Origin of the sequence: Klebsiella sp. HC6 (genome assembly GCF_022605325.1) — a bacterium.
Taxonomy (GTDB): Bacteria; Pseudomonadota; Gammaproteobacteria; order Enterobacterales; family Enterobacteriaceae; genus Klebsiella; species Klebsiella terrigena.
Window position 1 is genome coordinate 1532088 of record NZ_CP093276.1, and the last position, 56594, is coordinate 1588681.

The window sequence follows — 56594 nt, forward strand, 5'->3', positions numbered from 1 at the left end:
GCCCGGCGCCGGTTTTCATCACCTGCTCATCGATATTGAAGCATCCGTGATGGTGGGCGTAGTCGCTCCCTTTCTCTTTATTGCCGGAGCCGAGCAGGGCAAAACAGCCGGGAATGTCCTGCATATAAAAGCTGAAATCCTCTCCGCCGGTCGTTGGCTTTTCGCTGAATAGCACGTCGTCGCCGAAGGCCTCGCGGATCACCGATTGCGCCAGCCGTGCGCTGCGTTCTTCGTTAATTACCGGCAGCGTGCCGTAGCAGTAGTCGACGTCAACGGTGGCACCATACATCGCCGCGGTATGCTGCGCATAGCGCGCTATTGCGGCCTCCAGGCGCTGGCGGGTTTCGATGCTGAAACAGCGCACGGTGCCGTCAAGAACGGCATTTTCGGCAATCACGTTGAACCGGGTGCCGACATCCATTCGGCCGATAGAGACCACCGCGGATTCCAGCGGCGAAGTTTCACGCGCCACGATAGCCTGCAAATTCATCACGAAGGCGGAGGCGACGACCGCCGCATCGATGCAGGCCTCCGGCATTGAACCGTGACCGCCGCGACCGCGAAAAGTGACTTTGAGTAAATCCGCGGAGGCAAACGACGACCCCACGTTGCAGGAGATTTTACCGGCAGGCGAGCCGGACCAGATGTGCATGCCAAAAATGTTGTCGACGCTATCGAGCGCGCCCTGGTCGATCATGGCTTTCGCTCCCTCGGCAATCTCCTCGGCGGGCTGAAAAATTAAACGCACGTTACCGGCCATCTGCTCGCGAACCTCGTACAGCGCGCGGGCGGCGGTGAGCAGCATTGCGGTATGGGAATCATGCCCGCAGGCGTGCATTTTCCCGGCGATTTGCGATTTATAGCTGAGCCGATCGTTGAGCTCCTGCACCGGCAGCGCATCCATATCGGCGCGCAGAGCGACCGTCTTGCCCGGCCTGCCGCCGGTGATGTCTGCAATGACGCCTGTCGGAACGGTACGACGGCAGGCGATGCCGATGCTCTCCAGTTCCACCACGACGCGCTCCGTCGTTCGCCGTTCCTCCCACGGCAGCTCCGGGTGGGCGTGTAGATCGCGGCGAAAGGCGATTGTCGCCTGCTCTTCTCTGGCAATAATGGCGGTAATAGCGGGGTTAATCATAAACGGACTCCATAAGTAGGTAGAAAATGAAAGTGTTCAGCCGACAACCGGCGTCAGATAGCCCACCAGTATTCCGGCGAGGATGACGGAAACAATCGTCACGGAGATAAACCCGCCGACCAGCATTGGCCCCAGCATGTGCTGAGTCAGCATCTGGCGTTCTTTTTCATCCTGGGTGAGGGAATTAATGGCTTCGTTGGTAATGATGTAATCCGCCGGAAAGCCGTACAGCGCGGTCAGGGAGATGGCGAACGACATGGCGCCGCTGACGCCGAGCGCTTTCCCTACGGCCCAGGAAACGATAAACATGCCGATAACCGCCGTGGCGATGAGCACCGCCATCGGATAAAGCAGGCGCAGCAGCATATCCGGAGTGGCTTTGTTCAGGGTATCAAAGATAAACAGCATCAATGCCATTACGGCAAAGCCGAATCCGTTCGCTTTTTGCAGCGTATGTTTTTCAAGAAAGCCCAATGAAGTAAAGACCACGCCAAAAAACAGGCACAGTACGAACGGGCTGATGCTGACGATGGGTTTTGCCAGCTCGGAGACAAACCAGGCCAGGCAGCCCACCACCGCCAGGCGCAGGAATTTAAAATAGGTACTGTTGTAGCTGGTGGGGATGCGGCTAAACAGACGCGGCATCATTTCTTCACCACAGGCGAGGAGGGTCCGTTCATCTTCAGCGCTATCAGGATGATATTCGCCGCTGCGGTAGCGCATAAGCAACGCTTTTCCTTCGCGTTGCAGCATGATGGCGGTGAGGGGATAGCCGGCGAATCCCTGCATCACGTAAATCAGAATCGCCAGCACCGACAGATCCACCAGCCCGGCGTTGCTTGCGCCTTGCGACATAATCAATGATGAAACGATCCCGCCGACCAGCGGCGGGATGGTAACCAGCGCGGTGTTGTGGTCAAACAGCAGCAGGCTCACCACGAAGACGGCCACCGTTATACCGGCGATCCCCGCAAGCGCAACGACCACCGTTTTCCACTGGCGCATGAGCTCCTTCAGCGACAGCAGGGTCCCCATATTGGTAATCAGCAGATACATCAGCATGATGGCGATGGGCGCGGTGATCCCCGCCCGGCTGATAATATCCGCCGGGAAAAATGTCCAGTACCCGCCCAGAAACAGCGCTGCACAAACAAAGACGGAAGGGACCCAGGCTTTTGTCCGGGTCGAAATAACATCGCCTGTATAAAGAATGAAAAGAATAATTAAAAGAGCGCTCATTTGTGACATAAATAATTCCCATATTATTTATTTTATATGTCAATACGGAACGGATGACTGTTGTGCCGTTATTGATTCCGCAGAACGGACGGTCAGTGCTACCACCAGAAGTGTTTTAGCCGACGTGGGCATTAACATATACCGTAAATTATGCGCCTGGCCGGGCAGCGGCAGTGAAGCCCTTTCGCCATCTGAAGATGAGAATGGACGGCCGCCGCTAAGGTAAGGACGGCACGAAATATTACGGTATAGCGTTCAAGTATGAGAAAACAGGCGTGTTGTCAATTTATAGGTGGGAGTTAATGTTAATTTCAGAATTAAGCCGGGAGGAAGTATGCGCTTTCACATTATAATTAAGGTTGTGTATTATCAGTCTCTCTTATTTTTAATTGCGCTCTGCGGCATGTTTTATATTCATTGCGCGAAGTTTGTTGTAATCTTTCTCGCTGCCCGGACGCAAATACGCCGTCGTTATTATTCTCATCTGCCGGTTAAAACCTATCGCTGAAATTATATCATCGGCAAAATCAGGCCGTCGACGCGCTGCGGATATTATAAGCAACTGGTAAATCCGCGGTTGACGCATAATAATATGTTCACTACAGATATCAGGCCGTTGGGCCGAGGGGTTAAAGGATGAAACCATTTCGTTTAGCGACGCTATCTCTGGCGCTGCTTACCGCGCTTTCACTTGCCGGCTGCGACGACGGCGGCAAAACTCAGACCGCTGCGCCAGCCGCATCTTCTTCTGCGGATAAGCAGAGCGCGGCGAAGCCGGACGCCGCCCAGCTCGCTAAGCTGGCGGAGAAAAGTAAAGGCAAGGCGCTGACGCTGCTCGACGCCTCGGAGGTCCAGCTGGACGGGGCGGCGACGCTGGTCCTGACCTTCTCCATTCCGCTGCAGCCGGATCAGGATTTCTCCCGCAGCGTACACCTCGTCGATAAAAAAAGCGGGAAGGTTGACGGCGCCTGGGAGCTGGCGCCGAATCTGAAAGAGCTGCGCCTGCGCCATCTTGAGCCGAAACGCGACCTGATTGTCTCCGTTGACCCTACGCTGACCGCGCTGAATACCGCGACCTTCGGCACCTCTTTTGAAAAAAACATCGCCACCCGCGACGTCGCCCCCAGCATCGGCTTTGCCAGCCGGGGCTCGCTGCTGCCGGGCAAAGTGGTGGCCGGGCTGCCGGTGATGGCCCTGAACGTCGATAACGTCGACGTTAACTTCTTTCGCATCAAGCCCGAATCGCTGTCCGCCTTCGTCAGCCAGTGGGAGTACCGGAATTCGCTAAGCAACTGGGAGTCCGACGAGCTGCTGAAAATGGCCGACCTGGTCTACAGCGGGCGTTTTGACCTCAACCCGGCGCGCAATACGCGGGAAAAACTGCTGCTGCCGCTGGCGGATATCAAACCGCTGCAGCAGCCGGGCGTCTACGTGGCGGTGATGAACCAGGCGGGCCACTATAGCTACAGCAACGCCGCGACGCTGTTTACGCTCAGCAATATCGGCGTCTCGGCGCATCGGTACCACAACCGGCTGGACGTCTTCACCCAAAGCCTCGAAAACGGCGCCGCGCAGTCCGGTATCGAGGTTCAGCTGCTCAATGCCCAAGGACAGACGCTGGCGCAGGCCAAAAGCGACGGCCAGGGCCACGTGACGCTGCAAACCGATAAAGAGGCCGCGCTGCTGCTGGCGCGCAAAGAGGGGCAAACCACCCTGCTGGATCTCAAGCTGCCCGCGCTGGATCTGGCGGAGTTCGCCATTGCCGGAGCCCCCGGCTTTAGCAAGCAGTTCTTTATGTTTGGCCCTCGGGATCTCTACCGCCCTGGGGAGACGGTGATCCTCAACGCGCTGCTGCGCGACGGCGACGGCAGGCCGCTGGCCGAGCAGCCGGTGAAGCTCGAGGTGGTTCAGCCGGACGGCCAGGTGATTAGCTCCCGGATGAGCCAGCCGGTGAACGGCCTGTATCAGTTTACCTGGCCGCTTGACGCCGGCGCGCCGACCGGCATGTGGCATATCCGCGCCAGCACCGGCGACAATCAGCCGCGCGAGTGGGACTTCCACGTTGAAGACTTCATGCCCGAGCGGATGGCGCTGAACCTGAGCGCGCAGAAAGCCGCCGTGGCGCCGGATGCCGACGTGACCTTTGCCGTCGCCGGGGCCTATTTATACGGCGCGCCCGCCAGCGGCAACCAGCTGCAGGGGAAACTGTTCCTGCGCCCGCTGCGCGATGCGGTCGCCGCCCTGCCGGGCTTCCAGTTTGGCGATATTGCCGAGGAGAACCTCTCCCGCAGCCTTGATGAAGTGCAGATGACGCTGGACGAAAAAGGCCACGGGGAAGTGACCACCGCCAGCCAGTGGCAGGATAGCCATTCGCCGCTGCAGGTGATTTTGCAGGCCAGCCTGCTGGAGTCCGGCGGTCGTCCGGTGACCCGCACCGTGCAGCAGGCTATCTGGCCTGCCGATGCCCTGCCGGGCATCCGTCCTGAATTCACCCTCAAAGACGTATATGACTACCGCACCGACAGCACGGTGAAGCAGCCGGTGGTGGATGAAAACAGCACCGCCGGGTTTGAGATTGTCTATGCCGATGCCGCCGGAGACAAAAAAGCGGTCTCCGGACTGCAGGTGCGCCTCATTCGCGAACGCCGCGACTACTACTGGAACTGGTCGGATAGCGAAGGCTGGCAGTCGCAGTTCGACCAGAAAGATCTGCAGGAGGGCGAAGAGTCGCTGGATCTGCAGGCCGGGCAAACGGCGAAGGTCAGCTTCCCGGTGGAGTGGGGCTCTTACCGGCTGGAGGTGGAGGACCCGGAGGGCGCGGTCAGCAGCGTGCGCTTCTGGGCCGGCTACAGCTGGCAGGATAACAGCGACGGCGCGGGGGCCGCGCGTCCTGACCGGGTCACCATGAAGCTGGATAAACCGGCCTACAGGCCCGGCGACACCATTAAGCTGCATATCGCCGCGCCGGCGGCAGGCAAAGGCTATGCGATGGTTGAGTCCAGCGAAGGCCCGCTGTGGTGGCAGGAAATTGACGTTCCGGCCGCGGGGATGGATCTGTCGATCCCGGTCGATAAAGCCTGGAACCGCCATGACCTCTACCTCAGTACGCTGGTGATTCGCCCCGGCGACAAATCGCGCTCCGCGACGCCGAAACGGGCGGTGGGGCTGCTGCATCTGCCGCTCGGCGATGAAAACCGCCGACTGACCCTGGCGCTGGATGCGCCGGAAAAAATGCGTCCCAACCGGCCGCTGACGGTAAAAGTGAAAGCCAGCGTCAAAGAGGGCGAGACGCCGAAGCAGGTGAATGTCCTGCTCTCGGCCGTTGATAGCGGCGTGCTGAACATTACCGACTACGCGACGCCGGACCCGTGGAACGCCTTTTTTGGCCAGAAGCGCTACGGGGCGGATATTTACGATATCTACGGCCAGGTGATTGAGGGCCAGGGACGGCTGGCGAGCCTGCGCTTCGGCGGCGACGGCGACGAGCTCAAGCGCGGCGGTAAGCCGCCGGTCAATCACGTGACGATCGTTGCCCAGCAGGCCCAGCCGGTGGCGCTCGATGACAAGGGCGAAGGCACCGTGACGCTGCCGATCGGTGATTTTAACGGCGAGCTGCGGGTGATGGCCCAGGCGTGGACCGCCGATGATTTTGGCAGCAGTGAAGACAAAGTGGTGGTCGCCGCGCCGGTGATTGCCGAGCTGAATACGCCGCGCTTCCTCGCCAGCGGCGATACCACGCGCCTGGCGCTGGATCTCAGCAACCTGACCGACAGGCCGCAAACCCTGAACGTCGCGCTGAGCGCCGGCGGCCTGCTGCAGCTTGCGCAGCCGGAAATCGCGCCGGTTCAGCTGGCGCCGGGCGCGCGCCGCACCCTGTTTGTGCCGGTGAGCGCTAAAGAGGGGTTTGGCGACGGCCAGCTCAGCGCGACCATCAGCGGCCTGAACCTGCCGGGGGAGACCTTCGCCCCGATGCAGAAGCAGTGGAAAATTGGCGTCCGTCCGGCCTTCCCGGCGCGGACGGTTAACGCTGGCGCGGTGCTGCAGCCTGGCGAAAGCTGGCAGGCGCCGGCGGAGCAAACGCTCGGCTTCTCGCCGGCGACCCTGCAGGGGCAGCTGGTGTTCAGCGGCAAGCCGCCGCTCAATCTGGCCCGCTATATTCGCGAGCTGAAAGCCTATCCTTACGGCTGCCTGGAACAGACCGCCAGCGGATTGTTCCCGTCGCTCTACACCAGCGCGGCGCAGCTGAAAACGCTGGGTATTACCGGCGACAGCGATGAAAAACGCCGCGCGGCGGTGGATATCGGCATTGCGCGCCTGCTGCAAATGCAGCGCGACGACGGCGGCTTTGCGCTATGGGATAAAAACGGTCCGGAGGAGTACTGGCTCACCGCCTACGCCATGGACTTCCTGGTGCGCGCGGGCGAGCAGGGCTACAGCGTGCCGGCCAACGCTATTAATAACGGCAACCAGCGCCTGCTGCGCTATCTGCAGGAGCCGGGGCTGATGACCGTTCGCTACAGCGACGACGCGCCGGCCAGCCGCTTTGCCGCCCAGGCCTACGCTGCTCTGGTGCTGTCTCGTCAGCAAAAGGCGCCCCTTGGCGCGCTGCGTGAAATCTGGACCCGCCATGACCAGGCGCGTTCCGGCCTGCCGCTGCTGCAGCTTGGCATTGCGCTGAAGGCGATGGGCGACGCGCCGCGCGGCGAGCAGGCGCTGAAGCTGGCGATGACCACGCCGCGTCAGGACCGGGATCGCTGGCTGGGCGATTACGGCAGCGCGCTGCGCGATGATGCCCTGAAGCTGGCCCTGCTGGAGGAGAATAAGCTGCTGCCGGAGGCGCAAAACGCGCTGCTGAGCAGCCTGGCCGACGAGGCCTACGGCCAGCGCTGGCTCTCTACTCAGGAGACCAACGCCCTGTTCCTTGCCGGCCGCACGCTGCAGGATCTTCCCGGCAGCTGGCAGGCGCAAACCTCGCTGCAGGCGCAGCCGCTGGCGGCGGATAAAGCGCAGACCCGCAACCTGACCGGCGACCAGCTGGCGGCGCTGCAGGTCAGCAATACCGGCAGCCAGCCGCTCTGGCTGCGTCTTGACAGCAGCGGCTATCCGCTTAGCGCCCCGCAGCCTGCGGGCAACGTGCTGGGTATTGAACGGCAGATCTTCGACACCCGCGGGCAGCAAAAATCGCTGAGCTCGCTGCGCAGCGGCGAGCTGGTGCTGGTGAAGCTGGAAATTACCGCGACGCGTAACGTGCCGGATGCGCTGGTCGTCGATCTGCTGCCTGCCGGGCTTGAGCTGGAAAACCAGAACCTGGCAAACAGCAGCGCCAGCCTGCAGGAGAACGGCGAGGCGGTGCAGAACCTGCTCAATCAGATGCAGCAGGCGGATATTCAGCATATCGAATTCCGCGACGATCGCTTTGTCGCCGCGGTAGCGGTAAACGAAGGGCAGCCGGTGACGCTGGTTTACCTGGCGCGGGCGGTAACGCCCGGGACCTATCAGGTGCCGCAGCCGCAGGTGGAGTCGATGTACGTTCCGCAGTGGCGGGCAACCGGCACGGCCAGCGGTCCGCTGAACGTTACCCCGTAAATGCGGCGGTTGGTGAAGATAAGGCGCCGCTGGCGATGGCTGGCGGCGACGCCGTTTCTGCTGTGGCTGGCGCTGCTGGCGGCGGATCGCCTGTGGCCCCTGCCGCTGCACGAGGTGGCTCCGGCCCGGGTGGTGGTGGCGCAGGACGGTACGCCGCTGTGGCGCTTTGCCGATAAGCAGGGCGTCTGGCGCTATCCGGTGACCCTCGATGACGTGTCGCCGCGCTATCTGCAGGCCCTGATCCAGTATGAGGACCGCTGGTTCTGGGATCACCCCGGCGTAAATCCGCTGGCCATTGCCCGCGCGGCCTGGCAGGACTTCACCTCCGGGCGCGTCATCTCAGGCGGCAGCACGCTGACCATGCAGGTTGCGCGGCTGCTCGACCCTCATCCCCGAACCTTCGGCGGCAAGCTGCGCCAGCTGTGGCGCGCGCTGCAGCTGGAGTGGCATCTGTCGAAAAGCGAGATCCTGACCCTGTACCTCAACCGCGCCCCGTTCGGCGGCACGCTGCAGGGGATCGGCGCCGCCAGCTGGGCTTACCTCGGGAAACCGCCGGCCCGGCTCAGCTACGGTGAAGCGGCCCTGCTGGCGGTGCTGCCGCAGGCGCCGAGCCGCCTGCGTCCGGATCGCTGGCCGCAGCGGGCTCAGGCGGCGCGCGATAAAGTGCTGGCGCGTATGCAAACCCAGGGCGTGTGGTCGGAGAAGACGGTGCACGAGGCCGTGGAAGAGCCGGTATGGCTGTTCCCCCGGCAGATGCCGCAGCTGGCGCCGCTTTTTTCCCGGCGGATGCTGGCCAGCAGCGGCGAAGACAAGGTGGTGACGACCCTCGATGCCGGTCTGCAGCGCCAGCTGGAGGATTTAGCCCTTAACTGGAAATCGCGCCTGCCGCCGCGCAGCTCGCTGGCGATCGTCGTCGTCGATCATACCGATATGCGCGTTCGGGGCTGGGTCGGATCGGCGGATATTAGCGACGACAGCCGCTTCGGGCACATCGATATGGTGTCGGCGATCCGCTCTCCGGGCTCCGTGTTGAAACCGTTTGTCTACGGCATGGCGCTCGACGAGGGGCTGATTCATCCGGCCTCTCTACTGCAGGACGTCCCGCGGCGGTTCAGCGATTATCGGCCCGGTAACTTTGACAGCGGCTTTCATGGCCCGGTCAGCGCCAGCGACGCGCTGGTGCGCTCTCTGAACCTGCCGGCCGTGCAGGTGCTGGAAGCCTACGGGCCAAAACGGTTTGCCGCCACGCTGCGCAACGCCGGCCTGCCGCTGATGCTGCCGGCGGGCGCCGAGCCCAATCTGTCGCTGATCCTTGGCGGCGCCGGAGCCCGGCTGGCGGATATCGTGGCGGCGTATAGCGCGTTTGCCCGTCACGGCAGGGCGGGTCGGCTGCGGATGACGCCGGAGGCGCCGCTGGTGGAGCGGCCGCTGCTGTCGCCAGGGGCGGCGTGGATAGTGCGGCGCATCCTGGCCGGTGAATCCCAGCCGGTACCCGACGATTCGCTGGTTCAGGTGGTGCCGCTGGCGTGGAAAACCGGCACCAGCTACGGCTATCGCGACGCCTGGGCGATTGGCGTTAACGCCCGCTATCTTATCGGGATCTGGACCGGACGGCCTGACGGAACGCCGGTAGTTGGGCAGTTTGGCTTCGCCAGCGCGGTACCGCTGCTCAATCAGGTCAACAATATGCTGCTGGCGCGGCCGACGACCGGCCGCGACGGGCTGCCCGCCGATCCGCGCCCGTCGTCGGTGAGGGCCGCCACTATCTGCTGGCCCGGCGGGCAGAGCCTGCCGGCGGGAGACGCCAACTGTCGACGTCGGCTGGCCACCTGGCTGCTCGACGATAGCCAGCCGCCAACGCTGCTGCTGCCGGGCCAGGAGGGCGTGCGCGGTATCCGTTTCCCGGTATGGGTAGATAAGCAAGGGCTGCGGGTGGCGGCGGATTGTCCGGGGGCGATGGAGAAAAACGTCGACGTCTGGCCGCTGCCGCTGGAGCCGTGGCTGCCGGCAAACGAACGCCGGCGGGCGAGACTGGGCCCGGCATCGGCACAGTGTCCTCCGCCGCAGGCCGCCGATGCCGCGCCGCTGGTGCTTTCCGGCATTCGCGATGGCGCGGTCATTAAACGTTTACCCGGCGCGGCGCGGGTGGTGGTGCCGCTGCAGACCACCGGCGGATCGGGGCGACGCTGGTGGTTCCTCAACGGCGAGCCGCTGGACGCGACGGGGGTCGGTGCGAGCCTGACGCTGGAGCGGTTGGATAGCTATCAGCTGGTGGTGATGGATGAGGCGGGGCAGGTTGCGGCGGCGAACTTCACTCTGCAATAAGTCGGAGAGATAAGGCCCTGCGGTTTGTGTTGCTAAAACTCGTCTTATTTTAACAAAATGTTACCTTCATCCATAGGCAGCGCCTGAGTTGCTCTTTATAATGCGCGCCAGGCCATACGATCGTATGCCCAACAACATAAAATTTTATTAGAGGTAATCATGGCTATTGAACGTACTTTTTCCATCATTAAACCAAACGCGGTGGCAAAAAACGTTATTGGCGGCATCTTTGCTCGCTTCGAAGCTGCAGGGTTCAAAATCGTTGGCACCAAAATGCTGCACCTGACCGTTGAGCAGGCTCGCGGTTTCTACGCCGAGCACGAAGGTCGCCCGTTCTTTGACGGTCTGGTTGAGTTCATGACTTCCGGCCCGATCGTGGTATCCGTTCTGGAAAGCGAAAATGCCGTGCAGCGTCACCGTGACCTGCTGGGCGCAACTAACCCGGACAACGCGCTGGCCGGCACCCTGCGTGCAGACTACGCTGACAGCTTCACCGAGAACGGCACCCACGGTTCTGACTCCGTTGAGTCTGCTGCCCGCGAAATCGCGTTCTTCTTCGCCGAAGGCGAGGTTTGCCCGCGTACCCGTTAATCCTCGTCGTCTTTTCGACCGTCGCGGCGTTGGCTGCGCGCGTTCACCCCGGTCACATAGCTATCTATGCTCCCGGGGATTTACTTGCTTGCCGCCTTGCGACACTCGAAAAGCCATAGAGGATTGAGTGCGCAGCAACAGATTTTTTCATCATTGCCGCGTGCAAACGTGGTATTGATACACCAGACTTTGTACAATGCAGCGCCCCTGGACGAGCACTCGTTCATTGGGGCGCTTCTTTTTTTCAACCCACCTGGGGCCATAACGTGTAACAACGAGGCCGGAATAGATTATGTCTGAACATATTGTCACGCCTGATAACGCCGCTCTGACGGTGCCGAACAAAGATGCCAAAATTAACCTGCTGGATCTGAATCGTCAGCAGCTGCGCGAGTTTTTCAAAAACATGGGCGAGAAGCCCTTCCGCGCCGATCAGGTGATGAAATGGATGTATCACTACTGCAGCGATGACTTTGATGATATGACCGATATCAACAAGGTCCTGCGCAATAAGCTGAAGGAAGTCGCGGAAATTCGCGCGCCGGAAGTCGTCGAGGAGCAGCGCTCCAGCGATGGCACGATCAAATGGGCGATTGCCGTCGGCGATCAGCGCGTTGAAACGGTATATATCCCGGAGGACGATCGCGCGACTCTGTGCGTCTCCTCTCAGGTTGGCTGTGCGTTAGAGTGTAAATTCTGTTCGACGGCGCAGCAGGGCTTTAACCGCAACCTGCGGGTATCAGAAATTATCGGCCAGGTTTGGCGCGCGGCGAAAATCGTCGGCGCGGCAAAAATTACCGGCCAGCGTCCGATCACCAACGTGGTCATGATGGGGATGGGCGAGCCGCTGCTGAACCTGACCAACGTCGTGCCGGCGATGGAAATTATGCTCGACGACTTTGGTTTTGGTCTCTCCAAGCGTCGCGTAACGCTCTCCACTTCCGGCGTTGTCCCGGCGCTGGATAAGCTCGGCGATATGATAGACGTCGCGCTTGCCATCTCTCTGCACGCGCCGAACGATACGATCCGCGATGAGATCGTGCCGATCAACAAAAAGTACAACATCGAGACCTTCCTGAACTCGGTGCGCGGCTATATTTCCAAGTCCAACGCCAACCAGGGCCGGGTGACGATCGAATACGTGATGCTCGATCACGTCAACGACGGCACCGAGCATGCGCACGAGCTGGCGGAGCTGCTGAAGGATACGCCGTGCAAGATCAACCTGATCCCCTGGAACCCGTTCCCGGGCGCGCCGTATGGCCGTAGCTCCAACAGCCGCATCGACCGTTTCTCCAAGGTGCTGATGGATTATGGCTTCACCACCATCGTGCGTAAAACGCGCGGCGACGATATCGACGCCGCCTGCGGACAGCTTGCCGGTGACGTTATCGACCGTACCAAACGTACGCTGCGCAAGCGTATGCAGGGCGAAACGATTGACGTGAAAGCGATCTGACAAATGCGCAGCGCGCAATATTTCACGCGCGCTGCATCATTATGTTTCCCCGGCAGGCGAACCAGGCTGATTCGGCCAATAATTACGGTGCGTTTTTGTCGACTTTGAGGCAGTATGTAGCGGCACAACAACCGCTTAGCATTCAATATTGATAAGTATCTGTGATAGTTCGCCATACGGACTTATACTGTTTGTTTGACGCTTTGCAGATGTTTCGCGGCGCGGGGTTTACCGGCGCTGAACTTTAAATTTCACGTACCAGTAGTTGTCGAATGAATACTGAAGCCACTCAAGATCATCAAGAAGCAAACACTACGGGCACGCGTCTGCGCAATGCCCGCGAACAACTCGGACTCAGCCAGCAAGCGGTGGCTGAGCGCTTATGCCTGAAGGTTTCCACGGTTCGTGATATCGAAGACGACAAGGCGCCAGCCGACCTCGCTTCAACCTTCCTGCGCGGCTACATCCGCTCCTATGCGCGTCTGGTGCATATTCCGGAAGAAGAGCTGCTGCCGATGATGGCAAAACAGGCGCCTATTCGCGCGGCGAAAGTTGCGCCGATGCAGAGCTTCTCTCTGGGCAAACGCCGTAAAAAGCGCGACGGCTGGCTGATGAGCTTCACCTGGCTGGTGCTGTTTGTGGTGATTGGCCTGAGCGGCGCCTGGTGGTGGCAAGACCATAAGGCGCAGCAGGAAGAGATTACCACGATGGCCGACCAGTCAACCGCCGAGCTGAATGCGGGCGACAGCGGCAGCCAGAGCATTCCCTTAGATAACGGTGCCGATAACACGGCGCCGGACGTAGCGAACAGCGCGCCTGTGGATACCTCAGCCGCGCCGGCTCCGGCGCCAGCGGCGTCCGTACCGACGCCGGCTAATAACAGCGCCGTCGTTGCTCCGTCTCAGGCGCAGGTCGATACCGCTGCAGGCGCTGCGGTTCCGGCCTCTCCGCTGCCAACCGATCAGGCGAACGTGACCGCAGCCGCTGCGGCTCAGGATCTGGTCCTGAACTTCTCTGCCGACTGCTGGCTGGAAGTGAGCGATGCAACCGGCAAGAAGCTGTTCAGCGGTTTGCAACGTAAAGGCGGTAACCTGAACTTAAGCGGCCAGGCACCTTATAAGCTGAAAATCGGTGCGCCGGCTGCGGTACAGATTCAGTATCTGGGTAAACCAGTCGATTTGAGTCGTTTTATCAGAACTAACCAGGTTGCGCGTCTGACCCTTAATGCCGAAACATCACCGGCGCAGTAATAGACGGGTAACGCGGGAGATTTTTCATGCATAACCAGGCTCCGATTCAACGTAGAAAATCGAAACGAATTTACGTTGGGAATGTGCCGATTGGCGATGGCGCCCCCATCGCCGTCCAGTCGATGACCAATACGCGCACCACCGATGTGGCCGCGACCGTAAATCAAATCAAAGCCCTTGAGCGCGTTGGCGCGGATATTGTCCGCGTCTCCGTTCCGACGATGGATGCGGCGGAAGCGTTCAGGCTCATCAAACAGCAGGTCAACGTACCGCTGGTTGCCGATATCCACTTTGACTACCGTATCGCCCTGAAAGTGGCGGAGTACGGGGTGGATTGTCTGCGTATTAACCCGGGAAACATCGGCAACGAAGAGCGTATTCGCATGGTTGTTGACTGCGCCCGCGATAAAAATATTCCTATCCGCATCGGCGTTAACGCCGGGTCGCTGGAAAAAGATCTGCAGGAAAAGTACGGCGAGCCGACGCCGCAGGCGCTGCTGGAATCCGCCATGCGCCACGTCGATCATCTCGATCGTCTGAACTTCGACCAGTTCAAGGTCAGCGTCAAGGCGTCGGATGTGTTCCTCGCGGTGGAATCCTATCGTCTGCTGGCGAAGCAGATCGATCAGCCTCTGCATCTTGGGATCACCGAAGCCGGCGGCGCCCGTAGCGGCGCGGTAAAATCGGCGATCGGCCTCGGCCTGCTGCTTAACGAAGGGATCGGCGACACGCTGCGCGTTTCGCTGGCGGCGGATCCGATTGAAGAGATCAAGGTTGGGTTCGATATCCTGAAGTCTCTGCGCATTCGCGCCCGCGGGATCAACTTCATCGCCTGCCCGACCTGTTCGCGTCAGGAGTTTGACGTGATCGGGACCGTCAACGCGCTGGAACAGCGGCTGGAAGATATCATTACCCCGATGGATATTTCGATCATCGGCTGCGTGGTGAATGGCCCAGGCGAAGCGCTGGTTTCGACGCTCGGCGTCACCGGCGGCAATAAGAAGAGCGGCCTGTACGAAGACGGCGTGCGTAGAGACCGGCTGGATAACGACGATATGATCGATCAGCTGGAAGCGCGTATCCGTGCGAAAGCCTCGATGCTTGATGAAGCGCGCCGTATTGACGTCCAGCAGGTTGAAGAGAAATAATCCGGGGCAGCGTAAGACTTCCCGTGTATGATTGGACCCGCGGGCGCAACGCGCCGGGGTTCATTTTTGTATATATATAAAGAGAATAAACGTGGCAAAGAACATTCAAGCCATCCGTGGCATGAACGATTATCTGCCGGGCGAGACCGCTCTCTGGCAGCGCATTGAAGGCTCACTGAAACAGGTGCTCGGCAGCTACGGTTACAGCGAAATTCGGTTGCCGATTGTAGAGCAGACCCCGTTATTCAAGCGCGCGATCGGCGAAGTGACCGACGTGGTTGAAAAAGAGATGTACACCTTTGAGGACCGCAACGGCGATAGCCTGACGCTGCGTCCGGAAGGGACTGCGGGCTGCGTACGTGCCGGCATCGAGCATGGTCTTCTGTACAATCAAGAACAGCGTCTGTGGTACGTCGGTCCGATGTTCCGCCATGAGCGTCCGCAGAAGGGCCGCTATCGCCAGTTCCATCAGATGGGGGTTGAAGTCTTTGGTCTGCAGGGACCGGATATTGACGCCGAGCTGATTATGCTCACCGCCCGCTGGTGGCGTGAGCTGGGTATCTCTGAGCACGTTGCGCTGGAGCTGAACTCCATCGGTTCGCTGGAAGCGCGCGCCAGCTATCGCGATGCGCTGGTCGCCTATCTTGAGCAGTTTAAAGATAAGCTCGACGAAGACTGCAAACGCCGCATGTACACCAATCCGCTGCGCGTTCTGGACTCTAAGAATCCGGAAGTGCAGGCGTTGCTGAACGATGCGCCGGCGCTGGGCGACTACCTGGATGAAGAGTCCAAACAGCACTTTGCCGGCCTGTGCGCGCTGCTGGACGACGCGGGCATCGCCTATACCGTCAACCAGCGCCTGGTGCGCGGGCTCGATTACTATAACCGCACCGTGTTTGAGTGGGTAACCACCAGCCTCGGCTCGCAGGGAACCGTCTGCGCAGGCGGCCGCTATGACGGTCTGGTCGAGCAGCTGGGCGGGCGCGCAACGCCGGGAGTCGGCTTTGCGATGGGGCTGGAACGTCTTGTTTTACTGGTCCAGGCCGTTAATCCGGAATTTAAAGCCGATCCTGTTGTCGATATATACCTGGTAGCCTCCGGAACCGATACCCAGTCCGCAGCGATGCGTCTGGCTGAGCGGGTTCGCGATGAGCTGCCCGGCGTTAAGCTGATGACCAACCACGGCGGCGGCAACTTTAAGAAACAGTTCGGCCGTGCTGATAAGTGGGGCGCTCGCATTGCTCTGGTGGTTGGTGAATCAGAAATTGCTGACGGAAACGTGGTAGTGAAGGATTTACGCTCAGGTGAGCAAACTACCGTAACGCAGGATAGCGTTGCCGCGCATTTGCGCACACTTCTGGGTTAATCTCCCGGGAATCATTAGTCAGGAGAAGGACTGCGTGGAAACGTATAACAACGAAAACGATCAGGTCGATGCGCTCAAGCGTTTCTTTGCCGAAAATGGCAAAGCGCTGGCCGTTGGGGTGATTTTAGGGATTGGAGCGCTGGTTGGCTGGCGCTACTGGAGCTCTCATCAGCAGGATACGGCCAGAGACTCCTCTTTAGCCTATGAGAATGCTATTTCCGCGCTTAAATCGGACAAGCCCGAGGCGCTGAATTCGGCGCAGAAGTTCGCCGCTGACAGCAAAAATGCCTACGGGGCGTTTGCCTCCCTGGAGCTGGCGCAGCGCTTTGTTGACAAAAACGATCTGCAGAGCGCTGAAAAGCAGCTCCAGCAGGGATTAGCCGCCGCCCCGGATGATAATCTGAAGTCGGTTATCAACATGCGTCTTGCTCGCGTGCAGCTGCAGCTGAAAAATCCTGATGCGGCGCTGAAGACCCTTGAGGGGATCAAAGGCGAAGGCTGGACCGCGATTGTTGCCGATCTTCGCGGTGAGATTCTGCTGGATAAAGGCGACAAGCAGGGCGCTCGCGCGGCGTGGGAAGCGGGCGTGAAAAGCGATGCTTCACCGGCGCTCAGCGAAATGATGCGTATGAAAATAAATAATTTGTCCATCTGAGAGGGACTCGATGCAATTGCGTAAATTACTTTTGCCAGGGCTGCTTTCCGTTACCTTATTGAGCGGTTGTTCGTTGTTTAACAGCGAAGAAGATGTGGTGAAAATGTCGCCACTGCCGACGGTGGAAAATCAGTTTACGCCGTCCACGTCCTGGAGCACCTCAGTTGGCGATGGTATCGGCGAATTTTACTCTAACCTCCATCCGGCCTTTGCCGACGGCGTCGTGTACGCGGCCGACCGTAAAGGCACCGTTAAAGCGCTGGGCGCTGACGACGGGAAAGAGGTTTGGTCGGTGAACCTGGCCGAAAAAGACGGCTGGTTCTCCCGCGCGCCTGCGCTGCTCTCCGGCGGCGTCACCGTCTCCGGCGGCCACGTCTATATCGGCAGTGAAAAAGCGCAGCTGTTTGCCCTGAATACCAGCGATGGTACCGTGGCATGGCAGACTCGCGTGGCGGGTGAAGCGATTTCTCGTCCGGTGGTCAGCGACGGCATGGTGCTGGTGCACACCAGCAACGGCCAGCTGCAGGCGCTGAACGAAGCCGACGGCGCGGTGAAGTGGACCGTCAACCTGGATATGCCGGCGCTTTCTCTGCGCGGTGAATCCGCACCGGCGACCGCTTACGGCGCGGCCATCGTTGGCGGCGATAACGGTCGCGTTAGCGCGGTACTGATGCAGCAGGGTCAGATCATCTGGCAGCAGCGCATCTCTCAGGCCACTGGCCCGACTGAAATCGATCGCCTGAACGACGTTGATACTACTCCGGTTATCGTCAACGGCGTGGTGTATACGCTCGCTTACAACGGCAACCTGACCGCGCTGGATCTGCGCAGCGGCCAGATCATGTGGAAACGCGAGCTTGGCTCGGTGAACGACTTTATCGTTGACGGCAATCGTATCTACCTGGTCGATCAGAACGATCGCCTGCTGGCGTTGACCACCGAAGGCGGCGTGACGCTGTGGACGCAAAGCGATTTACTGCATCGCCTGCTGACCGCTCCGGTGTTGTATAATGGAAATCTGGTCGTCGGCGATAGCGAAGGCTACATGCACTGGGTGAACCCGGAAGATGGGCACTTTGTGGCTCAGCAGAAGGTTGACAGCTCCGGCTTCCGTACCGACCCCATCGTGGCTGACGGTCGCCTGCTCATCCAGGCAACGGACGGTACGCTGTACTCGATTACGCGTTAAGTTGCGCGGTAGTCAGGATTGAGAAACGGCCCCTGGTATACAGGGGCCGTTTTCCTGTTTTTAAAAGCGTCTTGAAAAACGACGCTGCATAGTGATTTGTATGAGGCATTTAACATGATACCTGTGGTCGCGCTTGTCGGGCGCCCTAACGTTGGAAAATCCACGCTCTTCAACCGCCTGACCCGCACTCGTGATGCGCTGGTCGCGGATTTTCCGGGGCTGACTCGTGACCGTAAGTACGGTCGTGCTGAAGTAGAAGGACGTGAATTTATCTGTATCGATACCGGCGGTATCGATGGCACGGAAGACGGCGTTGAAACACGCATGGCTGAACAATCGCTGCTGGCGATTGAAGAAGCGGACGTGGTGCTGTTTATGGTTGATGCGCGCGCCGGCCTGATGCCTGCAGATACGGCGATCGCCAAGCACCTCCGCTCTCGTGAGAAGCCAACCTTCCTGGTGGCGAACAAAACTGACGGCATCGATGCCGACCAGGCCATTGCCGACTTCTGGACGCTGGGCCTCGGTGACATCCACCCGATCGCCGCCTCGCACGGTCGCGGCGTGACCAGCCTGCTGGAGCACGTGCTGCTGCCGTGGGCGGAAGAGATCGACCCGTCGGAAGAAGTTGACGAAGACGCCGCCTACTGGGCGCAGTTTGAAGCCGAGCAGAACGGCGAATTGCCGGAAGAGCCGGAGGATGACTTTAATCCCCAGGACCTGCCGATTAAGCTGGCTATCGTTGGTCGTCCAAACGTCGGTAAGTCAACGCTGACTAACCGTATTCTCGGTGAAGATCGCGTCGTGGTCTACGACATGCCGGGCACCACCCGCGACAGCATTTACATTCCGATGCAGCGCGATGAGCGCGAATATGTGCTGATTGATACCGCGGGCGTACGTAAGCGCGGTAAAATTACCGATGTTGTAGAAAAGTTCTCGGTTATCAAAACGCTGCAGGCGATTGAAGACGCCAACGTGGTGCTGCTGGTTATCGATGCGCGGGAAGGTATTTCCGATCAGGATCTCTCCCTGCTGGGCTTTATCCTCAACAGCGGCCGCTCGCTGGTGATCGTCGTCAACAAGTGGGATGGCCTGAGCCAGGAAGTCAGAGAGCAGGTGAAAGAGACCCTTGATTTCCGTCTGGGCTTTATCGATTTCGCCCGCGTACACTTTATCTCTGCCCTGCACGGCAGCGGCGTCGGCAACCTGTTTGAATCGGTACGCGAAGCCTATGACAGCGCCACCCGTCGCGTGAGCACGGCGATGCTGACCCGCATTATGACCATGGCAGCGGAAGATCATCAGCCGCCGCTGGTACGCGGCCGTCGCGTGAAGCTGAAATATGCCCACGCCGGTGGTTATAACCCGCCGATCGTGGTGATCCACGGCAACCAGGTCAAAGACCTGCCGGACTCCTACAAACGCTATCTGATGAACTACTTCCGCAAATCGCTGGAAGTTATGGGTACGCCGATCCGTATCCAGTTCAAAGAGGGCGAGAACCCGTTTGCCAACAAACGCAATACCCTGACGCCGAACCAGATGCGTAAGCGTAAGCGCTTGATTAAGCACATCAAGAAAGGAAAGTAAGAGATAAACCCGCCGCTGGCGGGTTTTTTTATTGCCGCAGAGCGCAGCATTCACCGCGCAATCTGCCCGGCGTTCCGCCATAATTCCCTTATTATTTCAGCGGATTACTTTGTGCTAACGGGAGTGGGGAACGATGCAGGCAGGATTTATTGGGCTGGGCGCGGTGGTGGAGACGGCCTGGCTGCCGGCGCTGAAAAATCTGGCGCTACCGCTGGCGGCGTGCTGGGGTTTTGATAGCGATCCTCAGCGGATGCCGGAGGGCGTCAGCCGCTGCGGCTCGCTGGCCGCGCTGCTGGCAAAGCCGCTGGACATCCTGTTTATTACCACCGCCTCACTGCAGCATCTTCCGGTGCTGGAAGCGGCGCTCGCCTCCTCCTGCCCGCGAATTGTGGTGGAAAAGCCGATCGTCGCGACCCTGCAGCAGATTGCGCATCTACGCGCGCTGCTGCGCGCGCCGGAAAACGCCCGCCGGGTGCTGGCGCTGGACCACTGGATGGCGCGCGACGGTGCGCTAAAGCTGGCGCTGGGCCAACTGGATGCCCGCTGGCAGCCGGAGAGCGGGGGGCAGGTCGACCTTCCGCTGCTCTCTTCGCCGCAGGATATTGCGCGTATTGACGGTTTTCTCCAGGAGCCCAGCGGGTTTGACGAGCGGGGCGACCCGGTGGCGCTGAATTTTGCTACCGGCAGGCCGGATACGCGCCGGCTGCGGCATCCCGACGGGGTGATCCTTGATATTGGCACCCACGTGCTGGCGATGCTGCGGGAAACGATCCGCTCCTGCGGCGGCGACGACCGAATCCACCTTCGGGTTCGGCAGGCGAAAGATCGTCTGGGCCAGGCGATTGCCCCCGGCGATACGCAAACTGCGGAAGGGGAGGCGCATCTGCAGGGGGAGCTGAGTGGAGTCCCGCTCAATATCTGGCTCAACAAGTATGCCGGTCCTGCGGGAGGGCAGAAGGGCATGCGGATAGCGCTGCGCGACGGGCGGACGATCAATCTTGACCGCCGTGAGAATAGCGAAGTGGTTGAGCTCGTTGCCGGCGAGCAGGTGCAGCGCTGGCGGCGGGCCGGTGCGATCTACGAGCACTGCCTGGGGGAACATATTCTCGGCGAGGGCAGCCTGTTTGTGCGCGCACCCGATGAGGTCGCGCGGCTGACCCGGCGGCGCATCGACGAGGTGGCGCTGCTGCTGCAGCTTCAGCAGCAAATACGCGGGCCGCACTGAATGGGTATCGTGCTAAGCTGAGCTGACTAAAACATCGTAAGGAATGACTATGCAACCTGAGCAACCTGATTGCCCTCTCTGCCACGCGCCGCTGGAGGTGCAGGCCGGCAGCGCGCGCTGCGCGAGCTGCGAAAAAGAGTTTACTCTGCAGGCCCGCTGCCCGGATTGCCACCAACCGCTGGAGGTCTTAAAAGCCTGCGGAGCGATCGATTATTTTTGCCAGCACGGGCACGGGTTGATTTCGAAGAAGCGCGTTGAGTTCGCGCTGCCTGACCAGGCGTAGCTATTTCTTCTTAGCGCGCGCTTTTTTGACCGGCGCGATCGCCTTCACTTCGCTTTCGACCCAGCCGTCGTTTAAGCGGGTGGTCAGCAGATCGCCCGCCTTCACCTGCTTCGTTTGCTTCAGGACGCTGCCGTCGCTGGCGGAGGTGACGCTATAGCCGCGGGCGAGGGTCGCCAGCGGGCTGACGGCTTCGAGATGGGTTACCGTATTGCCGAAACGCTCGCGCTGTTCGCTCAGTCGCGCGCGGATGCTCTCGGCGAGACGATACTCCAGCTGCTGGATACGCGACTGGCCGCGATGAATACGCGGCTGCGGATTGTGCGCGTTCAGGCGCTGAAGGGCGCGCTGCTGGCGCTGATCGGCGCGCTTCATCTGCGTATCAAGCGCCAGACGCATCCGCTGGCGCAGCCGCTCAAGCGCCGTCTGCTGGCGCACTAAGCGCAGCTGCGGATGCTGCTGCTGCAGGCGGTGGAAAAGCTGGGTAAACCGGCGATGGCGGTTAGCGAGGAAGTAGTCCATCGCCATTTCCAGACGCTGCTGCCCGGACTGCAGCTGGCGCAGCAGCTCCTGCTGGTTGCGGCTGACGATCTCGGCCGCCGCAGAGGGCGTAGGCGCCCGCAGGTCGGCGACAAAATCGGCAATCGTCACGTCGGTTTCATGGCCGACGGCGCTGACGACCGGAATGCGGCTGGCAAAAATCGCCCGTGCCACCCGCTCATCGTTAAAGCTCCACAGATCTTCCAGCGAACCGCCGCCGCGGCCGACGATCAGCACGTCGCACTCCCGGCGCTGGTTGGCTAACGCGATGGCGCGTACGATCTGCCCCGGCGCGTCATCACCCTGCACTGCCGTCGGATAAATAATCACCGGCAGAGAGGGATCGCGGCGTTTGAGGACCTGCAAAATATCGTGCAGCGCGGCGCCGGTTTTAGAGGTAATGACCCCCACGCAGTGGGCCGGGGAGGGGAGCGGCTGCTTGTGCTGCTGGTCGAACAGACCTTCTGCCGCCAGCTGCGCTTTCAGCTGTTCGTACTTCTGCTGCAGCAGCCCTTCACCGGCGGGCTGCATGCTTTCGACGATGATCTGATAGTCGCCGCGCGGCTCGTAGAGCGTGATATTGGCGCGCACCAGCACCTGCTGCCCGTGCTGCGGGCGGAAGGTGACGCGGCGGTTGCTGTTGCGGAACATCGCACAGCGCACCTGGGCGTTATCGTCTTTTAAGGTGAAGTACCAGTGACCGGAAGAGGGCTGGCTGAAATTAGAGATCTCGCCGCTGATCCAAACCTGGCCCATTTCCTGTTCCAGCAGCAGGCGAACCGTCTGGTTTAGGCGGCTGACCGTAAAAATTGCGGGGGATTGAGATGGTAACATGTGAGCAAGATCAAACTTTAAATCAGCAGGTTAATCAGTCGATAGTAACCTGCCGGGAGGCGATAGCAAGTATTATTTGCAAAAAAGGGTAGATGCAATCGGTTACGCTCTGTATAATGCCACGGCAATATTTATCCACCCTGGTCGAGATATTGCCCATGCTACGTATCGCTAAAGAAGCTCTGACGTTTGACGACGTTCTCCTCGTTCCCGCTCATTCTACCGTTCTGCCGAATACCGCCGATCTCAGCACTCAGCTGACGAAAACAATTCGTCTGAATATTCCTATGCTCTCTGCGGCTATGGATACCGTGACGGAAGCGCGTCTGGCAATTGCCCTCGCACAGGAAGGCGGCATCGGCTTTATTCATAAAAACATGTCCATCGAGCGCCAGGCGGAAGAAGTTCGCCGCGTGAAGAAACATGAGTCCGGCGTGGTGTCTGACCCGCAGACCGTACTGCCAACCACCACCCTTCGCGAAGTGAAAGAGCTGACCGCGCGCAACGGTTTCGCCGGCTATCCGGTGGTTACCGAAGATAACGAGCTGGTCGGGATCATCACCGGCCGCGACGTGCGCTTCGTTACCGACATGAACCAGGCCGTTAGCGTTTATATGACTCCGAAAGAGCGTCTGGTGACCGTGCGTGAAGGCGAAACCCGCGAAGTCGTGTTTGCTAAAATGCACGAGAAGCGCGTTGAGAAAGCGCTGGTAGTGGACGAGAGCTTCCACCTGATCGGCATGATTACCGTTAAAGATTTCCAGAAAGCAGAACGTAAACCGAACGCCTGTAAAGATGAGCACGGTCGTTTGCGCGTAGGCGCGGCGGTTGGCGCCGGTGCCGGTAACGAAGATCGCGTTGATGCGCTGGTTGCCGCAGGCGTTGACGTTCTGCTGATCGACTCCTCCCACGGCCACTCTGAAGGCGTTCTGCAGCGCATTCGCGAAACGCGGGCAAAATATCCGAACCTGCAAATCATCGGCGGCAACGTGGCGACCGGCGCCGGCGCACGCGCGCTGGCTGAAGCCGGCGTGAGCGCGGTGAAGGTCGGGATTGGTCCTGGCTCTATCTGCACCACGCGTATCGTTACCGGCGTAGGCGTTCCGCAGATTACCGCCGTTTCTGACGCGGTCGAAGCGCTGGAAGGCACCGGGATCCCGGTTATCGCCGACGGCGGCATCCGCTTCTCCGGCGATATCGCGAAAGCGATTGCCGCGGGCGCTGCTGCGGTAATGGTGGGCTCGATGCTGGCGGGTACCGAAGAGTCCCCGGGCGAAATTGAGCTTTACCAGGGCCGTTCATACAAATCCTACCGCGGTATGGGCTCCCTGGGCGCGATGTCCAAAGGTTCCTCCGACCGCTACTTCCAGAGCGATAACGCGGCTGACAAACTGGTACCGGAAGGTATCGAAGGCCGCGTAGCCTACAAAGGCCGCCTGAAAGAGATCATTCACCAGCAGATGGGCGGCCTGCGTTCCTGTATGGGTCTGACCGGCTGTGGTACCATCGACACCCTGCGTACCAAAGCGGAATTCGTGCGTATCAGCGGTGCAGGCATCCAGGAAAGCCACGTTCACGACGTGACGATCACCAAGGAATCCCCGAACTACCGCATGGGCTCCTGATTTTCATCGCCCGGCCATGCGCCGGGCGATTTTATTTAATTGCTACTGCTCTGGAATAAACGTCAATGACGGACAACATTCATAAACATCGCATTCTTATCCTCGACTTCGGTTCTCAGTACACTCAGCTGGTTGCGCGTCGCGTACGTGAATTAGGCGTTTACTGCGAACTGTGGGCCTGGGACGTGACTGAAGCTCAGATCCGTGAATTCAACCCAAGCGGCATCATTCTTTCCGGCGGCCCGGAAAGCACCACTGAAGATAACAGCCCGCGCGCGCCGGAATACGTTTTCGAAGCCGGCGTGCCGGTCTTTGGCGTGTGCTACGGCATGCAGACCATGGCAATGCAGCTGGGCGGCCACGTTGAGGCTTCCAGCGAGCGTGAGTTCGGCTACGCGCAGGTTGAAGTACAAACCGACAGCGCGCTGATCCGCGGGATTGAAGATTCGCTCAGCGCCGACGGCAAGCCTCTGCTCGACGTCTGGATGAGCCATGGCGATAAAGTGACCGCCATCCCGTCTGACTTCGTGACCGTTGCCAGCACCGAGACCTGTCCGTTCGCCATTATGGCTAACGAAGAAAAACGCTTCTACGGCGTGCAGTTCCACCCGGAAGTGACCCACACCCGCCAGGGCCTGCGTATGCTGGACCGCTTCGTGCGCGATATCTGCCAGTGTGAAGCGCTGTGGACGCCGGCTAAGATTATTGATGATGCCATTGAGCGCATCCGTCAGCAGGTTGGCGACGACAAAGTGATCCTCGGCCTGTCCGGCGGCGTCGACTCTTCCGTTACCGCTATGCTGCTGCATCGGGCGATTGGCAAAAACCTGACCTGCGTGTTCGTTGATAACGGCCTGCTGCGCCTGAACGAAGCCGAGCAGGTGATGGACATGTTTGGCGACCGCTTCGGCCTGAACATCATCCACGTTTCCGCGGAAGATCGTTTCCTCGCCGCGCTGGCCGGTGAGAACGACCCGGAAGCGAAACGTAAAATTATCGGCCGCGTGTTCGTTGAGCTATTTGACGAAGAAGCGCTGAAGCTGGAAGACGTGAAGTGGCTGGCGCAGGGGACTATCTACCCTGACGTGATCGAGTCCGCGGCCTCCGCGACCGGTAAAGCGCACGTTATCAAATCTCACCACAACGTGGGCGGCCTGCCGAAAGAGATGAAGATGGGCCTCGTTGAACCGCTGAAAGAGCTGTTCAAAGACGAAGTGCGTAAAATCGGCCTCGAGCTGGGCCTGCCGTACGACATGCTGTACCGTCACCCGTTCCCGGGTCCGGGCCTCGGCGTACGCGTGCTGGGCGAAGTGAAGAAAGAGTACTGCGACCTGCTGCGTCGCGCGGACGCTATCTTCATCGAAGAGCTGCACAAAGCCGACCTGTACAACAAGGTTAGCCAGGCGTTCACCGTGTTCCTGCCGGTTCGTTCCGTCGGCGTGATGGGCGATGGCCGTAAATACGACTGGGTTGTTTCCCTGCGTGCGGTAGAAACCATCGACTTTATGACCGCCCACTGGGCGCACCTGCCGTACGACTTCCTCGGCCGCGTCTCCAACCGCATCATCAACGAAGTGAACGGTATTTCCCGCGTAGTCTATGACATCAGCGGCAAGCCGCCGGCGACGATCGAGTGGGAATGATTTACAGCTAGTTCATAGCTAATCATATCTACTCAAATACTTCCCTAACCCTCTGTAATTGCAGAGGGTTTTTCTTTATATCACACCAAATCTATTCACTCTATCTCACTTTTTTAGCCGGTATATGTGACGGTATTACCTGAAAGGTATATTCTCATACCGTCAAAAACATATCCGCGTTATGGGTGAAAAGTGCTTACCGATACCAAATTAAAAAACCTCAAGCCTCAGGACAAACTCTACAAGGTTTCAGATCGTGACGGTCTGTATGTTGCGGTGCTCACATCAGGCAGCATCTCGTTTCGCTACGACTACCGGATCAACGGGCGCCGGGAAACGCTGGTCATTGGGCAGTATGGCCGTGACGGTATATCCCTGGCCGAAGCGCGCGAGGAACTCACTACCGCTAAAAAGCTGCTGAAGTCAGGCCAGTCGCCTGCTGCGGCCAAGCGTGACGGTATCAGGAAGATCGCCGGCGCGGAGACGTTCGCGGTACATACCGACAGCTACATGAAGCATGCCGTTCTGGCTGAGAGCACCAGAGCAATGAAGCGGGCCGTGATCGACAGGGATATTCTCCCGGCCCTCGGAAACAAAATGATGGTCGAGATTACCACGCGGATGATACGCGACCTGTGCGACAGGATAGTTGAGCGCGGCGGCCGGGCGACGGCGATTCAGGTCAGAGAGATAATCAGCAGCGTATATCGGTACGCCAATGACCGCGGGCATGGACTGTTTAATCCGGCGGCAGATATAAAGCCCAGCGCTATCGCTACGTTTAAACCGCGTGACCGCTGCCTGCAGCCGGAAGAAATCGGCGTACTGTTCCGCACTATCGATACCGTCAGCACGTTACCCACGCTGAAGTTGGCCGTTAAGCTGATACTGATCACTATGGTCAGGAAAAGTGAGTTCACACAGGCGATCTGGAAGGAGGTAGATTTCAGTAAAGGCACCTGGACGATACCAGCCGAAAGAATGAAGGGAAGCCGGTCACACGTTATCTATCTGCCGCAGCAGGCCCAGGATTTGATGGTCGGCCTGCAGATGTGCGCCGGCGGCAGTGATTATCTGCTTCCCGGGCGTTACAGCACCAGTAAGCCGCTATCGAATGCGGCTCTTAACTCAGTTATCGATCGCTCAGTCGCCGCCGCAGCTGATGCAGGAGAGAGCCTGCAACCGCTCACAGTGCATGACCTGCGCCGCACAGCGAGCACGCTGCTGCATGAAGCAGGTTTCCCATCAGACTGGATAGAAAAGGCGCTGGCGCATGAGCAGAAGGGCGTACGTGCGGTTTACAACAAGGCCGAGTATTCCCGCCAGCGCGCCTACATGCTGCAGCAGTGGGCGGATATGATAGATGCGTGGATAGCAGGTGAGCATTACGATCTGGTGCCGTTCTCCCCATCGGAGTTTGAGAGATGGATGGAAGGAAAATAAAGCCGCCGTCAGGCGGCTCATCTTTGTGCATTTTTGATAGATGGGCATGCCAGCCTGTCATCATGCGTTTTGTGGCAATAATCGCATATCCTAAGATGCTCATAGGCATGGTTCAGCACGATGACCGATTGATTCGGCTGTAGCGCTACGCCGTTCTCAAACAAATCTTGCAGAAACTGAACCATCGCATTTGCCGAATCCCGTTGCTCTCGATAGCGTTCGGACTCCCGCTGCAGCCGGAGAATTTCTCCGTTCCGTTGGTTAATAACCGCTCGGGCCTCTTCGAGTTGGCGTATCAGGGATGCCTCTTCTGAAATATTCACGCAGCCTCCGTTCTGACAACCGGAATTGCGCAGCCCGGCAGGAGCTCGACCGCCGACGATGCGCACTGGTTACCCCATACGTCGAATCCATGCGACGACTGGCGGGCGAAGAGCTCAATGCGCGGCACGTCACCCAGCAGTTGCACCAGTTTTTCTCGCACAATATCCGGTTTGCGTGAATGCTCCAGTCGCGGCGCGGTAAACGACTGGACGATGCCGGCATTAAGCCGGGGAGGCAGGTTACCTTTCACAGCAAAAAGGCAATCCTCGCTGTTCGCCCGGGTCATATGCCCCATACCCAGCACCAATTTATCCGTCTGCCGGCGGCCGCACTTATGCCACGTAAAACCTTTCATTGTCATCAGTCGAAAGCCCCACGACTCCATCACCTTTAGCGCCTCGACCGGCTGGGTCGGCACCCACCACATTGCCAGCAGGCAGTTATCTGCAGCCAGTTCCCACACCGGCAGTCGGCAGATATCCAGGTAATTCATCACTGGATATTTGAACCCGGCGCCGCGGTTCCCGTCGGCGGCCTTGTCGCGAAAGACCCAAGGAGGATCGGCATAAATCAGGGTGTATTTAGTCATAAACCACCCCTGATTTTGCGCAGATACCGGCGTAATCGCCGCGGCGCAGGCCATTACCGTGACCAATACACTGATCTCTGCGCACTGCGATGCGAGCGCGCTCCACTTCACCCATTGCAACATCCATGCATTCAAGCCAAAGACGCGCCGCCAGGCGGTACTGTCCTTTGTTTTCCCGATCTATAGCTCGTTGTTCGACTTCCAGAGCCGCCGGCGTAACGGCTATTACCTTTGATGCTCTGCGCTGCGGAGCGTACTGCGCGTGATATTTTTCAGCCCGGTTCATCTTATCCAACCCTCTCGAAATATGACCGCCAGCAGAAACAGCCAGGCGGATATGGCGGCCAGGCACCAATACCAACCTGACCACCTGGCCCAGTGGCGCGCCATCGCCGTCATGCGGCATTACTCACCGGTCGATACTGGCGCTGATCGACGGGCGGCTTTTTTCCGCCGAACTCTTCCGGGCTGGCCGCGCGCCGCTCGTCTAGCCACTTCTCCACTTCTTCCTGAGTCCAGACGCAGCGCTTATCTGTGATGTACCAACGCTTCGGGAATTCCCCGTTTTTCTCCATGCGATCGATAGTGCTCATCGATAACGGCACCACCGACAGCAGTTTTTTTCTACCTAATGCACCTTTCATAGATACCTCTCGTGTTACGGTGCGGCGCCGGGCGCCGCGGTGGTGATTACATCGGGACTTCGGTCAATTCATCGCGGCGGATGTTATAAACGTCGGTAGCCATTTCGAGCCATTTATCCGAGAGCGCATCGCATGCCCCCGGGCGTTTTTTACCGTCCGGCCAGGTCCCGCCGTTAAAGATGAGATCCAGTGTTTCCACGCTTTCCGCGTTGCCGGCGGCATCGGTAAAACTGGCAAGCATCTCTTCCTGCGACCGCGTAGCGTGCTTCTCTTCCTGCGGCTTTTCAGGCTTCGCATTGATCAGGCTGTTCATGCCTGCCGCAGTGCTGGCCGGCGGCGTGATGTCGCGTTCAACGCGCGGCGCGGTTTCCTGCAGCTCATCAGGGGTGTAAACGCCGAGAATTACGTCAGGGCAATACAGGCGGGCCCAGCGCTTAACACCCAGATATGCCAGTTGTTGCTTTGGATCGCTTCCCCATAAAGTTGAGTTACGAACCTGGGCCTGGGTAAGTAATAGGTCCAGTACACGAGGCTCACTTTCGCCTTTCAGAGTTGCCCAGACCTTTACCCCGCAACCTTTTTCATCCGTTGCTGACCATCCAGCTGCCAGATACTTTTTCCCTTTGTCGTTTGTTTTTTCGATGAACTTTCCGATCACATTTTCCCATGGCCCGAACCATTCAAAGTGAACGCGATCCTTTGTTGGAGCCATTGCGGTAATGGCTGCGTTTACCAGTTGCGCTTCGTAACCCAGCGCGCCGTTAATGACGTGAGTTTTTTGCGCTACAGCGAAGGGATTCATCCCCCACTGTGCAGCCTGCATTGCTACTGCCATACAGTCAGCAGGCTTTCCTGTAAGATGCGCCGGTACCGTAACCCGGCTCTGAGCCATCAACTCAGCAAAGCGCACTAACTGGTTGATGCCTTCCGGACTGAAGATTGCCGCGGCGGTGCCTACGGTTGCGCCTGGCTGCGATGTGATTGCGATGTCGTTGCTCATACGTACAGATCCTGTTTGCGTGCCCACTCAGGGCGTTTAATAATTTCTACGCCGCCCCATTCATCGGTAAGGCGGCACTGGTGATAGGTATTCAGATCCCGGCGGAACAACACCATTCCGGTATCAACATCTGGCGCGTCCAGTTCGAACACGCGTACCGGGTAGCGGCCGCAGTCGATGCTTTCGCTGACTGCCAGGAAAAAGAACCCATGCACTTCACCGGTAACTTTTTGCGCGCCTTCGCAGTACATAGCGTTCTGCACGTGGTACCGAAATTCCTCGATGTGCCGGGCGAATCGATCCATGTCGGCGATTTTCTTCACGTCGACGATCACGTTGTGCTCGTTGAGCCATTTATCCGGGCGGATGCGGCACAGTTCGCCGGTCTCGTCGTCGGTCCAGTACATTGACGTTTCACAGTGGCCTGGCGCCTCCAGCATCCATCTCGCCGCCGGGTGTGCCATTGCGCTATCGCGCATCAACTGAAGTTTCCTACCCTGTTCAGCGTCCATCACCGTCATGCCCATGCCAGCGACGTCATTAAGAAATGCAATTTCATCCTCTTTTCCGGCGGTGGTGCGGCGATTGAACTGTGGAGCCACGATGAATCGCTTATCGAATTCTTCCGGCTCCAGAAGCAGGCAGTGCAGGGCGGTTCCCATATCCAGCGCGGACTTTTTCTCTTCGTCCTCTGGCGCCGCCTTAATCCACTTCAGCAGGGCTGGATTTTTAGCCAGCAGGTCGAGCTGCGACTTACTCACGCCGTCGCCGGCGTGGTAATCCTCGTTGCTGATGTCGTGATAGATGCCTGGATTCATGCCGCTGTCCTCGCGCTGTCGATCCTGTCGGCCAGGTCCAGGCGGGCGACGATACCGGTCAGCTCGCGCTGGAATGTCGACATGACCTCTTCGAACTCGCAGCTTTCGCGCGCTGCATCCAGGATCTCTTTACGGACGCCGGCGCGCAGCAGTGCTCGCTCGAACGTCTCATCCAGGTCGGCGCCGCTGACTGCATCAATCAGCTCAACGTGGCGGTCGTACAAATTCGACGACATCTGGTAATCACCGCCGAACTGAGCGACGATTTTTTTCAGGTTGTTGAATTGCTGAATGTTCATAACCACCTCAGTATTTGATGGTTGTCGCCGGAACTTTCCCGCGAGCGATAGCGACGACACAGGCTTTTGCCCAGTCATCAGGGATCCCCTGGTCGATAAGAGCCTGAACCGCTGCTGCATTGATGCTGCGGCGATGCTCAACATCAGTAGCGCGGCGCGCTTCTTCTTCTGCAATGCGCTTTTGCTCAGCCAGGCGGGTTGACTCTTTCTCTTCGGCTTCACGGCGGATGCGGTCGGCTTCTTCCTGGGCTTTCTGAGCTTCAGCCTGCTGCCTTTCGGTGGTTTCAGCAGAAACAAGCAACTGCTTTATTTGCTGAATAGCTTGCTGCTTGGCGTTTTCAGCAGCACTAATCAGCGATCCAAATCTTTCATCAATAGGCCAAGCCTCTGTTTCAGCCAAAGTGTCTTTAATGCATTTAATTGTTCCGCCCTGGCGAACGCCTAAGCGTCCTGAATGCGCTATAATCACCTGCTGTTGAATTCCACTAATTTCACTCAGCGCATCTTGATGCTGCTGACGTTCGCGCTGAACTTGCTCTTCCGTATCACGCCTGGCTTGGTCTGCCGCTTCCCGGCGGATAGTCTCTTCACGCTCAAGACGTGATTTTTCTTCTGCCTCTTTACGAAGGCGTTCCAGTTCGGCGGCTTCATGCTCGCGTTTTTGTGCTAACGCCAAAGATACTTCTAACTGCTGAATGGTCGAGTCTTTAGCAACTCCAGCCTCTGCTGCGCGTTCCTGCCAACTGTCATCCAGCACCACGGATTTAGCCTCCTGAATGCGCGCCTTAATATCAGAGGATGGTAGGTAGTTTCCGGTAGCGTCGATCACTTCAGCCAGTGCGCGCAATCCAACAAGACGCTGTTGCAGTGCTTCGGTGCGTGCCTTTTCCGTGTCTTCCCACTCGGTAAGAGGGCGGCGAACTTCATCACGCATCTGATCGCATTCGGTTACGAATCGGCGCAGCTCGGCTTCAACCACCTTTGGCTGCTCTTTCAGGCGCTTCAGGTAATCACGGCCTGGCTTTTCAACCGCTGTTTTGCTCCGAGATACCTGCGCCGCCAGAGACGCGATACGGGCTCGGCCTTTTGCGGTACTCAGGTCAGGAACCTCGTTAACGCCTTCTCGAATCTGCTCAAGAAACTTATCCAGCCCGTTTTCAACGTAAATGCTTGGCGCCATGTCCGGCGCGATTTCGATGATTGCTAATTCACTCACTTGCTCACCCCCATACCCATTTCCGTTTTCACCGCCAATTTATTGACGTATGCCCAGTCGAACGCCTCATGCAGTGAGCGAAACTTCCAACTCATCAGCCCGCATGCGGTGACGCAGTACCAACCGTTGATGATCTGCCACTGCATAATCGTTACCTTTTCTTGTTACCGATGGGGTAATAATTATTCATATAAGATTTGGTGTCAATAGATATGACATTGAAAAATTACCCGTGAGGTAATAGGTGGGGCAATAAAAAAGCCGCGCAATGGCGGCTTAATTACTGAATTGTAAGGTGTTTGTTACTTATTCTTGCTGTGCTGTTCCACCACGAAATCAATGAAACTTTCGATCTTCTCTTTCTCGCCCTGCGGTAACAATGCGAAGCGCTCATGGTCATATTTAATCGCAGCCCGGCCATCCTGGGGGATCAGCAGCTCATAGGCTTTGCGCCCGAATGCCGTCGCAATCGCCTCGAGGTGCGCAACGTTGGCGGATACCTCATTGCGTAGAATGCGGTTAATGGTCGGCTGACTAACGCCGCAGGCATCCGCCAGGCGCTGCTGAGATGAAAGCTCCTGGCTGTTCCGCATCCACTGCTTGAGGTTGTACACGACGAGCTCGCGGACATCGCCAAAGGCAACATCATCTTCAGCTGCTTCAAGAGTGGAAAGTTTGTGATCGACGTCGAGCCAGTTTGTCTGGTGCCGGGCCGCCTGCTCAATTTTGCGCGCAGAGGCATCGCCGATAGGTTTTTTACCATTCACCCAGCGGTTAACCAGGTTGGACTGAATTTCCATACGCTCAGACAAACGCGACTGGACTCCACCGAACTCGGTATTGATTACGTCCTGGAGATTTTCGCGACGAATGTCATGGATGCTTTTCATGTCAGGTAAAAATTTCTCTCTTTGTGAATAAGTTAGTCATTAAATTTAAAGCGATTTTACCTCACAGGTAAATGAACCTCAAAGGTAACAATACTTGCTTTTTGTTACCTTTTGGGTGAATATTGATTATCTGAAATGAATATCAGGCAATAGTTATGAGCGAAGAAATTAAGTTCGATTTCAAACAGCACTGGCTTGATCTGACTCCGGACGAACGCATCGCATTCGCAACTGACGCCGGGACGACGAGCCACTACATTCAGACGCACCTGACCGGTAAGCGTAAAATGCCAGGTAAGCGTTTGATGGATGGGCTTTTTAAAGCCTGTAAGTCCCGTCAGTGGATTAAAAATAAAACAGAACTGGCTGTATTTTTCTACTCCTGAATCCCTCCTATTTATCTCCTCTGCCGCCGTCTGGCGGCTAAAGCATATCTATTCACACCTCAATGGTAACAATTATTCATTTGTGGTTGATCTTTTTGTGTCTTGGTGCAAAATTACCAAAGATAAACGCCAAAGAGGGCAGCCAATGAAACGAATTACCCAACGAGAGGCTCTTGATTTTGGCCTCACTCGCTTCTACACCGGCAAAAAATGCATTCATGGACATGACAGCGAGCGCTACACGCTCAGCGGTCAGTGCGTCCAGTGCAACCACGAACGCGCCCGGCGCCAGGCTCAACTGCGCTCGGAAAAATTAAAAGCTACACGAAAGGCCCGGGAGGCAGCATGAAAGAACGCGGAATGATTTTTAACGCTGAGATGGTGCGGGCGCTCTTGGATGGTCGGAAGACGCAGACGCGGCGGATCATAAAAAATCAGCGGGAAGGTGGAAGTTGGAGCGTCCAGCTAGCAAAGAATCCTTGCATCCCCAGGCATACCCACGACTGGTGGTTGCCGAATGCGACACAGCCCTATTCTGCTTTAATTTGCCCGTTCGGTGCAATCGGAGAGCGCATCTGGGTGCGCGAGACGTGGGCTCGCTACAACATCGACCAGCGCAGCCAAGATATGGCATACCGCGCAACAACGCCAGAGGACTGGCCGGATGGCGGGCGGTGGAGACCATCCATCCACATGCCGCGCTGGGCCAGCCGCATTCTGCTTGAAATCACCGACGTGCGTGTCGAGCGGTTGAACTCTATCAGCGAAGAGGATGCTCAAGCTGAAGGCATGGAGCTTACCGGGTGGCGGCCGACATACTCTGACCCGGATAGTGGCGGAGAGGTTTGGACACCATATGACAACTTCGCACAGTTATGGGAATCCATCTACGGCGAGGAAAGCTGGAAAGCCAACAACTGGGTTTGGGTGATCGAATTTAAGGTAGTCAATTGCGGAGGTGATTGATGGCCGGTGACTGGATCAAGATGCGCGCGGACCTGCATACGCATCCGAAAGTTGTCCGTATGGCGTCCGCATTGAAAGCGGACAGACTTCGGATAGTTGGCGGACTACATTCCGCATGGTGTCTTTTTGATGTCCATTCTGTTGACGGATTTCTTGACGGTTACAGCGCGGAAACTCTCGACGACATGATCGGATTTCCTGGATTCTCCCGGGCGATGATGTCAGTTGGATGGCTTGAAGAAGATGGCGAAAGCCTTGTCATGCCTCGCTTTGACGCCCATAACGGGCAGTCTGCAAAGCGCCGGGCGCAGGATGCTGACAGGAAAAGAAACGTCCGCAAAACGTCCGCACCGGAAGCGGACAAAATGCGGACCAGAGAAGAGAAGAGAAGAGAAGATATAAAAGATATAGATCCCCCTAATCCCCCGCGGGAAAGAAAAAAGGTGAAACAGTACCCGTACCCTGAACAACTGAACGCGGCAGCCTGGGAAGAGTGGAAAGCCTACCGGCGGGAATGCAGGTTCAAAGCGTACGCGCCGACAGAGCGAAGCGAGGGGGCGGCAATAACCGAGCTGATTAATCTTTCAGGCGGAAATCATGAGAGGCAGATGCAGATCGTGAAGCAGTGCATGGCGAAAGGGTGGCGAGGGCTGTACGAACTGAAGGATGGCGCCGGAAGGCGGGACGTGAACGCGACTTCCCAGCCAGACGACCAGATCCCGCCAGGATTCAGGGGGTGATCACCAGTCAGATCCGGAGTGGCATTTTTTTTGCCTTTCAGTATTACCAAAAAGGTAACAAAATATGCTCATTTCTATTGAATTTAATTCGTATGTGTATTTTAATTACCTGAGAGGTAAATTATGCGTAAGTCACTTCAGGCCCTGGGGAGGCTGAAAACCGGGCAGATGAACAAGACCGAGGCGGCTTACTGCCAGCACCTTGAGCTGCGCAAGCGCTACGGGGAAATCGCCTGGTACCGGTTCGAAGGCATCAAGCTGCGGCTGGCGGACAACTGTTTCCTGACTGTCGATTTTGCCGTGATGTTGGCTGATGGGCGGCTGGTGATGGTGGACGTTAAGGGCAGTAAGGCGGTCTTTACTGACGATGCGAGAGTCAAGATGAAGGTTGCGGAAGACAGCTATCCGTTCGTCTTTCAGGTTGCTTATCCAAAACCAAAAAAGCTCGGCGGTGGTTGGGAGGTTGAGGAGCTATGAGCGCGAAGACCAATGCTGCTGGATTGATTGTATCCGGTGACAAAAATCCGAACTGGAAAGGCGGGAAAATCGAAAAGGTTTGCGCCGTATGTGGCAAGCAATACCTGGTTAAGCGGGTCAATTCTTCCTCGCGTTTTTGCTCGCTTCAGTGCGTTGGCATCTCACAGAGAGGAAAGACGGTTAACCGAGAGCCACAGCGGGAAACGAAATCATGCTGCGTTTGCGGATCTCCGTTCTCTGTTTTCAGAAGCCATGCGAAGCGCATGAAGTGTTGCTCTAAGTCGTGCTCCAACGCAATGAGATCATCTCTGATGAAGGGCGACGGTAACCCTAATTGGTCTGGTGGATTATCACGCTTGCCATATCCATGGGACTTCAGAGAAACGAGCAAGAAGGTGATCGAGCGTGATGGGTTTGTCTGTCAGAACCCTGGGTGTGATGGAGCTGACGAAAGGCTAACCACACATCACATCAATTACGACAAACAAGACTGCCGACAGCAGAACCTGATTTGCCTTTGCTCCAGTTGTAACTCAAAGGCCAACTTCGGGCGCAGTGAATGGCAAAAGTTCTATGAGTCGCTGATGTCGGAAAGAGTTCTAAATCGACGATCTGCATAGATATCAATTTAATAAATAAGTTAAACGGGTAAGCGGGGGTAAGTATGGATTTCGATTTCGTGAATTACAGCCGGCGGTCTCTGCTGCTGTTCGTGACAGTGGCAAACATCATTGGGTGGATAGTGATTTCTCCTGTCCTGTATGCGCTTTATCTGGCGATCAAATGGGTGATGGCATGAGCGAATTAACAGCAGCACTGGCGACTATCGAGAAGTGCCGGGAGATTACTGGCTGTCCGGCTGGCGTAGACCTGCAGGACCATCTGCGGCAGCTGGCTGCGGAGAATGTGGGGCTGAAGGCTGCAATTAGTGCAGTAAACAGGACAGCGGAAGAGTGTGAGCTTAACGGCGACGAATTGAAATATGTTGTCGAGCCGTCAGAGTTTGAGGCGTTGACTGATTTGCTGGACGAAACCCCCGCCACCGATCGCATCTATGCCGGGATTAAGGCTGATGGGGTGGAGATGTTCGCGCTGATGTTTGCTGAGGAGGCGATCAAAGACGACACCATCGCAGGCAGCTGGAAAGCCAAAGCAAGCAGAGCGGCATCTGAATACGCAGAATTGCTGCGCCAGGGAGCATCAGAATGAGCGACAACCAAAAAACGCTGAACTACGACCCAGCAGACCCGGACAAGATGAAGCTCCCGGCTGGCAACACTTGCGGTAACTGCCGCCATCTCCGGCGCTGCAAGGCCATGTTTGGACACACCGAAACTGACACCTATTGCGATTGGTCGCCATCCCGCTTTGTAGTGGAATCGACTTCAATTTTGCTGCGCGAGAGGGCCAAATGAGCAACCAGCTAAAACCATGCCCGTTCTGTGGGAGCAGGGACGTTGAGGCCTTCGCACAGGACGAAGACGATTGCGAGTACCGTTCTGCGATTGTTCGCTGCCACTCATGCGGCGCGCAATCCGCACAGATGGTAGGTAGCACCAAAATTGAAATGGCTATTCGAGCCTGGAATAAGCGCGTGGAGTCCAAGCATGACAACTGATATCACCGAACTGGCGCCGGCCATGAAAGCGGCAGCAGAAAAAGCGACCGCGCTTAACCTGGATACAGCTCAGGAAGTCCGAGATGAAGACGGATACCTTGAGTGCCCGGTTTGCGGTGGCGAAGGTAGCGTTGATGCTGAGCGCGATTATTGCAACATCGACGGTGTTGCGCTGGGAATTCAGTTTTATGGCATCGGGGAGCATCACGGGCTTGCTGAACAGTATTTCCGCATAGCAACGCCCGCCAACATCCTCGCGCTGGTAGAGACGCTGGAGAAGGCGCAGGCCATCAACGCAGCAGCCGAAAAACTGGTCCGCTGCAAAGGCCGCTATCACAGCGAGCAGAACTATCGCGCACTGGCGGCGCTGTTTGGCGTGAATACACCAGACCTGCCGCCGCTGGATGGGGAGTCCCGCACCGTCACTGTGAAGCCTGATGAGGTCCGGGAAGAAGGCAATCAATTTTTGGTTGTACGCCATCCGGGTAAGGTGCCAGTTATCAAACACCCGGTAGGTCAGCTTGAGAATTATCTCATTCAGATTCTGAAGGCCGATCCGTTGGCAACCATCGACATTGTGACTCACCGCTACTACGGCGCCGGCGGTCAGTTTGTGGAGGATGCTGACGAATATCTGCATGAGATGGGCATCAAGTGGGAGGCTGAGTGATGGCTAACCTTCAGCTTGCAGTTAACGGTGAGTATTTCGATGCAATGAAGCGAGGCGAGAAAACAGAAGAGTACCGCCTGGTTAATCCGTATTGGGGGCGCCGAATCTTTGGGCGCGATTATGACCGCCTGATTATAACGCGGGGCTACCCGCGAGCAGACGACCACGACCGCCGCATTGATATCCCGTATGACGGATTCGAAATCAAAACCATCACACACAAACATTTCGGCGACCAGCCTGTGAAGGTATTCGCCATCAAGGTGAATATAGATGGAGCCAACCAATGACCAGCAAATTAACCAGAGAGCAGGCGACTGATAAAGAAATTCAGATGCTCATCGATAGCCACGAAAATGGCACCGCAATGTTTCTGCGAGTTGATGCGTATTATCTGATGGCTAAAGAGCTACAGGAACGCCGCAAGGCTGCAATGGACAGCGAGCCGGTGGGAACACTCAGTGTTAGAGCAATGAGCTACAGTGGCAAGAAATTCGGCACTCAGTTTGGCTTTGTGCATAGTGATGCCGCGATGAAGGTTCCTGAGGGAGATTACCCGCTCTATCGCCACGCGCAGCCAGCGCCGGTAGTGCTGGAGGGGTTGAATCCTGAAACTGCCGATTTAGTTTTGCGGTTCGCAAGCGCACTGGCTGATAAGTTGTACAAGGCCGAGCAGAAGTATGGCCGCTCAACAGACTGGATGAAAAGCGATTGGTATGACGACTGCCTGCAATCACTCTGGGAACATATCGAAAAAGGTGACCCGAGAGACGTAGCAGCTTACTGCGCTTTCATGTGGCATCACGGGTGGGTAACAGCCGACTATGACCGTAATGTGCAGAACGCCTGCCGCGCCGCCATGCTGCAGGAGAACCCAAAAAGTGCAGGAGAATCGAATAACTGCAGGAGTAACGGAAATATGCAGGACCTGAAGGCTGGGAACTCTCCGGCGCATTCTGGACTCCACCCGGAGCAAAGCAGCGGTTCTCCGGCGCAAGACGTTGTTTATCCAGCGCCAAGCCCAATTGACCACGGATATCGACCAGATTGCGAATGCTCAGGGTGCAAAGCTACAGCCAGAATCTGCGCTGAGTTGGCTGGCAACTCTCCGGTAATTCCGGATGCCATCCGCGACGCTCTACTCAAAGCACTGTCCGCGATGGAATTCATGGGTGATACGCTGAATAACCTCGATGCTGTTTGCGCTGAGGATGCTGAATTTGTGGCGCCGGCCTTCGAAGCCGTTCGCCGCGTTCTCGCAGCCGCCCCGCAGGAGGCAAAGTGATGCTCACAATCGAAGAAATTAGCAAGCGTGCAGCACTGCTTAAGTGGAAGCGTCAGTTTGGCCCATTCGAGAAATGCCCGGTTTGTTACGGCCTGCTGCGTTCCTGCGAGCTCTGCCACGGACACGGCAAGGTAATTCAGGAGGATATCGACTCCTCGAACAACCCATTCGCAAAGATGAAGCGGGAGGCTAAAAGGTGAGTAAATCCCCCGCAGAACGCAAAGCCGCGCAGCGCGCGCGGCAGTCCGCCGCCGGTGAGCGCAAGCTTGAGCTGGTGTTTGACGGGCAGGAACAGGAGATGCTGGCGCGGAACTGCGCCGCCCGGCGCCCGGGTCGTGCGCCGTATGAAATGGCTGAGTACATCGCGTTGCTTATCCGTCAGGATGATGCGCGGGTTCGTGGCAAGATCAAATCGATCAGCAAGCGCCGATGCGGGAAGTGCGGCGATCAACTTCCAGTGACATCATGTCCGTGCGCTGGTGATTCTCAATGTTGGGCCACTCTTGGGTGGCATGAAACAAAATTGACGGTGTGACATGTCACGATTGCAAACCATCTCCTCATGAATTACTGTAATTATATACAGTATTTATGAGGTGCGGATCATGGGTGGCAAGGACCTGAATTATACAGTCGTTTACCGCGGGGATTTTATCGAAAGCGTGCCAGATGGCCGGTGGATGATGATTCAGCGCGGAAAGGAGTACGGCGGAGGTTACTGGTTTGGCAAGGCGTACAGCGGTTGCTTCTGGCTGGAGTTTGAAAAACCAATGGGGCTATCTGATTGCGTGGAGTATGTCGTTCTGTACAACCAGTTATCAGGAAGCGGGCGCGACTTCGAAGAAGAATTTAAACTGTTTTGACAGTGGCCGCCGACTATGGCGGCTTTGTTTTGCGTGATAGTATTACCACATCGGTAATAAAATCTCGGAGTATTACCATGCCAAAGGACCCCAAACGCAAATCTACGCAGTACAAGCCTCTTACAGCGATGCAGGAGGCTTACGCGCAGGAATACACCAAGTGCCCTGAAAATCAGACTCAGGCGGCGATTAACGCAGGATTTTCGCATAAGACGGCCCACGTCAAAGCCAGCGTGATGATGCGCGATGAGCGCATTCAGAAACGAATAGCTGAACTGATGGAAGAGCGCAACAAGCGCCTGCGCGTCAGCGCTGACTATGTGCTGCTGCGCCTGGTGGAAATCGACCAGATGGATGTGATCGACATTCTCGATGATGAGGGGGGACTAAAGCCGGTCAGCCAGTGGCCTAAGGTGTGGCGTACATCACTCAGCGCAATGGATATCAACAGAATCCGCATGGCAGGCAAGGATGGCGACGATGATATCGAGTCAACGCTGCAAAAAGTTAAATGGCCGGACAAGGTGAAGAACCTCGAGCTGATTGGTAAGCACGTCGACGTCATGGCGTTCAAAGAGCGCATGGAAGTTAACGTGAACGTCACTATCGCCGACCGCATGGCCGCCGCGCGGCGCCGCGTCAAAGAACAGGCTGGTGGTGAAGAATGACAGCCGCAGCCATGTCACCGGAAGAACAACTGATCGACGACATTGCCAGTTTCACTCATGACCCGCTGGGCTATGCGCATTACGCGTTCCCGTGGGGGGAGGATGGCACAGAGCTGGCGCATGCATCAGGTCCGCGTAAATGGCAGGCTGATGGCTTCAGAGAGATAGGAGATCACCTGCAAAACCCCGCTACTCGTTATCAGCCAATCATGATAGCCCGTGCATCCGGGCACGGCATAGGCAAATCCGCGTTCATCTCAATTCTTATCAACTGGGGCATGTCCACCTGCGAGGATTGCAAGGTGGTGGTGACCGCCAACACCGACAACCAGCTGCGCACGAAGACCTGGCCGGAAATCATCAAATGGTCGAATCTGGCTATCACGAAAGACTGGTTCACCTGCACCGCAACCGCGATGTACAGCAACGATCAGGGCCACGATAAACGCTGGCGCGCTGACGCTATCCCCTGGTCTGAGCACAACACAGAAGCGTTCGCCGGGCTGCACAACGAGCGCAAGCGTATCATCGTCGTATTCGACGAAGCATCCAACATTGCAGATCTGGTGTGGGAGGTTGCCGAGGGGGCGCTGACGGACGAGGATACAGAGATTATCTGGGTGGCATTCGGTAACCCGACGCGTAACACAGGGCGTTTCCGTGAGTGTTTCCGCAAATACAAACACCGCTGGAAGTGCGCGCAGATTGATTCCCGCACCGTGGAAGGCACCAATAAGCAGCAGCTGCAGAAGTGGGTGGACGACTACGGCGAGGATAGCGACTTCGTGAAGGTCCGCGTTCGCGGGATATTCCCGGATGCGTCGGAGCTGCAGTTCATCCCTACCGGACTGACCGACGAAGCCATGAAGCGCATTGTGACAGAAGCGCAGGTTTCACACGCCCCGCGCATTATCGGCGTCGACCCGGCGTACTCCGGCGCGGATGACGCGGTGATCTACTTCCGCCAGGGGCTGCACAGCAAAGTGCTCTGGACCGGCAATAAGACCACCGACGACCTGATAATGGCGAAGCGCATCGCCGACTTTGAGGACCAGTACCAGGCCGACGCCGTGTTTATCGACTTCGGCTACGGTACCGGCCTGAAGTCCATCGGCGACGGCTGGGGTCGTACCTGGCAACTTGTGCCGTTTGGAGGGGCATCGTCTGATCCGCAGATGCTGAACAAGCGCGGCGAGATGTTCAACTCCTGCAAAACGTGGCTGAAGCTCGGCGGTGCGCTGGACGACCAGGAGACGTCTGACGACCTGTCAGCGGCAGAGTACAAGGTGAGAGTGGACGGTAAGATAGTCATGGAGCCGAAGGAAGATATCAAAGAACGGCTGGGCCGGTCGCCTGGCAAGGGCGATGCTCTGCTTCTTACGTTCGCATACCCGGTGACGAAGCGCTCAGATTTCCCGATGGCGGGCGGCAAGCAGCCTAACGTGATCAGCGATTACGACCCGTGGGCGTAAAAAAGCCCGCGCATCGGCGGGCTGATTGTGACATGTAACTATATCAACAATCGCTATCAGGTCTCGCCACGGCACGGCATGCCCACATACAGGCTTCCTGCATTTTGGTACGGGCGATTGCCAGACAGCGCATAGCTTCATCAATCTCCCGAGCCTGCTCAACACTTAACATTGCCGGGCCATTACGGACAGCCAACAATTCACCTCGCTCTGTATCAAGCAGACTACAAAAATGCCGGCTGACACCTTTGAGGCGGTTCATCCGCTCAATGTCGCCAGCGGTTAATGTGCGGTAGCCTTTTACCATGCTGCCGTCTTGTGGTTTCGCTTCGCTCATAATCTCACCTTAAAAAAATGCCCGGCGAACAGGGCGAAATAGGGATGATGGAAAGTGCCATCCTTGGCTGGGTGTTGCGGGGTTTACAGCATGAAGTCATCGTAATGGCGTCCTGCTGTAAAAAGGGCGGTGGTCAGAAAGGGAATAACTGCCACCGCCAAGCTACACACAGCAATTAACTCTGGTACTGCATCACGGTCCTAAGGCGTGATTGGGTTGTGGTGGTGGTGCCTCCACCTGCCGGATTTAGCCATAGCCGGCGACGTTACACTGCCCGGAAACGCATTCATTGAACGGGTTGGCTCGCCGCGTGCGCATAGCCGCAATTACCACAACGGAAAGAGCACTGCGGCCGGCGTTCACCGTATTCGGGCAGTCACTGACCTACACCCTAAATGCTCTTACCTGTTGTGTGCTGACCTTACAGCCAGCGCGGTTGGAATGAAGACGCGTAACGAATTTTCACCAACTAGGCGGGATCACCATGAAAGAGCCGCCTCTTTAGCCTTTCATGCTCCCCATCTTTCCGGGTAGTCAATGACTTCAGTCGATCATACGACCTTCGGTTATCGCTCCGTCGTCAGCGCCACTGTCCAGGACATTTATTAGGACCGTCTCCAAGTGGTAACTCTTCCAGTCCCGATAAACACCCTGCGAGATGCTTATCGTGAATGGATTCCATCCTCGTCTCTTCCGAGGTGTCACACCGTATCGCCAGGATGGTGAATCCCTTGTCCGTGCATACAGAACACTGGCTTGCACATTCCGGCTACCCGCTCGGGGAAAAGGAACCTCAAGGAACCCCGCCGGACCGCTGCGCCGCATGTGCCATACGGCGGTTGTCTTAACAACTGGAAGCGCACTCCGCCATTTGGATTAACGACAAAGCCACCAATGAGGTGAAATGGAATGCGCTTGCATGTTGTCATTACCAATAAGGTAATAATTGCATCTGATTAAGTCAATGCACTACGCGAAATAATTCATATGTGGTTAAATTGGTAATAATTTAAGCGCTATGGAGTTCCGCATCATGTGCATCAGCAAACCTAACGTGAGTTCTCCGCAGGTCCAGGCTGCACCGCAGACGTCTGATTCTGCCGTACAGAATACGGCTGATGACGATCGCCGCCGGCGGGCTGCAGCTGGCGGGCAGAAGTCAACAATCCTGACATCCAGTCAGGGCGTAACCCAGCCATCCAGCGGCTCGCAGGGCAAAACCCTGCTCGGGGCTTAATCTATGGCTGAGCTCTCTCCAAAGCAGCACTACCTCAAGCACCTGGGACAGCTCAAAAAAGAGCGCACCAGCTTTGAGGAACACTGGCGCGAACTGGCGGACTTTATCGATCCGCGCAGCACGCGCTTTCTGACGACGGAGAGAAACAACGGCAGCAAACGCAATACCCGTATCGTTGACCCGACCGCATCCAAAGCGGCCCGTACGCTGCAATCTGGCATGCTTTCAGGTATCACCAGCCCGACGCGCCCGTGGTTCAAACTGGCAACGCCGGATCCGGAGATGATGCAGTATGGCCCGGTTAAGCGCTGGCTGGATGTCGTCATGACCCGCATGAACGACGTCATGAACCGGTCCAACGTCTACCAGTCACTGCCGATTATCTACCGTCACCTGGGTGTTTTCGGTACGGCGGCAATGGTTGTACTGGAAGATGACGAGGATGTTATCCGCACGCACCCGTTGCCGATCGGCAGTTACTACCTGTCGAATTCCGCCCGTCTGTCGGTCGATACCACCTATCGCGTTTTCTCCATGACCGCCCGCCAGATTGCGATGCAGTTTGGCCTCGAAAACGTCAGTAATGCCGTGCGCAGCGCCTGGGACAGCGCGAACTACGAAGCGTGGTTTGACGTCGTTCACCTGACTGAGCCTAACCTGAACCGCGATACGGGCAAGCTGAATGCGCGTAATAAGGCTTTCAAATCGGCTTACTTCGAGCTCGCGGGCGACGGCGACAGGATGCTCAGCGAGTCCGGCTACGATGAATCGCCGATCCTGTCCCCGCGCTGGGAGATAAACGGCGAGGACGTTTACGGCAGCAACTGCCCAGGCATGATGGCCCTCGGCACCGGGAAGGCCCTGCAACTGGAGCAAATCCGCAAGGCTAACGCCATCGATAAGATGGTGAATCCGCCAATGGTTGCGCCGGCAAGCCTGAAAAACAAACTGCTCAATCTCACCCCCGGCGGCGTGACGTACGTCGATGAGATCGACAACAGCAAACTGGTTCGCCCGGCCTACGCAGTCAGCCCGCAGTTGAACGACATGCTGGCGATGATCGCCGACGACCGCCAGATGATTGAGGCCTGCTTCTTCTCCGACCTATTCAACATGTTCAGCACCATCAACACCCGCAGCATGCCGGTTGAAGCCGTGGCATCGATGCAGGATGAGAAACTTCTGCAGCTCGGGCCTGTGCTGGAACGCCTGAATGATGAGTTCCTGGATCCGTTTGTTGACCGCACCTTCAACATCATGGCCCGCCGCAACCTGTTCCCGGAACCGCCGGAGGAACTGCAGGGCGCGCCGCTGAAAGTCGAATACGTGTCCATTCTCGCCCAGGCACAGAAGTCTATCGGCATCAACAGCGTGGAGCGCTTCGTCGGCTTCGTCGGCAATCTGGCACAGGCCAATCCCAACGCGCTCGACAAGCTCAATGTGGATCAGGCGATCGACAGTTACGGCGACATGCTCGGCGTCCCGGCGACGATTGTTAACTCGGCTGATGAGGTGCAGGCCGCCCGCGATCAGCGTGCGCAGCAGGAACAACAACAGCAGATGATGGCTATGGCGCAGCAGGCTGGCGCAACCGCCAAGACCCTGAGCGATACCAACACCGCAGACCCTAGCCTGCTCAAAACCCTTTCTGATGCTGCACAGCAGCAGGCGGTGGCGCAATGACTGAATACCTGAGCGCAGAGGAACAGGAAGCGCTGGCAGCAGAGGCGGCCAAAAAGCAGAGGCTGCGCCGCGATAACGAGCTCAACGACCTGCGCCTTATCTGCGATACAGAGCACGGCCGCCGCTTTATCTGGCGTCTACTGGAGCAGGCTGGCGTGTGGCGCTCCACCTATACCGGCGAGGCGCTCTCAGCAGCGTTCGCTGAAGGAAAACGTAACACAGGGCTGATGGTCTTCTCTGACGTGATGGAGGCATGCCCTGATCAGTATCTGGTAATGGCTAACGAGGCCAAAGGGGAAGACGAAAATGGCTGATCAAATACAGCGGGTTAAGCGACTCAGCGGCCCAAATCAGGTTGTTGAGGTCATCAGCGGCGGGGGGATCACCACAATTCCGACCCCGACAACCACAGTACGTGGTGGCGTCCTGGTCGGCGCATCCGTGGCGGCTGCAGCTGCAGCAACAGCCACCGCTGACACCGCGTCAACGGCTACGGATGTTGCCGGCCTGCTGGCTGACCACAATGACCTGGTCTCGAAATATAACGCGCTGCTCACCGATGCCGCCGCGCTGCGCACCACGCTGAATGCTGTTCTTACTCAGCTGAAAGCAAAAACAATTCCTGCATAGGTGACGAGATGAATTTATTTGAACGCCTGATGTATCCCCGCTTGTGCAATGAGCAGCCTGGTGATGGCGGCGCGGCACCTGCTGCATCTGAACCATCACCGAGCCCGGAGCCGGCCGAACAAGCACAGGAGCCGGCGGCAGAAGCGCCACCTGCAGATCCTGAAAAACCGGAGCCATCTGGCGACAAGCCAGAGCAGGGATCCGATAAAGACAAAAAGCCCGAAACTCAGGCGCCTGAGAAATACAAGCTTACGGCACCTGAAGGCACTGAGCTTGATTCGAAAGCCGTTGAGCTCTTCGAACCGGTAGCCCGCGAGCTGGACCTGACGAATGAGCAGGCGCAGAAGCTGGCCGGACTGTGGCCGCAACTGCAGGAACAAATGCAGCAGCGCCAGGCGGAATCCTGGGGGGCTCAGGTAGAGCAGTGGGCCGCAGATACCAAAGCCGATAAAGAGATCGGTGGTGACAAATTAACGGCATCGGTAGGCCATGCGCAAAAAGCGCTGGATACCTTCGCCTCTAAAGAGTTCCGCGAGTTTCTGGATACCACCGGGATGGGCAACCATCCGGAGATGGTCCGGGCATTCGCAAAGGTAGGCAAGTTGATGAGCGAGGATTCGTTTGTCATGGCCCACAGTAGTGACGGTCAGCGTAGTGCGGCCGAAGTGCTTTATGGCAAATAAGAGAGGGTATAACCATGGCTGTTAAAGGCTTAACTGCGCTGACGCTGGCTGACTGGGGTAAGCGCATCGATCTGAACGGTAAAATCGACAAGATTACCGAACTTCTTTCCCAGACTAACCCGATCCTGCAGGACATGCTGATTGTGGAAGGCAACCTGCCTACCGGGCACCGTACGACCATCCGCTCTGGTCTGCCGTCTGCTACTTGGCGTTTGCTGAACTACGGCGTGCAGCCGAGCAAATCGACCACTGTGCAGGTTACCGACGGTATCGGCATGCTGGAAACCTATGCGGAGATCGATAAATCTCTCGCTGACCTCAACGGGAATACTGCTGAATTCCGCCTTTCCGAAGACCGCGCCTTTATTGAAGCACTGAACCAACAGATGGCTCAGACCCTGTTCTACGGTGATTCCAGCGTCAACCCGCAGCAGTTTATGGGGCTCTCATCCCGCTACTCCAGCCTGAGCGCTGGCAATGCTCAGAACATTATCGATGCCGGCGGCACTGGCACCGATAACACGTCTATCTGGCTGGTTGTGTGGGGTGAAAACACCGTCCACGGCATTTTCCCGAAAGGGCAGAAAGCAGGCCTGCAGATGACCGACAAAGGCCAGGTAACTCTGGATGATGCGACCGGCGGTCACTATGAAGGCTATCGCACCCACTATAAGTGGGATAACGGTTTGAGCCTGCGTGACTGGCGCTATGTCGTCCGCATCGCAAACATCGATATCAGCGATCTGGAAGACGCCTCCGCTGCAGCGAATATCGCCAAATTGCTGGTGAAAGCACTGCACCGCATTCCTAACCGCGGTATGGGTCGCCCGGTGTTCTATATGAACCGCACCGTAGCCCAGGCGCTCGATACCCAGGCGCTGGAGAAATCCTCGCTGGCTATCAGCGTTAAAGAGACCGAGGGCGAATGGTGGACCAGTTTCCGCGGCGTGCCGATTCGCGAAACTGATGCGCTGCTCGAAACCGAAGCTCGCGTCGTTTAACCCCTGACTATAACCAGCGGCCCGGCAACGGGCTGCTAACTGGAGAGAGAATTATGATCCTCGACAAGCTGTTGATGTTCTCCGAAGCGCAGGCGGTTACGGCTACTGCTGCTTCTACCGACGTGATCGACCTCGGTCCGATTGACGGCACTCGCCGTGATATTGGCGTCGGTTACCCCCTGGAATTCTGGGCCCTGGTTAACACCGCTGCCACCGCTGCTGGCGCCGCAACCGTCAACGTTCAGTTGCAGACCAGCCCGGATAACAGCACCTGGACCACTATCTATGATAGCGGCGCGCTGGCGCTGGCGGCGCTGACCGCGGGTAAACGTGTCGTGTCGGCTAAGGTTCCGCAGGGTGTGCTGCGCTATCTGCGCGTCAACTACTCCGTAGCAACCGGCCCGCTGACTGCTGGCGCGTTCACCTCCGGTATTAACCTGGATGTTGATGCAAATACGCCGTATCCGATCCGCTCCAAAGTGACCGGCTAAGGTGGTGGACATGTCAGGTGAAAAAGCTAAATACCGCGTCCTGCGCCTGTCGCATATTCACAATAACCTATGGCCGGAAGGTGCCGAGGTTGAATATGACGGCGAGCCAGGCACGGCGCTTGAGCCTCTGAACGATGCGGCCGTTGAGGCTAAAGAAAAGGCAAAAGCGGGGGGCTCTACCGTTAAAGCCAATAAGCCTCTGAACGATGCGGGGGCTGATGATGATCTGGATAAACTCCGCGAAGAGTATGAACTGCTCTTTAACGAGAAGCCTCATCACAACACCAAAGCCGATACGCTCCGCGAGAAAATCGCAGAGAAGCGAAAAGATTTAGGCGTCTGAGCCTCGGAATAAAACAAGGGGCTTCGGCCCCTTTCTTGTAGGAGTGTTCTATGGAAATGGTCAATCTCAAAACAGGCACTGATAGCTACCAGGATGAAAGCGGCGAGACGAAAACTCGCGATGAATATCCCTGGGGGCTTTGCATCACTCTGAATAACGACACGCTGAACAAGCTGAAAGCTCAGCCGCAGAATGTCGGGACAGAAGTGATGATTACTGCTAAAGCGGTGATTAAAGGCATCTCTGCCCGTGAAGGCGATGATGGCACTTTCCGCAGCGCGGATCTGCAAATCACCGATATGGCGCTGGCCCCGATTTCAGGTGAAGCACCGAAGACGACGGCCCAGACTCTGTACGGTGAAGGGGGCGAATAATGGCCTCAGTGATCAATATCTGCAACATCGCGCTGGCGCGTATCGGCAATAGCCGGACGATGAACAGCCTCACCGAAAAGACCAAAGAGGCATATACCTGCAACCTGTTTTATGAGCCGCTGCGCGATGCAGTGCTGGCGGACAACGACTGGAACTTTGCTATGTCCCGGGTGCTGCTGGCAGACCTGGGCGACCCGGCGCCGGGCTGGTTGTTCCGCTACCAGTACCCGACGGATTGCGCTCGCATATCTGCTATTCTGCCGCGGGGATACTTCGGGCCTCATCACGCGCTGCGGCATAAGCCGATTTTCGAAGTAGGCAGCAATGAAGACGTGACGTCTCGGGTGATCCACGCCAACGAGTCGCAGGCCATGCTGCTGTATGTTCGCAGTATCACCGATCCGATGATGTTTGATGCCCTGTTTGCCGATGCGTTGTCTTGGCGCCTGGCGGCTGAAATAGCGATGCCGATTTCCTCTAATGCCAGTCTCGGGCAGCAGGCGATGGCCAACTACCAGCAGGTGCTGGCGGCGGCAATGCAGCGCTCCCTTGATGAGTCGCATGAACCAGAGCAGCCTATGTCTGATCTCGCCAGCGTGAGGATCTGCTGATATGGCCTATTCACTGATTCAGCCATCACTCGCTGGCGGCGAGATTTCACCATCCCTGTACGGACGTGTCGATCTGGAAAAGTACCAGACATCCCTGCGCCGCTGCCGCAACTTCATTGTGCGACAGTTCGGCGGCCTGGATAACCGCCCGGGGTTCCGGTATCTCGGCAGTGCCAAATATGCCGACCGCACAGCGCGGCTGATCCCGTTTCAGTTCAGTGTGTCGCAGACGTATGCGCTGGAGTTGGGCGATTACTATTTCCGGGTCTGGTCGAATGGCGCGCTGGTAACCGATGATGGCGGCAGCCCGATCGAGGTGGCGACCCCCTGGCCGATCGCTATCGTGTCTGAACTGAAATTCACGCAGTCAGCTGACGTGATGACCGTTTGCCACAATAACTACCCGCCGATGGAGATCCGCCGCTACGGTCAGGCAGACTGGAGAACCGCAACGGTAAGCACCACAAGCGGCCCGTTCCAGGATATCAACACGGATGACGATGTCACCGTCTACGCCAGCGCCAGAACCGGCACGGTGACGCTGACGGCATCCAGCAGCATATTCAAAAGTTGGCACGTCGGGAAACTGTTCTACATGGAGCAGAAAGCCGTAGACAGCGTAGGACGCTGGGAGACCGACAAAGATATCAGCGTGGGAGATGAATGCCGCTACCAGGAGAACTACTATCGCTGCGTTGATGGCGGCGCTAACGGCACCACCGGCACTGTGGCGCCGACGCACACCACGGGCGATTCGTGGGATGGATGGGGATACGGCGGACGCAACGGCGTACTTTGGCGTTATCTTCACAGTGGCTTCGGTGTCTGCCGTATCACTGCTGTAGCTCCTGATGGGCTGACGGCTACCGCCGACGTTGTGCCCCGCCAGGACGGGGAAATAGAACTTCCCGCTCAGGTGGTCACCAGCACTTTCGCCACATACAAATGGGCTCATTTTGCCTGGAATGATAACGACGGCTACCCAGGCACCGTAACCTACTACCAGCAGCGGCTTATTTTCGCCGGCAGCACCGGTTTCCCGCAAACAATCTGGTGCAGCCGCACCGGCGATTATCACAATTTCTACCGCTCTAACCCGAAAGTTGACGATGACGCGATCACCTACAACTACGCTGGCCGCCAGCTGAACAAAATTCTGCACCTGCTCGATGTCGGGCAGTTGATCGTGCTGACCAGCGGTGGGGAGTTTAAAGTCACCGGCGACAGTAACGGAAACATCACCGGCACCGGCGGTTTTGCGATGTCCGGTCAGTCATTCAACGGCAGCAGCGACCTGGCGCCGATTAACGTCGGCAGCGTGGCGCTGTACGTCCAGCAGAAGGGATCCATCATCCGGGACCTGTTCTATTCCTTCGACCAGGATAGTTTCCAGTCCAGTGACCTTACGCTCCTGGCGAACCATCTTTTCAACGGATACACAATTACAGACTGGGCGCTGTCCGTGCAGCCGTTCAGCGTTGCCTGGTGCGCCAGGAGCGACGGCCTGTTGATGGGGCTCACCTATTTGCGGGAACAGCAGGTGTATGCCTGGCATCCGCACCCGCTGACGAATGGCTATGTCGAGTCGCTCTGCAGCATCAGCGAGGGTCAGGAGGATGCGGTTTACGCGCTGATCCGCCGCACGGTTAACGGCGCCACGGTTCGCTACATAGAGCGGCTGGCTACCAGGCAGTTTACCGACCAGGCCGATGCGTTCTTTGTTGATTCTGGCTTGTCGTACGACGGCGGAAACACCGACGCATCACGCACGATGACGATCGGCAGCGCCGGCGGCTGGACGTATCATGATGAAATGACCCTGACCTGCAGCGCGGCGTATTTTGATTCCTCCAGCCTCGACTACCAGATCCACATTCCGTACACCGAGGACGGCACCAGCAAATCCATGCGGCTGGATATCACCGAAGTGGTTTCGTCGACAGTTGCGAAGGTGCTGGTTAACCGTGATGTGCCGGCGGCGCTTCACGGCACTGAGCAAGCTACCTGGTCGGTTGCGCCGAAGGTGATCTCCGGGCTTTCTCATCTGGAGGGACAGACCGTTAGCATTCTGGCAGATGGAAACGTTGAGCCGCAACAGGCTGTTGCTGGCGGCTCTGTGACGCTTGAGAATCATTCCTCTGTGGTGCATGTCGGCCTGCCGCTGTCTGCGCTGATCGAAACTCTGGACGTGAACGTAGCGAGCCAGGCTACGCTGCTGGACAAGACCAAGCTGATTAACCAACTCTGCGTGATGATAAACCATGGCCGCTCGGTAACGGCGGGAACCGATGAGGATCACCTGCTGGAGTATCCGCAACGTGAATGGGAGTTCTACGACGATCCGGTCGGTCTGCGCACCGGCATCATCGATATGAATCTCGATGCAGACTGGTCGCGTAATGGTCGGGTGGTTATCAGGCATGATGACCCGCTGCCGTTGGGCGTGCTCGCCATTATCCCACGCGTGACGGTAGGGGGCTGATATGCGCAAGGTTGAGATAGTTCCGGTGACCGAAGAGCATATTGCCGCCATGCTGCCCCATGTCCGCCAGGCTGATCGGGACGAGTTTATAGCGGCGGCCGGGATGCAGCCTGCGGAAGTCATCGTGCGCGCCATGAAATCGGCTTCAGTTTCAGCTGCAGGACTGATTAACGGTCAGGTGGTCACCATATTCGGCATCAGCCCGGCATCAATTATCACCGGCCGCGGCATCCCGTGGCTGGTAAGTACCGACCTGATGGAGCAGCAGCCTGTTACTTTCCTTCGCCATTGCCGCCCGGTTCTGCGTGACATGTCACAAGGGTATCGCTTCCTCGAAAATTACGTTGATGCGCGCAACCACGCGGCTAAAGCCTGGCTTCACTGGTTGGGTTTTCGCCTCGAGGATCCCGCTCCGTATGGCCTGATGGGCTTGCCTTTTCATCGATTCACAATGGAGAACAAAAATGTGTGAGCCGACCTCTGCAGTTTTAGCTGTGACTGCTATCGCTGGTGCTCTTAGCGCTTACAGCCAGGTTCAGACCGGCAAGGCTAACGCCGCCATCGCAAACGCCAATGCCGACGCGCAGGAGCAGGCCGGGCGTGACGCAGTTAACACCGGCAACGACCAGGCGTACCAGCAGCGTATGCAGGCGAAGCAGGTGGCGGGGAAACAGACTGTTGCTCTGGCGTCCGGCGGCGCCGACCTTACCAGCGGTAACGCCCTGGATCTGACCACAGAGACTGCGCAATTCGGGCAACTTGATGCACTGACGACGATCAATAACGCCCAGCGGCAGGCAGCAGGTCTGCAGTTCCAGGCGGGAGTTAGTCGGGCTCAGGGGAAGCTCGACAGGCAGAGCGCAAATCTCGGTGCGGCCACAACATTGCTGAACTCTGTTTCTCAGGGATATAGCGCCTACAAGACAACTGGTGGCACATGGTCGCCATTTGCTAAAAAATAAGAGGGTAGACTATGCCAACCGTTCCGCAGTATCAGCGCCATAGCCAGACGCAGGCAGCCCCGGTAATGACCGCAAATCTACGCGTGCCGGAGAACCCCCTCGTACAGGGTATCCAGCAAGCCGCCGGTACCGCCGTTAACCTAATAGCGGAAGAAAAGCGCAAGGCTGATGTGGCGCTAAGTCAGGATGCGCTGCTGCAACTTAATGAATTTGGTGATGACCAGATTAACAACCCTCAGAACGGGCTGATCACCAAGCAGGGTAAAGCTGCGCTGGGCCAGGGCGACGTGGTCATGCAGAACATGCAGCAGAAGGCACAGGACCTGCTCGGTACCCTGCCGGATGGTGAAGCGCGTCAGCAACTGGCGCTACAGTTCCGGCAATCGCTGCAGTCCTACCAGAACCAGGCGCGCCGCTATGAGGTGAACCAGTTTCAGCAGTTCCAGGATCAGCAGTTTGCCGCTATCAAGCAGAACGTTGTTACGCAGTCTCAGGGATTGTACGGCGACAATGCAGCGTTCGTTAACACAGTGAAGATGGGTTTCGACTCGATTGATCAGTATGCTGCAGCGCACGGATGGAGCCAGGAGCAAATCGTTGCCGAGCGCGAAAAGTTGAAAGAGCAGGCGGCAGACGGTGCATTAAGCACGGCGGCATCCCAGAAATACCAGCAGTTTATGCAACAGAATGGCGAGCCGGGTGATAATGACGGGGCGCCGCGCGTAGTCGCTCACGGTAACTCGTCAGATGCCCGCGGCGTTCGCAATAACAACCCTGGCAACATTGAAGCCGGTTCTAACTCCTGGGATGGCCAGGCTGGCAGTGATGGCCGCTTTGCTAAATTTGTCACCCCTGAACATGGGATCCGCGCGCTGGGCAAAAACCTGCTGGCGTACCAGCGACAAGGTTACGACACAGTTAGCGAGATCGTTAATCGCTGGGCGCCAGCCAGTGACGGGAATAACACGCAGGCTTATATCGCGGCCCTTTGTAAGCAGTTGAGTGTCAATCCTGATGATCAGCTCAACATGAGTGACATCAACACGCTGCGGCAACTTTGCTCCGGGATCATCAAGCATGAAAACGGCAAACAGCCATACAGCGAAGAGCAACTGAATACTGGCGTGTCGGCAGCACTCGGGTTAAACACTCTCGAATCGGCAAAGCGGTATTCAGGCAATGCTGCATTCGATGCTGCAAGCCCGCAGCAGCAGGCGGCCTATCTGCGCCAGTCCAATGAGCTGCGCAATCAGGCCCGTACGCAGTTCAAGGCCCAACTGGTTGACCGCGTGCAGGATGCATCAGCTGCATACCTGAAGGGGATCCAGTTTGATAGCCCGCCATCACAGGGCGACTTCATCAACGCATACGGCTATCGCGAGGGCTCTCAGCGCTTCAGTGATTTCGAAAACCTACGCGTCGCTGGGCAATATATCGGCTCTTTCCGCACAATGCCTACAGCATCCATTCAGCAGTACGTTGGCGATCTGAAAAATCAGGTTGGTAACGGCGAGGGGCTGTCCGGGCGTGCTGCAGCGTACGACCATGTGCAGGCCGCAGCTGATCGAATTATCAGCCAGCGTAAATCCGACCCGTACCAGGCGGCGGTGGACATTGGCGCCTTCAAGCCAATCAGCAACGGGACGCCGGAAACTATCGCTGCTGAGGTTAAAAACCGCTTTGCAGCGCAAGACCAGTTAAAGGCCATTGGCATCACCGCGCCGCTGCTGTCTAAGCAGGAGACGCAGGGGATCACCGATGCCGTGCGTAGCACCACCGACGTTAACCAGGCTGTTAATCTTCTTCAGCAGTTTGGCAGGACTTTGCCGCCGCAGGCATTGCGAAGCGTGTCATCTTCTATTGCACCCGGCAGCCCAGGAACCGCATACGCAGCGCTGCTGCTTGGCCAGCAGGATAACCAGTACGACAACCGCAGCGGCATCATCCCATACAGCCAGTTCGTATCCTACAAGCCGACGCTTGATAAATATGATGTCGCTAAAACGGTGCTGGCCGGTGATCAGATGCTGAATCCCACTAAAGCGATGAAGGATGCGGGGATCGGCGCGGTCAGCATTCCTTCAGATGAAAAGCTCAAAACCTACTTCGACAAAGAGGTCGGCAACGCCTTTTCCTACAGCGCGCAGGCGCGGCAGGTGGCGTGGGGTAATTTCCGGTCAGCATACGCGGCACTTGCCTATCAGTCCGGCGATGCATCTAAAACTAATACGGTCTCTCCCGACAGTGATATTGCAGAGAAAGCCGCGCAATATGCTACTGGTGGCGTGTACAAAGGGCTGAATGGCAGTGATGTAGTGATGCCATTCGGTATGGATAAGACCACCTTCCGGGACAGGTACACGGCCGCAGGGCGAGAGGCAATGACGCAGGCGGGATTAAACCCTTCATCGTTGGAAAACTTTAAGGCGGTCAATGTCGGCAATAACCAGTATCGCCTCGTCAACGGCAGCGGCCGCTGGGCGACAGATCCGCGGACTAACCAGCCGGTCACTGTGAGGGTTGAATAATGTCAGACCTTTTTTCTCTGGTCCCGGAGGGCCAGGTATGGCTGGATGATCAGGCACAGGAAAAACCTTCACGCCCTGAAGACTTCGAACCGTCAGCATTTCAGGGTGGCGCGTCGGCATTTTTCCGCGGCGCCGGAGAGGGTACTTTGGGCCTGGCTCAGTCTGCCGTAGGATTCAGTAAGCGACTGATCAGTGACCCGGCATTTACCGACAATGTCGCACCTACCATCAACATCTTCCGCGTCATGTTCCCGGATGCCGACAAAGCGCTGAATGAGTCATATGACGATTTCGGTAAGCAACTGAGCAGCGCCAGGGAATACATCAAGCCCGAGGCCGGAAGTCAGGGCATGGCCGCCCAGGTCATTCACGGGTTGGGCCAGTTTGCGCCGGCGATCGGGGCTTCAGTTATTGGCGGCCCGGTGGTCGGCGCAGCGACGGCGGCGGGAAGCACTTACGAGCAGGCCTATCAGGATGCTCGAGCAAAGGGTGTTGATGAACAGACCGCGCGCGCCGTTGCCGCAGAGCAGAGCGGATTTAACGCGGTGGGGATGGGGTTACCGGCGGCGGTCGGCGGTGGGCTGGCGACGCGGTTACTGTCTGGAGTAGGTATCAATACGGCATTCGGTGGCTTAAACCGCTTTGCCGTCGGTGAGACGCTGGAAGAGAACGGCTATGCAGATATGGCTAAGCAGTACCGTGTGTTTGACGGTCAGGCCATCCTGATCGATTCCGTGCTCGGCGCGGCATTCGGTGGGGCGCATCACTTCGCAGCGCGCGGTAACTCCGTTGACGCCAGGGCCGATGCGCCGCCGACAATTGATGACGGAACTACGCCGCTGCCGGATACCACGGTAACAGCAGAAACGGCACCTCCTGACCAGGCGGAAGTTGCACCTGCGCAGGAATCTGGTGTTGTGCCTGATGCTGATGCTGATGCTGATGCCAGTGCGCCAGGTGCGACGTATGATTCACGGCTGGCAGAATTGCAGCAACTGGCCGGGCAGGTTTTATCTCGTGGTGACCGTAAAGCTCTCACCGACGAGATACATCGGGCAGAGTATGAAATTGCACGGATAGGAGAACAGCGCCAGGCACTGCGTGACCAACGCGCGGGGAACAGCAGCAGCCGCCGCATTCGTAATCGTGAACTGACAGTGCTCGAGCAGAGAGAGCAG

General features: G+C 57.5%; 60 protein-coding genes (2 of these 60 cut by a window edge). 45 read left to right on the plus strand and 15 right to left on the minus strand.

Annotated elements, in window-relative coordinates; translation table 11 throughout:
* Together MMW58_RS07575 and MMW58_RS07580 are read right to left on the minus strand one after the other, a co-directional pair.
* On the minus strand, positions 1–1138 hold the 5' portion of the coding sequence (locus MMW58_RS07575; RefSeq protein WP_241723023.1) for an amidohydrolase. Its footprint begins 47 nt before the window's first position; only the first 1138 of its 1185 coding nucleotides appear in the window; its start codon is at positions 1136–1138; its stop codon lies off the left edge, out of view.
* 36 nt (positions 1139–1174) lie between these two features.
* A complete protein-coding gene (locus MMW58_RS07580) occupies positions 1175–2386 on the minus strand; it encodes a hypothetical protein (protein ID WP_241723024.1) in 1212 nt (403 codons plus the stop codon).
* Between the two features lie 627 nt (positions 2387–3013).
* Here MMW58_RS07580 and MMW58_RS07585 point away from each other — a divergent pair.
* The 12 genes from MMW58_RS07585 (at position 3014) to MMW58_RS07640 (ending at position 21047) form a co-directional block, all read left to right on the plus strand.
* Positions 3014–7963, plus strand: coding sequence for an alpha-2-macroglobulin family protein (locus tag MMW58_RS07585; protein ID WP_241723025.1), 4950 nt, complete (start codon positions 3014–3016; stop codon positions 7961–7963).
* Positions 7964–10288 carry a peptidoglycan glycosyltransferase PbpC gene (gene pbpC, locus MMW58_RS07590; protein WP_241723026.1) on the plus strand — a complete coding sequence of 775 codons (2325 nt, stop codon included), beginning with the start codon at positions 7964–7966 and terminating at the stop codon, positions 10286–10288.
* A 159-nt stretch (positions 10289–10447) separates the two neighbouring features.
* Positions 10448–10879: a nucleoside-diphosphate kinase gene (ndk, locus tag MMW58_RS07595; protein WP_241723027.1), complete on the plus strand. Its 432-nt coding sequence runs from the start codon at positions 10448–10450 to the stop codon at positions 10877–10879.
* 292 nt (positions 10880–11171) lie between these two features.
* The gene (rlmN, locus tag MMW58_RS07600; RefSeq protein ID WP_241723028.1) at positions 11172–12338 is read left to right on the plus strand and encodes a dual-specificity RNA methyltransferase RlmN; all 1167 of its coding nucleotides are present in this window, start codon (positions 11172–11174) and stop codon (positions 12336–12338) included.
* 272 nt (positions 12339–12610) lie between these two features.
* Positions 12611–13588: a cytoskeleton protein RodZ gene (rodZ, locus tag MMW58_RS07605; RefSeq protein ID WP_241723029.1), complete on the plus strand. Its 978-nt coding sequence runs from the start codon at positions 12611–12613 to the stop codon at positions 13586–13588.
* A 26-nt stretch (positions 13589–13614) separates the two neighbouring features.
* Positions 13615–14736: a flavodoxin-dependent (E)-4-hydroxy-3-methylbut-2-enyl-diphosphate synthase gene (ispG, locus tag MMW58_RS07610; RefSeq protein WP_128877443.1), complete on the plus strand. Its 1122-nt coding sequence runs from the start codon at positions 13615–13617 to the stop codon at positions 14734–14736.
* 91 nt (positions 14737–14827) lie between these two features.
* On the plus strand, positions 14828–16102 hold the full coding sequence (gene hisS, locus MMW58_RS07615) for a histidine--tRNA ligase (RefSeq protein ID WP_133601181.1): 1275 nt from the start codon (positions 14828–14830) through the stop codon (positions 16100–16102).
* 34 nt (positions 16103–16136) lie between these two features.
* Positions 16137–16757 (plus strand): YfgM family protein, encoded by a 621-nt coding sequence (locus tag MMW58_RS07620; RefSeq protein WP_133601182.1) that lies wholly within the window; start codon positions 16137–16139, stop codon positions 16755–16757.
* Positions 16758–16767: 10 nt separating this feature from the next.
* Positions 16768–17946, plus strand: coding sequence for an outer membrane protein assembly factor BamB (gene bamB / locus MMW58_RS07625; protein WP_133601183.1), 1179 nt, complete (start codon positions 16768–16770; stop codon positions 17944–17946).
* A 114-nt stretch (positions 17947–18060) separates the two neighbouring features.
* Complete coding sequence (gene der, locus MMW58_RS07630) at positions 18061–19539, plus strand: ribosome biogenesis GTPase Der (protein ID WP_123710341.1); 1479 nt, start codon at positions 18061–18063, stop codon at positions 19537–19539.
* Between the two features lie 133 nt (positions 19540–19672).
* Positions 19673–20764, plus strand: coding sequence for a Gfo/Idh/MocA family oxidoreductase (locus MMW58_RS07635; RefSeq protein WP_241723030.1), 1092 nt, complete (start codon positions 19673–19675; stop codon positions 20762–20764).
* A 49-nt stretch (positions 20765–20813) separates the two neighbouring features.
* The gene (locus tag MMW58_RS07640; protein WP_133601186.1) at positions 20814–21047 is read left to right on the plus strand and encodes a zinc ribbon domain-containing protein; all 234 of its coding nucleotides are present in this window, start codon (positions 20814–20816) and stop codon (positions 21045–21047) included.
* On the opposite strand, the gene xseA is transcribed toward MMW58_RS07640, so the two are convergent.
* The gene (xseA, locus tag MMW58_RS07645) at positions 21048–22418 is read right to left on the minus strand and encodes an exodeoxyribonuclease VII large subunit (RefSeq protein ID WP_241723031.1); all 1371 of its coding nucleotides are present in this window, start codon (positions 22416–22418) and stop codon (positions 21048–21050) included.
* A gap of 158 nt (positions 22419–22576) precedes the next feature.
* Here xseA and guaB point away from each other — a divergent pair, with 158 nt between their 5' ends.
* The 3 genes from guaB to MMW58_RS07660 all read left to right on the plus strand — a co-directional run bounded on the left by guaB (position 22577) and on the right by MMW58_RS07660 (position 27129).
* Positions 22577–24043 (plus strand): IMP dehydrogenase, encoded by a 1467-nt coding sequence (gene guaB, locus MMW58_RS07650; protein WP_041146702.1) that lies wholly within the window; start codon positions 22577–22579, stop codon positions 24041–24043.
* A 65-nt stretch (positions 24044–24108) separates the two neighbouring features.
* The gene (gene guaA, locus MMW58_RS07655) at positions 24109–25686 is read left to right on the plus strand and encodes a glutamine-hydrolyzing GMP synthase (RefSeq protein WP_241723032.1); all 1578 of its coding nucleotides are present in this window, start codon (positions 24109–24111) and stop codon (positions 25684–25686) included.
* A 192-nt stretch (positions 25687–25878) separates the two neighbouring features.
* Positions 25879–27129 carry a tyrosine-type recombinase/integrase gene (locus MMW58_RS07660; protein ID WP_241723033.1) on the plus strand — a complete coding sequence of 417 codons (1251 nt, stop codon included), beginning with the start codon at positions 25879–25881 and terminating at the stop codon, positions 27127–27129.
* 17 nt (positions 27130–27146) lie between these two features.
* Here MMW58_RS07660 and MMW58_RS07665 read toward each other — a convergent pair whose 3' ends face one another.
* The 10 genes from MMW58_RS07665 to MMW58_RS07710 form a co-directional block, all read right to left on the minus strand.
* Positions 27147–27452, minus strand: coding sequence for a nucleotide exchange factor GrpE (locus tag MMW58_RS07665; protein WP_241723793.1), 306 nt, complete (start codon positions 27450–27452; stop codon positions 27147–27149).
* Positions 27449–28042, minus strand: a complete 594-nt coding sequence (locus MMW58_RS07670; protein ID WP_241723034.1) for an MT-A70 family methyltransferase — start codon at positions 28040–28042, stop codon at positions 27449–27451. Before MMW58_RS07670 ends, MMW58_RS07665 begins: the two co-directional genes overlap by 4 nt.
* Positions 28035–28328, minus strand: coding sequence for a PerC family transcriptional regulator (locus MMW58_RS07675; protein ID WP_241723701.1), 294 nt, complete (start codon positions 28326–28328; stop codon positions 28035–28037). Before MMW58_RS07675 ends, MMW58_RS07670 begins: the two co-directional genes overlap by 8 nt.
* Before the next feature lie 109 nt (positions 28329–28437).
* Positions 28438–28686, minus strand: a complete 249-nt coding sequence (locus MMW58_RS07680) for a helix-turn-helix transcriptional regulator (protein WP_241723035.1) — start codon at positions 28684–28686, stop codon at positions 28438–28440.
* A gap of 46 nt (positions 28687–28732) precedes the next feature.
* Complete coding sequence (locus tag MMW58_RS07685; RefSeq protein WP_241723036.1) at positions 28733–29686, minus strand: RecT family recombinase; 954 nt, start codon at positions 29684–29686, stop codon at positions 28733–28735.
* Positions 29683–30504, minus strand: coding sequence for a PD-(D/E)XK nuclease-like domain-containing protein (locus MMW58_RS07690; RefSeq protein ID WP_241723037.1), 822 nt, complete (start codon positions 30502–30504; stop codon positions 29683–29685). The genes MMW58_RS07685 and MMW58_RS07690 overlap by 4 nt, the downstream gene beginning before the upstream one ends.
* Entirely contained in the window at positions 30501–30803 is a 303-nt protein-coding gene (locus MMW58_RS07695) for a hypothetical protein (protein WP_241723038.1), read from the minus strand. The genes MMW58_RS07690 and MMW58_RS07695 overlap by 4 nt, the downstream gene beginning before the upstream one ends.
* A 7-nt stretch (positions 30804–30810) precedes the next feature.
* Entirely contained in the window at positions 30811–32019 is a 1209-nt protein-coding gene (locus MMW58_RS07700) for a hypothetical protein (RefSeq protein WP_241723039.1), read from the minus strand.
* Positions 32016–32165, minus strand: a complete 150-nt coding sequence (locus MMW58_RS07705; protein ID WP_237186576.1) for a hypothetical protein — start codon at positions 32163–32165, stop codon at positions 32016–32018. The genes MMW58_RS07700 and MMW58_RS07705 overlap by 4 nt, the downstream gene beginning before the upstream one ends.
* Before the next feature lie 156 nt (positions 32166–32321).
* Entirely contained in the window at positions 32322–32909 is a 588-nt protein-coding gene (locus MMW58_RS07710) for a helix-turn-helix domain-containing protein (protein WP_241723040.1), read from the minus strand.
* Positions 32910–33064: 155 nt separating this feature from the next.
* Between MMW58_RS07710 and MMW58_RS07715 the strand changes: the two genes are divergently transcribed.
* Positions 33065–33295 carry a hypothetical protein gene (locus MMW58_RS07715; protein WP_241723041.1) on the plus strand — a complete coding sequence of 77 codons (231 nt, stop codon included), beginning with the start codon at positions 33065–33067 and terminating at the stop codon, positions 33293–33295.
* Positions 33296–33371: 76 nt separating this feature from the next.
* Here MMW58_RS07715 and MMW58_RS30280 read toward each other — a convergent pair whose 3' ends face one another.
* The gene (locus MMW58_RS30280) at positions 33372–33569 is read right to left on the minus strand and encodes a hypothetical protein (protein WP_371822979.1); all 198 of its coding nucleotides are present in this window, start codon (positions 33567–33569) and stop codon (positions 33372–33374) included.
* Positions 33570–33640: 71 nt separating this feature from the next.
* Between MMW58_RS30280 and MMW58_RS07725 the strand changes: the two genes are divergently transcribed.
* The 14 genes from MMW58_RS07725 (at position 33641) to MMW58_RS07785 (ending at position 42054) form a co-directional block, all read left to right on the plus strand.
* Positions 33641–34261 (plus strand): ASCH domain-containing protein, encoded by a 621-nt coding sequence (locus MMW58_RS07725; RefSeq protein WP_241723043.1) that lies wholly within the window; start codon positions 33641–33643, stop codon positions 34259–34261.
* Entirely contained in the window at positions 34261–35001 is a 741-nt protein-coding gene (locus MMW58_RS07730) for a DNA replication domain protein (RefSeq protein ID WP_241723044.1), read from the plus strand. The genes MMW58_RS07725 and MMW58_RS07730 overlap by 1 nt, the downstream gene beginning before the upstream one ends.
* Positions 35002–35124: 123 nt before the next feature.
* A complete protein-coding gene (locus MMW58_RS07735) occupies positions 35125–35478 on the plus strand; it encodes a DUF1064 domain-containing protein (RefSeq protein WP_241723045.1) in 354 nt (117 codons plus the stop codon).
* A 795-nt stretch (positions 35479–36273) separates the two neighbouring features.
* A complete protein-coding gene (locus MMW58_RS07740; RefSeq protein ID WP_241723046.1) occupies positions 36274–36687 on the plus strand; it encodes a hypothetical protein in 414 nt (137 codons plus the stop codon).
* Entirely contained in the window at positions 36684–36893 is a 210-nt protein-coding gene (locus tag MMW58_RS07745; RefSeq protein WP_241723047.1) for a hypothetical protein, read from the plus strand. The genes MMW58_RS07740 and MMW58_RS07745 overlap by 4 nt, the downstream gene beginning before the upstream one ends.
* On the plus strand, positions 36890–37096 hold the full coding sequence (locus MMW58_RS30285) for a Lar family restriction alleviation protein (protein ID WP_371822980.1): 207 nt from the start codon (positions 36890–36892) through the stop codon (positions 37094–37096). Before MMW58_RS07745 ends, MMW58_RS30285 begins: the two co-directional genes overlap by 4 nt.
* Complete coding sequence (locus MMW58_RS07750) at positions 37086–37766, plus strand: hypothetical protein (RefSeq protein WP_241723048.1); 681 nt, start codon at positions 37086–37088, stop codon at positions 37764–37766. Before MMW58_RS30285 ends, MMW58_RS07750 begins: the two co-directional genes overlap by 11 nt.
* Positions 37766–38056 (plus strand): ASCH domain-containing protein, encoded by a 291-nt coding sequence (locus MMW58_RS07755; RefSeq protein WP_241723049.1) that lies wholly within the window; start codon positions 37766–37768, stop codon positions 38054–38056. Before MMW58_RS07750 ends, MMW58_RS07755 begins: the two co-directional genes overlap by 1 nt.
* Positions 38053–39051, plus strand: coding sequence for a hypothetical protein (locus MMW58_RS07760; protein WP_241723050.1), 999 nt, complete (start codon positions 38053–38055; stop codon positions 39049–39051). The genes MMW58_RS07755 and MMW58_RS07760 overlap by 4 nt, the downstream gene beginning before the upstream one ends.
* On the plus strand, positions 39051–39251 hold the full coding sequence (locus tag MMW58_RS07765) for a hypothetical protein (protein ID WP_241723051.1): 201 nt from the start codon (positions 39051–39053) through the stop codon (positions 39249–39251). The genes MMW58_RS07760 and MMW58_RS07765 overlap by 1 nt, the downstream gene beginning before the upstream one ends.
* Complete coding sequence (locus tag MMW58_RS07770) at positions 39248–39586, plus strand: hypothetical protein (RefSeq protein ID WP_241723052.1); 339 nt, start codon at positions 39248–39250, stop codon at positions 39584–39586. Before MMW58_RS07765 ends, MMW58_RS07770 begins: the two co-directional genes overlap by 4 nt.
* A gap of 70 nt (positions 39587–39656) precedes the next feature.
* A complete protein-coding gene (locus tag MMW58_RS07775) occupies positions 39657–39914 on the plus strand; it encodes a lF-82 (RefSeq protein WP_241723053.1) in 258 nt (85 codons plus the stop codon).
* Positions 39915–39991: 77 nt separating this feature from the next.
* Positions 39992–40582 carry a terminase small subunit gene (locus tag MMW58_RS07780; protein ID WP_241723054.1) on the plus strand — a complete coding sequence of 197 codons (591 nt, stop codon included), beginning with the start codon at positions 39992–39994 and terminating at the stop codon, positions 40580–40582.
* A complete protein-coding gene (locus MMW58_RS07785) occupies positions 40579–42054 on the plus strand; it encodes a terminase (protein WP_241723055.1) in 1476 nt (491 codons plus the stop codon). The genes MMW58_RS07780 and MMW58_RS07785 overlap by 4 nt, the downstream gene beginning before the upstream one ends.
* 43 nt (positions 42055–42097) lie before the next feature.
* Here MMW58_RS07785 and MMW58_RS07790 read toward each other — a convergent pair whose 3' ends face one another.
* On the minus strand, positions 42098–42391 hold the full coding sequence (locus MMW58_RS07790; RefSeq protein ID WP_241723056.1) for an Acb2/Tad1 domain-containing protein: 294 nt from the start codon (positions 42389–42391) through the stop codon (positions 42098–42100).
* Positions 42392–43424: 1033 nt separating this feature from the next.
* On the opposite strand from MMW58_RS07790, the gene MMW58_RS07795 reads away from it, so the two are divergent.
* The 15 genes in view from MMW58_RS07795 to MMW58_RS07865 are tightly spaced (at most 53 nt apart) and all read left to right on the plus strand, a layout consistent with a single transcriptional unit that may run on beyond the window.
* Positions 43425–43628 (plus strand): hypothetical protein, encoded by a 204-nt coding sequence (locus MMW58_RS07795; protein ID WP_088401946.1) that lies wholly within the window; start codon positions 43425–43427, stop codon positions 43626–43628.
* A gap of 3 nt (positions 43629–43631) precedes the next feature.
* Positions 43632–45311 carry a portal protein gene (locus MMW58_RS07800; protein ID WP_241723057.1) on the plus strand — a complete coding sequence of 560 codons (1680 nt, stop codon included), beginning with the start codon at positions 43632–43634 and terminating at the stop codon, positions 45309–45311.
* Positions 45308–45625 carry a Bbp19 family protein gene (locus tag MMW58_RS07805; RefSeq protein ID WP_241723058.1) on the plus strand — a complete coding sequence of 106 codons (318 nt, stop codon included), beginning with the start codon at positions 45308–45310 and terminating at the stop codon, positions 45623–45625. Before MMW58_RS07800 ends, MMW58_RS07805 begins: the two co-directional genes overlap by 4 nt.
* Complete coding sequence (locus tag MMW58_RS07810; protein ID WP_241723059.1) at positions 45618–45941, plus strand: phenylalanyl-tRNA synthetase subunit beta; 324 nt, start codon at positions 45618–45620, stop codon at positions 45939–45941. The genes MMW58_RS07805 and MMW58_RS07810 overlap by 8 nt, the downstream gene beginning before the upstream one ends.
* An 8-nt stretch (positions 45942–45949) precedes the next feature.
* Positions 45950–46624 carry a peptidase gene (locus MMW58_RS07815; RefSeq protein WP_241723060.1) on the plus strand — a complete coding sequence of 225 codons (675 nt, stop codon included), beginning with the start codon at positions 45950–45952 and terminating at the stop codon, positions 46622–46624.
* 14 nt (positions 46625–46638) lie between these two features.
* The gene (locus MMW58_RS07820) at positions 46639–47625 is read left to right on the plus strand and encodes a major capsid protein (protein WP_241723061.1); all 987 of its coding nucleotides are present in this window, start codon (positions 46639–46641) and stop codon (positions 47623–47625) included.
* Between the two features lie 53 nt (positions 47626–47678).
* Positions 47679–48116, plus strand: coding sequence for a Bbp16 family capsid cement protein (locus tag MMW58_RS07825; RefSeq protein WP_241723062.1), 438 nt, complete (start codon positions 47679–47681; stop codon positions 48114–48116).
* Positions 48117–48126: 10 nt separating this feature from the next.
* Positions 48127–48459 carry a hypothetical protein gene (locus MMW58_RS07830; protein WP_241723063.1) on the plus strand — a complete coding sequence of 111 codons (333 nt, stop codon included), beginning with the start codon at positions 48127–48129 and terminating at the stop codon, positions 48457–48459.
* A 50-nt stretch (positions 48460–48509) separates the two neighbouring features.
* Entirely contained in the window at positions 48510–48833 is a 324-nt protein-coding gene (gene gp10 / locus MMW58_RS07835) for a capsid staple protein (RefSeq protein WP_241723064.1), read from the plus strand.
* Positions 48833–49444, plus strand: a complete 612-nt coding sequence (locus tag MMW58_RS07840) for a phage connector family protein (RefSeq protein WP_241723065.1) — start codon at positions 48833–48835, stop codon at positions 49442–49444. Before gp10 ends, MMW58_RS07840 begins: the two co-directional genes overlap by 1 nt.
* 1 nt (position 49445) lies before the next feature.
* The gene (locus MMW58_RS07845) at positions 49446–51926 is read left to right on the plus strand and encodes a phage tail protein (protein ID WP_241723066.1); all 2481 of its coding nucleotides are present in this window, start codon (positions 49446–49448) and stop codon (positions 51924–51926) included.
* Position 51927: 1 nt separating this feature from the next.
* Entirely contained in the window at positions 51928–52398 is a 471-nt protein-coding gene (locus tag MMW58_RS07850; RefSeq protein ID WP_241723067.1) for a hypothetical protein, read from the plus strand.
* The gene (locus MMW58_RS07855) at positions 52391–52888 is read left to right on the plus strand and encodes a hypothetical protein (protein ID WP_241723068.1); all 498 of its coding nucleotides are present in this window, start codon (positions 52391–52393) and stop codon (positions 52886–52888) included. The genes MMW58_RS07850 and MMW58_RS07855 overlap by 8 nt, the downstream gene beginning before the upstream one ends.
* Before the next feature lie 11 nt (positions 52889–52899).
* Positions 52900–55416: a hypothetical protein gene (locus MMW58_RS07860; protein WP_241723069.1), complete on the plus strand. Its 2517-nt coding sequence runs from the start codon at positions 52900–52902 to the stop codon at positions 55414–55416.
* Positions 55416–56594, plus strand: partial view of a hypothetical protein gene (locus tag MMW58_RS07865; protein WP_241723070.1) — the 5' portion only. It continues 735 nt past the right edge of the window; the window shows 1179 of its 1914 coding nt (coding positions 1–1179); its start codon is at positions 55416–55418; its stop codon lies off the right edge, out of view. Before MMW58_RS07860 ends, MMW58_RS07865 begins: the two co-directional genes overlap by 1 nt.

Bases quoted from the DNA above. Each gene is read 5' to 3' on its own strand.
- bamB (WP_133601183.1), top strand. From the start codon at position 16,768: ATGCAATTGCGTAAATTACTTTTGCCAGGGCTGCTTTCCGTTACCTTA.
- gp10 (WP_241723064.1), top strand. From the start codon at position 48,510: ATGGAAATGGTCAATCTCAAAACAGGCACTGATAGCTACCAGGATGAA.
- MMW58_RS07705 (WP_237186576.1), bottom strand. From the start codon at position 32,165: ATGCAGTGGCAGATCATCAACGGTTGGTACTGCGTCACCGCATGCGGG.
- ndk (WP_241723027.1), top strand. From the start codon at position 10,448: ATGGCTATTGAACGTACTTTTTCCATCATTAAACCAAACGCGGTGGCA.
- MMW58_RS07780 (WP_241723054.1), top strand. From the start codon at position 39,992: ATGCCAAAGGACCCCAAACGCAAATCTACGCAGTACAAGCCTCTTACA.
- MMW58_RS07755 (WP_241723049.1), top strand. From the start codon at position 37,766: ATGGCTAACCTTCAGCTTGCAGTTAACGGTGAGTATTTCGATGCAATG.
- MMW58_RS07855 (WP_241723068.1), top strand. From the start codon at position 52,391: ATGTGTGAGCCGACCTCTGCAGTTTTAGCTGTGACTGCTATCGCTGGT.
- MMW58_RS07850 (WP_241723067.1), top strand. From the start codon at position 51,928: ATGCGCAAGGTTGAGATAGTTCCGGTGACCGAAGAGCATATTGCCGCC.
- MMW58_RS07580 (WP_241723024.1), bottom strand. From the start codon at position 2,386: ATGTCACAAATGAGCGCTCTTTTAATTATTCTTTTCATTCTTTATACA.
- MMW58_RS07710 (WP_241723040.1), bottom strand. From the start codon at position 32,909: ATGAAAAGCATCCATGACATTCGTCGCGAAAATCTCCAGGACGTAATC.
- MMW58_RS07735 (WP_241723045.1), top strand. From the start codon at position 35,125: ATGCGTAAGTCACTTCAGGCCCTGGGGAGGCTGAAAACCGGGCAGATG.
- MMW58_RS07715 (WP_241723041.1), top strand. From the start codon at position 33,065: ATGAGCGAAGAAATTAAGTTCGATTTCAAACAGCACTGGCTTGATCTG.
- guaB (WP_041146702.1), top strand. From the start codon at position 22,577: ATGCTACGTATCGCTAAAGAAGCTCTGACGTTTGACGACGTTCTCCTC.
- rlmN (WP_241723028.1), top strand. From the start codon at position 11,172: ATGTCTGAACATATTGTCACGCCTGATAACGCCGCTCTGACGGTGCCG.
- MMW58_RS07725 (WP_241723043.1), top strand. From the start codon at position 33,641: ATGAAAGAACGCGGAATGATTTTTAACGCTGAGATGGTGCGGGCGCTC.
- MMW58_RS07845 (WP_241723066.1), top strand. From the start codon at position 49,446: ATGGCCTATTCACTGATTCAGCCATCACTCGCTGGCGGCGAGATTTCA.
- MMW58_RS07680 (WP_241723035.1), bottom strand. From the start codon at position 28,686: ATGAAAGGTGCATTAGGTAGAAAAAAACTGCTGTCGGTGGTGCCGTTA.
- MMW58_RS07775 (WP_241723053.1), top strand. From the start codon at position 39,657: ATGGGTGGCAAGGACCTGAATTATACAGTCGTTTACCGCGGGGATTTT.
- guaA (WP_241723032.1), top strand. From the start codon at position 24,109: ATGACGGACAACATTCATAAACATCGCATTCTTATCCTCGACTTCGGT.
- ispG (WP_128877443.1), top strand. From the start codon at position 13,615: ATGCATAACCAGGCTCCGATTCAACGTAGAAAATCGAAACGAATTTAC.
- MMW58_RS07820 (WP_241723061.1), top strand. From the start codon at position 46,639: ATGGCTGTTAAAGGCTTAACTGCGCTGACGCTGGCTGACTGGGGTAAG.
- MMW58_RS07825 (WP_241723062.1), top strand. From the start codon at position 47,679: ATGATCCTCGACAAGCTGTTGATGTTCTCCGAAGCGCAGGCGGTTACG.
- MMW58_RS07800 (WP_241723057.1), top strand. From the start codon at position 43,632: ATGGCTGAGCTCTCTCCAAAGCAGCACTACCTCAAGCACCTGGGACAG.
- MMW58_RS07860 (WP_241723069.1), top strand. From the start codon at position 52,900: ATGCCAACCGTTCCGCAGTATCAGCGCCATAGCCAGACGCAGGCAGCC.
- MMW58_RS07765 (WP_241723051.1), top strand. From the start codon at position 39,051: ATGCTCACAATCGAAGAAATTAGCAAGCGTGCAGCACTGCTTAAGTGG.
- MMW58_RS07640 (WP_133601186.1), top strand. From the start codon at position 20,814: ATGCAACCTGAGCAACCTGATTGCCCTCTCTGCCACGCGCCGCTGGAG.
- MMW58_RS07795 (WP_088401946.1), top strand. From the start codon at position 43,425: ATGTGCATCAGCAAACCTAACGTGAGTTCTCCGCAGGTCCAGGCTGCA.
- rodZ (WP_241723029.1), top strand. From the start codon at position 12,611: ATGAATACTGAAGCCACTCAAGATCATCAAGAAGCAAACACTACGGGC.
- MMW58_RS07585 (WP_241723025.1), top strand. From the start codon at position 3,014: ATGAAACCATTTCGTTTAGCGACGCTATCTCTGGCGCTGCTTACCGCG.
- MMW58_RS30285 (WP_371822980.1), top strand. From the start codon at position 36,890: ATGAGCAACCAGCTAAAACCATGCCCGTTCTGTGGGAGCAGGGACGTT.
- MMW58_RS07790 (WP_241723056.1), bottom strand. From the start codon at position 42,391: ATGAGCGAAGCGAAACCACAAGACGGCAGCATGGTAAAAGGCTACCGC.
- MMW58_RS07740 (WP_241723046.1), top strand. From the start codon at position 36,274: ATGAGCGAATTAACAGCAGCACTGGCGACTATCGAGAAGTGCCGGGAG.
- MMW58_RS07750 (WP_241723048.1), top strand. From the start codon at position 37,086: ATGACAACTGATATCACCGAACTGGCGCCGGCCATGAAAGCGGCAGCA.
- MMW58_RS07745 (WP_241723047.1), top strand. From the start codon at position 36,684: ATGAGCGACAACCAAAAAACGCTGAACTACGACCCAGCAGACCCGGAC.
- MMW58_RS07730 (WP_241723044.1), top strand. From the start codon at position 34,261: ATGGCCGGTGACTGGATCAAGATGCGCGCGGACCTGCATACGCATCCG.
- MMW58_RS07830 (WP_241723063.1), top strand. From the start codon at position 48,127: ATGTCAGGTGAAAAAGCTAAATACCGCGTCCTGCGCCTGTCGCATATT.
- MMW58_RS07805 (WP_241723058.1), top strand. From the start codon at position 45,308: ATGACTGAATACCTGAGCGCAGAGGAACAGGAAGCGCTGGCAGCAGAG.
- MMW58_RS07785 (WP_241723055.1), top strand. From the start codon at position 40,579: ATGACAGCCGCAGCCATGTCACCGGAAGAACAACTGATCGACGACATT.
- MMW58_RS07840 (WP_241723065.1), top strand. From the start codon at position 48,833: ATGGCCTCAGTGATCAATATCTGCAACATCGCGCTGGCGCGTATCGGC.
- der (WP_123710341.1), top strand. From the start codon at position 18,061: ATGATACCTGTGGTCGCGCTTGTCGGGCGCCCTAACGTTGGAAAATCC.
- xseA (WP_241723031.1), bottom strand. From the start codon at position 22,418: ATGTTACCATCTCAATCCCCCGCAATTTTTACGGTCAGCCGCCTAAAC.
- MMW58_RS07675 (WP_241723701.1), bottom strand. From the start codon at position 28,328: ATGAACCGGGCTGAAAAATATCACGCGCAGTACGCTCCGCAGCGCAGA.
- MMW58_RS07760 (WP_241723050.1), top strand. From the start codon at position 38,053: ATGACCAGCAAATTAACCAGAGAGCAGGCGACTGATAAAGAAATTCAG.
- MMW58_RS07810 (WP_241723059.1), top strand. From the start codon at position 45,618: ATGGCTGATCAAATACAGCGGGTTAAGCGACTCAGCGGCCCAAATCAG.
- pbpC (WP_241723026.1), top strand. From the start codon at position 7,964: ATGCGGCGGTTGGTGAAGATAAGGCGCCGCTGGCGATGGCTGGCGGCG.
- MMW58_RS07690 (WP_241723037.1), bottom strand. From the start codon at position 30,504: ATGAATCCAGGCATCTATCACGACATCAGCAACGAGGATTACCACGCC.
- MMW58_RS07685 (WP_241723036.1), bottom strand. From the start codon at position 29,686: ATGAGCAACGACATCGCAATCACATCGCAGCCAGGCGCAACCGTAGGC.
- MMW58_RS07635 (WP_241723030.1), top strand. From the start codon at position 19,673: ATGCAGGCAGGATTTATTGGGCTGGGCGCGGTGGTGGAGACGGCCTGG.
- MMW58_RS07695 (WP_241723038.1), bottom strand. From the start codon at position 30,803: ATGAACATTCAGCAATTCAACAACCTGAAAAAAATCGTCGCTCAGTTC.
- MMW58_RS07815 (WP_241723060.1), top strand. From the start codon at position 45,950: ATGAATTTATTTGAACGCCTGATGTATCCCCGCTTGTGCAATGAGCAG.
- MMW58_RS07670 (WP_241723034.1), bottom strand. From the start codon at position 28,042: ATGACTAAATACACCCTGATTTATGCCGATCCTCCTTGGGTCTTTCGC.